Origin of the sequence: Pseudomonas sp. NFR09 (assembly GCF_900111535.1) — a bacterium.
Lineage (GTDB): Bacteria > Pseudomonadota > Gammaproteobacteria > Pseudomonadales > Pseudomonadaceae > Aquipseudomonas > Aquipseudomonas extremorientalis.
The window spans coordinates 1-56293 of record NZ_FOIH01000002.1; the positions used below are offsets into that span (position 1 = coordinate 1).

General features: G+C 60.5%; 56 protein-coding genes (1 of these 56 cut by a window edge). 33 read left to right on the forward strand and 23 right to left on the reverse strand.

What is annotated here, in order from left to right; translation table 11 throughout:
* Positions 1 to 176: 176 nt before the first annotated feature.
* On the reverse strand, positions 177 to 1397 hold the full coding sequence (locus tag BMX59_RS03955) for a CaiB/BaiF CoA transferase family protein (protein WP_093120096.1): 1221 nt from the start codon (positions 1395 to 1397) through the stop codon (positions 177 to 179).
* A 12-nt stretch (positions 1398 to 1409) separates the two neighbouring features.
* Positions 1410 to 2591: an acyl-CoA dehydrogenase gene (locus BMX59_RS03960; RefSeq protein WP_093120099.1), complete on the reverse strand. Its 1182-nt coding sequence runs from the start codon at positions 2589 to 2591 to the stop codon at positions 1410 to 1412.
* A 158-nt stretch (positions 2592 to 2749) separates the two neighbouring features.
* Between BMX59_RS03960 and BMX59_RS03965 the strand changes: the two genes are divergently transcribed.
* From BMX59_RS03965 to BMX59_RS04060, 20 genes are all read left to right on the forward strand, one after another.
* Entirely contained in the window at positions 2750 to 3649 is a 900-nt protein-coding gene (locus BMX59_RS03965; protein WP_092250841.1) for a LysR family transcriptional regulator, read from the forward strand.
* Between the two features lie 452 nt (positions 3650 to 4101).
* Positions 4102 to 5223: a Re/Si-specific NAD(P)(+) transhydrogenase subunit alpha gene (locus BMX59_RS03970; protein ID WP_092250844.1), complete on the forward strand. Its 1122-nt coding sequence runs from the start codon at positions 4102 to 4104 to the stop codon at positions 5221 to 5223.
* A gap of 15 nt (positions 5224 to 5238) precedes the next feature.
* Positions 5239 to 5559 (forward strand): NAD(P) transhydrogenase subunit alpha part 2, encoded by a 321-nt coding sequence (locus tag BMX59_RS03975; protein WP_093120104.1) that lies wholly within the window; start codon positions 5239 to 5241, stop codon positions 5557 to 5559.
* Positions 5559 to 6995 carry an NAD(P)(+) transhydrogenase (Re/Si-specific) subunit beta gene (locus tag BMX59_RS03980; protein ID WP_071490970.1) on the forward strand — a complete coding sequence of 479 codons (1437 nt, stop codon included), beginning with the start codon at positions 5559 to 5561 and terminating at the stop codon, positions 6993 to 6995. The genes BMX59_RS03975 and BMX59_RS03980 overlap by 1 nt, the downstream gene beginning before the upstream one ends.
* 179 nt (positions 6996 to 7174) lie before the next feature.
* Positions 7175 to 8668, forward strand: coding sequence for an acetyl-CoA hydrolase/transferase family protein (locus BMX59_RS03985; protein WP_093120106.1), 1494 nt, complete (start codon positions 7175 to 7177; stop codon positions 8666 to 8668).
* Between the two features lie 318 nt (positions 8669 to 8986).
* Positions 8987 to 9202 carry a DUF1127 domain-containing protein gene (locus tag BMX59_RS03990; protein WP_012721550.1) on the forward strand — a complete coding sequence of 72 codons (216 nt, stop codon included), beginning with the start codon at positions 8987 to 8989 and terminating at the stop codon, positions 9200 to 9202.
* 262 nt (positions 9203 to 9464) lie between these two features.
* Complete coding sequence (locus BMX59_RS03995; protein WP_092250850.1) at positions 9465 to 9650, forward strand: DUF1127 domain-containing protein; 186 nt, start codon at positions 9465 to 9467, stop codon at positions 9648 to 9650.
* Positions 9651 to 9786: 136 nt separating this feature from the next.
* Positions 9787 to 10107 (forward strand): DUF2388 domain-containing protein, encoded by a 321-nt coding sequence (locus tag BMX59_RS04000; protein ID WP_071490967.1) that lies wholly within the window; start codon positions 9787 to 9789, stop codon positions 10105 to 10107.
* A gap of 80 nt (positions 10108 to 10187) precedes the next feature.
* The gene (locus BMX59_RS04005; protein WP_093120110.1) at positions 10188 to 10496 is read left to right on the forward strand and encodes a DUF2388 domain-containing protein; all 309 of its coding nucleotides are present in this window, start codon (positions 10188 to 10190) and stop codon (positions 10494 to 10496) included.
* Positions 10497 to 10522: 26 nt separating this feature from the next.
* Entirely contained in the window at positions 10523 to 10843 is a 321-nt protein-coding gene (locus tag BMX59_RS04010) for a DUF2388 domain-containing protein (protein ID WP_058424449.1), read from the forward strand.
* Positions 10840 to 12801: a DUF7844 domain-containing protein gene (locus tag BMX59_RS04015; RefSeq protein WP_093120113.1), complete on the forward strand. Its 1962-nt coding sequence runs from the start codon at positions 10840 to 10842 to the stop codon at positions 12799 to 12801. The genes BMX59_RS04010 and BMX59_RS04015 overlap by 4 nt, the downstream gene beginning before the upstream one ends.
* Before the next feature lie 378 nt (positions 12802 to 13179).
* Complete coding sequence (locus BMX59_RS04020) at positions 13180 to 14487, forward strand: CitMHS family transporter (RefSeq protein ID WP_093120116.1); 1308 nt, start codon at positions 13180 to 13182, stop codon at positions 14485 to 14487.
* Positions 14488 to 14552: 65 nt separating this feature from the next.
* Positions 14553 to 15320: a TerC family protein gene (locus BMX59_RS04025; protein ID WP_014716354.1), complete on the forward strand. Its 768-nt coding sequence runs from the start codon at positions 14553 to 14555 to the stop codon at positions 15318 to 15320.
* 212 nt (positions 15321 to 15532) lie between these two features.
* Positions 15533 to 17191: a Na/Pi cotransporter family protein gene (locus BMX59_RS04030; RefSeq protein WP_093120118.1), complete on the forward strand. Its 1659-nt coding sequence runs from the start codon at positions 15533 to 15535 to the stop codon at positions 17189 to 17191.
* Between the two features lie 57 nt (positions 17192 to 17248).
* A complete protein-coding gene (locus tag BMX59_RS04035) occupies positions 17249 to 18634 on the forward strand; it encodes a M16 family metallopeptidase (protein ID WP_093120121.1) in 1386 nt (461 codons plus the stop codon).
* Between the two features lie 68 nt (positions 18635 to 18702).
* Complete coding sequence (locus tag BMX59_RS04040) at positions 18703 to 19734, forward strand: DUF5924 family protein (RefSeq protein ID WP_071490961.1); 1032 nt, start codon at positions 18703 to 18705, stop codon at positions 19732 to 19734.
* A gap of 54 nt (positions 19735 to 19788) precedes the next feature.
* Positions 19789 to 20937 (forward strand): ABC transporter permease, encoded by a 1149-nt coding sequence (locus BMX59_RS04045; protein WP_071490960.1) that lies wholly within the window; start codon positions 19789 to 19791, stop codon positions 20935 to 20937.
* Positions 20934 to 21737, forward strand: coding sequence for an ABC transporter ATP-binding protein (locus tag BMX59_RS04050; RefSeq protein ID WP_071490959.1), 804 nt, complete (start codon positions 20934 to 20936; stop codon positions 21735 to 21737). The genes BMX59_RS04045 and BMX59_RS04050 overlap by 4 nt, the downstream gene beginning before the upstream one ends.
* A gap of 1 nt (position 21738) precedes the next feature.
* Entirely contained in the window at positions 21739 to 22677 is a 939-nt protein-coding gene (locus BMX59_RS04055) for an MlaD family protein (protein WP_092241402.1), read from the forward strand.
* On the forward strand, positions 22674 to 23285 hold the full coding sequence (locus BMX59_RS04060) for an ABC-type transport auxiliary lipoprotein family protein (protein ID WP_092241404.1): 612 nt from the start codon (positions 22674 to 22676) through the stop codon (positions 23283 to 23285). The genes BMX59_RS04055 and BMX59_RS04060 overlap by 4 nt, the downstream gene beginning before the upstream one ends.
* 92 nt (positions 23286 to 23377) lie before the next feature.
* On the opposite strand, the gene BMX59_RS04065 is transcribed toward BMX59_RS04060, so the two are convergent.
* From BMX59_RS04065 to BMX59_RS04085, 5 genes are all read right to left on the reverse strand, one after another.
* Complete coding sequence (locus BMX59_RS04065; RefSeq protein ID WP_071490956.1) at positions 23378 to 24607, reverse strand: nucleoside recognition domain-containing protein; 1230 nt, start codon at positions 24605 to 24607, stop codon at positions 23378 to 23380.
* A gap of 99 nt (positions 24608 to 24706) precedes the next feature.
* Positions 24707 to 26038, reverse strand: a complete 1332-nt coding sequence (gene gltP, locus BMX59_RS04070) for a glutamate/aspartate:proton symporter GltP (RefSeq protein ID WP_092241406.1) — start codon at positions 26036 to 26038, stop codon at positions 24707 to 24709.
* Between the two features lie 727 nt (positions 26039 to 26765).
* Positions 26766 to 27233: an inhibitor of vertebrate lysozyme family protein gene (locus BMX59_RS04075; RefSeq protein ID WP_071490955.1), complete on the reverse strand. Its 468-nt coding sequence runs from the start codon at positions 27231 to 27233 to the stop codon at positions 26766 to 26768.
* Positions 27234 to 27235: 2 nt separating this feature from the next.
* Positions 27236 to 27400: a DUF1328 domain-containing protein gene (locus BMX59_RS04080; protein WP_003170804.1), complete on the reverse strand. Its 165-nt coding sequence runs from the start codon at positions 27398 to 27400 to the stop codon at positions 27236 to 27238.
* A gap of 75 nt (positions 27401 to 27475) precedes the next feature.
* Entirely contained in the window at positions 27476 to 27760 is a 285-nt protein-coding gene (locus BMX59_RS04085; RefSeq protein WP_071490977.1) for a hypothetical protein, read from the reverse strand.
* A gap of 378 nt (positions 27761 to 28138) precedes the next feature.
* Here BMX59_RS04085 and algB point away from each other — a divergent pair, with 378 nt between their 5' ends.
* Together algB and BMX59_RS04095 are read left to right on the forward strand one after the other, a co-directional pair.
* Positions 28139 to 29485 (forward strand): sigma-54-dependent response regulator transcription factor AlgB, encoded by a 1347-nt coding sequence (gene algB / locus BMX59_RS04090; protein ID WP_058424438.1) that lies wholly within the window; start codon positions 28139 to 28141, stop codon positions 29483 to 29485.
* 10 nt (positions 29486 to 29495) lie between these two features.
* Entirely contained in the window at positions 29496 to 31283 is a 1788-nt protein-coding gene (locus tag BMX59_RS04095; protein WP_093120125.1) for a KinB sensor domain-containing domain, read from the forward strand.
* Here BMX59_RS04095 and BMX59_RS04100 read toward each other — a convergent pair.
* The 6 genes from BMX59_RS04100 to BMX59_RS04125 form a co-directional block, all read right to left on the reverse strand.
* Positions 31280 to 32056 carry an N-acetylmuramoyl-L-alanine amidase gene (locus BMX59_RS04100; protein ID WP_093120128.1) on the reverse strand — a complete coding sequence of 259 codons (777 nt, stop codon included), beginning with the start codon at positions 32054 to 32056 and terminating at the stop codon, positions 31280 to 31282. The two genes, BMX59_RS04095 and BMX59_RS04100, sit on opposite strands and share 4 nt — an antisense overlap.
* 88 nt (positions 32057 to 32144) lie before the next feature.
* Entirely contained in the window at positions 32145 to 34187 is a 2043-nt protein-coding gene (locus tag BMX59_RS04105) for a GGDEF domain-containing protein (protein WP_093120130.1), read from the reverse strand.
* Positions 34184 to 35062: an endonuclease/exonuclease/phosphatase family protein gene (locus BMX59_RS04110; RefSeq protein WP_093120133.1), complete on the reverse strand. Its 879-nt coding sequence runs from the start codon at positions 35060 to 35062 to the stop codon at positions 34184 to 34186. Before BMX59_RS04110 ends, BMX59_RS04105 begins: the two co-directional genes overlap by 4 nt.
* Positions 35063 to 35072: 10 nt before the next feature.
* Positions 35073 to 35708 carry a thiol:disulfide interchange protein DsbA gene (gene dsbA / locus BMX59_RS04115; protein WP_033899253.1) on the reverse strand — a complete coding sequence of 212 codons (636 nt, stop codon included), beginning with the start codon at positions 35706 to 35708 and terminating at the stop codon, positions 35073 to 35075.
* A gap of 168 nt (positions 35709 to 35876) precedes the next feature.
* Positions 35877 to 36488 carry a c-type cytochrome gene (locus BMX59_RS04120; protein WP_058424433.1) on the reverse strand — a complete coding sequence of 204 codons (612 nt, stop codon included), beginning with the start codon at positions 36486 to 36488 and terminating at the stop codon, positions 35877 to 35879.
* A 34-nt stretch (positions 36489 to 36522) separates the two neighbouring features.
* Positions 36523 to 36825, reverse strand: a complete 303-nt coding sequence (locus tag BMX59_RS04125) for a c-type cytochrome (protein WP_071490950.1) — start codon at positions 36823 to 36825, stop codon at positions 36523 to 36525.
* A gap of 192 nt (positions 36826 to 37017) precedes the next feature.
* Here BMX59_RS04125 and yihA point away from each other — a divergent pair, with 192 nt between their 5' ends.
* Entirely contained in the window at positions 37018 to 37659 is a 642-nt protein-coding gene (gene yihA, locus BMX59_RS04130) for a ribosome biogenesis GTP-binding protein YihA/YsxC (protein WP_010207832.1), read from the forward strand.
* A 269-nt stretch (positions 37660 to 37928) separates the two neighbouring features.
* Here yihA and polA read toward each other — a convergent pair whose 3' ends face one another.
* Positions 37929 to 40706: a DNA polymerase I gene (gene polA, locus BMX59_RS04135; protein ID WP_093120136.1), complete on the reverse strand. Its 2778-nt coding sequence runs from the start codon at positions 40704 to 40706 to the stop codon at positions 37929 to 37931.
* 74 nt (positions 40707 to 40780) lie between these two features.
* On the opposite strand from polA, the gene BMX59_RS04140 reads away from it, so the two are divergent.
* Positions 40781 to 41071 carry a DUF2782 domain-containing protein gene (locus BMX59_RS04140; protein ID WP_071490948.1) on the forward strand — a complete coding sequence of 97 codons (291 nt, stop codon included), beginning with the start codon at positions 40781 to 40783 and terminating at the stop codon, positions 41069 to 41071.
* A gap of 56 nt (positions 41072 to 41127) precedes the next feature.
* Positions 41128 to 42081, forward strand: coding sequence for a homoserine kinase (locus BMX59_RS04145; RefSeq protein ID WP_092241420.1), 954 nt, complete (start codon positions 41128 to 41130; stop codon positions 42079 to 42081).
* Between the two features lie 66 nt (positions 42082 to 42147).
* Here BMX59_RS04145 and BMX59_RS04150 read toward each other — a convergent pair whose 3' ends face one another.
* Positions 42148 to 43077 (reverse strand): zinc ABC transporter substrate-binding protein ZnuA, encoded by a 930-nt coding sequence (locus tag BMX59_RS04150; RefSeq protein WP_092241422.1) that lies wholly within the window; start codon positions 43075 to 43077, stop codon positions 42148 to 42150.
* Positions 43078 to 43135: 58 nt separating this feature from the next.
* On the opposite strand from BMX59_RS04150, the gene BMX59_RS04155 reads away from it, so the two are divergent.
* Genes BMX59_RS04155 through BMX59_RS04170 form a run of 4 tightly spaced genes read left to right on the forward strand, consistent with a single transcriptional unit; the run spans position 43136 to position 45941 of the window.
* Entirely contained in the window at positions 43136 to 43618 is a 483-nt protein-coding gene (locus BMX59_RS04155) for a Fur family transcriptional regulator (RefSeq protein ID WP_025854323.1), read from the forward strand.
* Positions 43618 to 44403: a zinc ABC transporter ATP-binding protein ZnuC gene (gene znuC, locus BMX59_RS04160; RefSeq protein ID WP_092241423.1), complete on the forward strand. Its 786-nt coding sequence runs from the start codon at positions 43618 to 43620 to the stop codon at positions 44401 to 44403. The genes BMX59_RS04155 and znuC overlap by 1 nt, the downstream gene beginning before the upstream one ends.
* A complete protein-coding gene (gene znuB, locus BMX59_RS04165; protein WP_071490944.1) occupies positions 44396 to 45184 on the forward strand; it encodes a zinc ABC transporter permease subunit ZnuB in 789 nt (262 codons plus the stop codon). The genes znuC and znuB overlap by 8 nt, the downstream gene beginning before the upstream one ends.
* 37 nt (positions 45185 to 45221) lie before the next feature.
* A complete protein-coding gene (locus BMX59_RS04170) occupies positions 45222 to 45941 on the forward strand; it encodes a PA5502 family lipoprotein (RefSeq protein WP_071490943.1) in 720 nt (239 codons plus the stop codon).
* A 101-nt stretch (positions 45942 to 46042) separates the two neighbouring features.
* Here the strand turns inward: BMX59_RS04170 and katE are convergent, their stop codons facing one another.
* Positions 46043 to 48172 carry a catalase HPII gene (katE, locus tag BMX59_RS04175; protein ID WP_093120141.1) on the reverse strand — a complete coding sequence of 710 codons (2130 nt, stop codon included), beginning with the start codon at positions 48170 to 48172 and terminating at the stop codon, positions 46043 to 46045.
* 265 nt (positions 48173 to 48437) lie between these two features.
* Here katE and BMX59_RS04180 point away from each other — a divergent pair, with 265 nt between their 5' ends.
* The 3 genes from BMX59_RS04180 to BMX59_RS04190 are packed head-to-tail and all read left to right on the forward strand — an operon-like array spanning position 48438 to position 50941.
* On the forward strand, positions 48438 to 49445 hold the full coding sequence (locus BMX59_RS04180) for a methionine ABC transporter ATP-binding protein (RefSeq protein ID WP_092241434.1): 1008 nt from the start codon (positions 48438 to 48440) through the stop codon (positions 49443 to 49445).
* Positions 49445 to 50119 (forward strand): methionine ABC transporter permease, encoded by a 675-nt coding sequence (locus tag BMX59_RS04185; protein WP_010207814.1) that lies wholly within the window; start codon positions 49445 to 49447, stop codon positions 50117 to 50119. The genes BMX59_RS04180 and BMX59_RS04185 overlap by 1 nt, the downstream gene beginning before the upstream one ends.
* A gap of 51 nt (positions 50120 to 50170) precedes the next feature.
* Positions 50171 to 50941 carry a MetQ/NlpA family ABC transporter substrate-binding protein gene (locus BMX59_RS04190; protein ID WP_092241435.1) on the forward strand — a complete coding sequence of 257 codons (771 nt, stop codon included), beginning with the start codon at positions 50171 to 50173 and terminating at the stop codon, positions 50939 to 50941.
* Between the two features lie 144 nt (positions 50942 to 51085).
* On the opposite strand, the gene BMX59_RS04195 is transcribed toward BMX59_RS04190, so the two are convergent.
* Genes BMX59_RS04195 through BMX59_RS04215 form a run of 5 tightly spaced genes read right to left on the reverse strand, consistent with a single transcriptional unit; the run spans position 51086 to position 55009 of the window.
* Entirely contained in the window at positions 51086 to 51721 is a 636-nt protein-coding gene (locus tag BMX59_RS04195) for an SCO family protein (protein ID WP_071490939.1), read from the reverse strand.
* Complete coding sequence (gene cyoE, locus BMX59_RS04200; protein ID WP_071490938.1) at positions 51718 to 52617, reverse strand: heme o synthase; 900 nt, start codon at positions 52615 to 52617, stop codon at positions 51718 to 51720. Before cyoE ends, BMX59_RS04195 begins: the two co-directional genes overlap by 4 nt.
* Entirely contained in the window at positions 52605 to 53684 is a 1080-nt protein-coding gene (locus tag BMX59_RS04205; protein WP_092241437.1) for a COX15/CtaA family protein, read from the reverse strand. The genes cyoE and BMX59_RS04205 overlap by 13 nt, the downstream gene beginning before the upstream one ends.
* 10 nt (positions 53685 to 53694) lie before the next feature.
* On the reverse strand, positions 53695 to 54279 hold the full coding sequence (locus BMX59_RS04210; RefSeq protein WP_092241439.1) for a hypothetical protein: 585 nt from the start codon (positions 54277 to 54279) through the stop codon (positions 53695 to 53697).
* Positions 54245 to 55009, reverse strand: coding sequence for an SURF1 family protein (locus BMX59_RS04215; RefSeq protein ID WP_093120148.1), 765 nt, complete (start codon positions 55007 to 55009; stop codon positions 54245 to 54247). The genes BMX59_RS04210 and BMX59_RS04215 overlap by 35 nt, the downstream gene beginning before the upstream one ends.
* Positions 55010 to 55037: 28 nt before the next feature.
* Here BMX59_RS04215 and BMX59_RS04220 point away from each other — a divergent pair, with 28 nt between their 5' ends.
* The gene (locus tag BMX59_RS04220; protein ID WP_058424417.1) at positions 55038 to 55241 is read left to right on the forward strand and encodes a twin transmembrane helix small protein; all 204 of its coding nucleotides are present in this window, start codon (positions 55038 to 55040) and stop codon (positions 55239 to 55241) included.
* A gap of 6 nt (positions 55242 to 55247) precedes the next feature.
* Here the strand turns inward: BMX59_RS04220 and BMX59_RS04225 are convergent, their stop codons facing one another.
* A complete protein-coding gene (locus BMX59_RS04225) occupies positions 55248 to 56135 on the reverse strand; it encodes a cytochrome c oxidase subunit 3 (RefSeq protein ID WP_071490935.1) in 888 nt (295 codons plus the stop codon).
* Positions 56136 to 56170: 35 nt separating this feature from the next.
* Positions 56171 to 56293, reverse strand: partial view of a cytochrome c oxidase assembly protein gene (locus BMX59_RS04230; protein ID WP_071490934.1) — the 3' portion only. It continues 429 nt past the right edge of the window; the window shows 123 of its 552 coding nt (coding positions 430-552); the start codon falls outside the window, past its right edge; it ends in the stop codon at positions 56171 to 56173.

The window sequence follows — 56293 nt, forward strand, 5'->3', positions numbered from 1 at the left end:
CGTAACTCTTTGTTTACCAAGGAGTTTTCCGTTTCGACTGCGCCGGAAGTGGGGCGAATTATAGACTTCCAGAATCTGCCGTCAACCCTTAATTTTGCTTTTCTATCAATTAGTTAGAGTTGATTAAAAAACCACCAATAAAGCGCCGCTAATGCTCTCTATATAGAAGAAAGAATTCAGATGACGCCCGCAGCCTTCAATGCGACCACATTCGCCACCCCCAGCCCCAATACTTCCTGAAGCACCTTGGCCGTATGCTCTCCCAGCAGAGGAGGCGCACTACGATACTCCACCGGCGTCTTGGACAACCGTATCGGGCTGGCAACCTGAGGCACCATCCCTGCCAACGAATGAGGCAGCGCCATCGCCAGCCCACGCGCCTTCACCTGAGGATCGGCAAACACCTGCGCCAAGTCATTGATAGGCCCACAAGGCACCCCCACCCGCTCCAGCTGCGAGACCCACTGCGCCGTCGTCTTGAACACCGTAGCCTGACGTATCAGAGGAATCAGCTCTGCCCGATTGGCCACCCGCACCTTATTAGTAGAAAAGCGTGGATCATCTGCCCACTGTGGCTGCCCAGCCACTTCGGCAAACTTGCGGAACTGCCCGTCATTACCCACCGTCAGGATGAAGTCGCCATCGGCTGTGGGAAAGTCCTGATAAGGCACGATATTCGGATGGGCGTTCCCCAGGCGCTTTGGTGGCACACCTGTCGTCAGGTAATTCATCGCCTGGTTGGCCAGGCATGCCACCTGTACATCCAGCAATGCCATATCGATATGTTGCCCGCCACCGTCATGATCCCGATGAGCCAGTGCCGCCAGTATCGCCACGGTCGAGTAAAGCCCCGTGAGAATGTCCGTCAGCGCTACGCCAACCTTCACCGGCCCAGCCCCCTCTTCTCCCTCTGGACGGCCAGTCAGACTCATAAGCCCGCCCAAGCCCTGAATCATGAAGTCATAACCAGCACGCGCCGCATAGGGCCCTGTTTGCCCAAAACCTGTAATCGAGCAGTAGATCAGCTCCGGGTTGATCTCCTTGAGCGATTCATAGTCCAGCCCGTAAGCCGCGAGACCACCCACCTTGAAGTTCTCGATCAGGATGTCCGACTTGGCCGCCAGCTCACGCACCAGCGCCTGACCCTCCGGCCGCGTGAAGTCAATTGTCACCGACTCCTTATTGCGATTGGCCGACAGGTAATACGCCGCCTCACTGGTGTTCTCACCATAGGCATCCTTGAGGAAGGGTGGCCCCCAGGCGCGCGTATCGTCGCCGCTACCCGGCCGCTCGACCTTGATCACCTCAGCCCCAAGGTCCGCAAGGATCTGCCCGGCCCAGGGACCCGCCAGCACTCGAGATAAATCCAGCACCCGCAGGTGCGAAAGCGCGCCCATGCCGTGCTCCTATTAATAGAACGCCTGAAGACCGGTTTGCGCACGCCCCAGAATCAAGGCATGCACGTCATGAGTGCCCTCGTAGGTGTTGACCACCTCGAGGTTGACCAGATGACGCGCCACTCCGAACTCATCGGAAATCCCATTGCCACCCAACATATCCCGGGCCATCCGTGCAATGTCCAGGGATTTGCCGCACGAGTTACGCTTCATGATCGAAGTGATCTCAACCGCCGCCGTGCCTTCATCCTTCATGCGCCCCAGACGCAGGCAACCCTGCAGAGCCAGAGTAATCTCGGTCTGCATGTCTGCCAGCTTCTTCTGGATCAACTGAGTTGCCGCAAGTGGACGGCCGAACTGATGGCGATCAAGCGTGTATTGGCGAGCGGTATGCCAGCAAAACTCGGCAGCCCCCAACGCCCCCCAGGAGATGCCATAGCGTGCAGAGTTCAAGCATGTGAAAGGCCCCTTCAAGCCACGCACATCCGGAAAGATGTTCTCTTGCGGCACGAACACGTTGTCCATCACGATTTCACCGGTGATGGAGGCGCGCAGCCCGACCTTGCCGTGAATCGCCGGAGCGCTCAAGCCCTTCCAGCCTTTCTCCAAGACAAAGCCACGGATATCGCCAGCATCGTCCTTGCCCCACACAACAAACACATCCGCGATCGGGCTATTGGTGATCCACATCTTTGCGCCCGTCAGGCTGTAGCCACCTTCCACCTTGCGGGCGCGAGTAATCATCGCCCCCGGGTCGGAACCGTGGTTAGGCTCTGTCAGACCAAAACAACCGATCCACTCGCCAGAGGCCAACTTGGGCAGGTACTTCTGCTTCTGCGCCTCAGTGCCGAATTCATTGATCGGCACCATGACCAGTGACGACTGCACACTCATCATCGAACGATAGCCCGAGTCAACACGTTCCACTTCGCGTGCGATCAACCCATAGCTGACGTAATTCAAGCCACTGCCACCGTACTGCTCGGGAATCATCGCGCCGAGCAGGCCCGTCTCGCCCATCTCGCGGAAAATTGCAGGGTCTGTCTTTTCATGGCGGAAGGCTTCGAGCACACGCGGCGCCAACTTGTCCTGAGCAAATTGCTCAGCACTGTCGCGCACCATGCGCTCTTCTTCGGTGAGCTGCTGATCCAGCAGCAGTGGATCGATCCAGTTGAAGCTTGCCTTGCCAGCCATGAATAAGCCCTCGCGGAAGAAATCGGAAGTCGTGGAGCCAGCGTAGGCCCGCCATGCGCGTAGGGCAAACGAGGTTTCCGCATAGGGTTGTGCTAATTTCTCACTTCGAAGCAGCCAAAAATGGCGTATATGCGCCCTAGCAAGTGAGGACACGGTATATGCGCAGGAAAATTCCCAGTACCACCGCTTTGGTCAGTTTTGAAGCGGCAGCCCGCCACGAGAGCTTCACCAAGGCTGCGCAGGAGCTTTCGATCACTCAAGGCGCTATCTGTCGACAGATCGCCAGTCTCGAGGAGTTTTTAAGTGTCGAGCTGTTTCGCCGTTCACGGCGCGGGGTAAAGCTGACAGAGGCGGGGCTGTCGTATAGCCGTCGCGTGGCGACGCAACTGGATGCGGTGGAGCGCGATACGCTTTCCGTCATGGGCCAGCAGGGCGCCAACACCATCGAACTGGCCGTAGTCCCGACGTTTGGCACTCAATGGTTGATACCTCGCCTCAAGGATTTCCAACGCCAGCACCCCGAGGTCACGGTCAACCTCACGAATCGAACCCGACCTTTCCTGTTTGCCGACACAGAGTTCGACGCCGCCATCTACTTTGGCGACGCCGACTGGTCCGGTACCGAATCCCACCGGCTGATGGGCGAAAATCCTGTACCCGTATGCAGCCCTCGACTATTGGGTGACCGTGCGCAGTTCAGCGCCCAGGCGATTGCAGAACTGCCGCTTCTGCAGCAAACCACACGACCCTACGCCTGGCGCCAATGGTTCAACGCCCAACATCTGAACATCCCACGCGACATGACAGGCCCCCGTTACGAGCTATTCTCGATGTTGTCCCAAGCGGCCATGCATGACATGGGGATCGCGCTGATCCCCCCGTTCCTTATCCAGCGTGAACTGAACGATGGCCAATTGGTGATAGCAAGCCCCGAGGCGCTGAGCAGTACGAAGGCTTATTACCTGATGATTCCCGACAGAAAAATCGAATCCGCTTCGTTGCACGCGTTCAGAGACTGGCTCATCGACCAGTCGCAACGCTACAGCCCCAATGTTTAAAGGCTAAAACAGCATTGCTGACTTTGTAGTCAATCAACTTACAGTCCTACAGATGTATATATATGTCGCATTTAAACAGACCGTATCTCAAAGGTAAAAATACAGCTGAAAGCCATTAATTACGTGGCTTATAGCGACTATTGCAAGCCAATGGCTGACCATTCACACCAACCATGCAAAAATATTGTAAAAGCGTGCGAAACCCTTTAAGCCTATGTATTTGAACAGCTTAATTCAGTGCATTGCGACAATCAGTCACAGGGTGACTTGTAGTTAATTTTTCGTCACCCGTCATAATCCCTTGAAGGCCGTAAAGTTCGCCTGCAAAATGCCGCGCCCCGCTGTCATTTCAGCGGGATCGTGCTGATCGGCCGCCCCAGTTGCGCCACTCGCGGTGCACTGGCCTTTTTACAAAAAGATCAAAAGCAAAAAGATCATGCAGGAGATTTGACGTGCACATTGGTGTTCCTCTCGAAACCCATACCGGTGAAACGCGGGTGGCTGCCACCCCGGAAACCATCAAGAAGCTGATCGGCCAGGGCCATAAGGTCACTGTACAAAGCGGAGCAGGCATCAAGGCCAGCATCGTCGACAGTGCGTATGAAACGGCAGGCGCGACCATTGGCAGTGCCAACGATGCGTTTGGCGCAGAGCTGATTCTCAAGGTGGTAGCCCCCAGCGACAGCGAACTGACGCTGATCAAAAGTGGCACCGTGTTGGTCGGCATGCTCAATCCGTTCAGCAACGAAACCATTGCCAAGTTGGCCGAGCGCGGTATTACAGCCTTCGCCCTGGAAGCTGCACCGCGCACCTCGCGGGCCCAGAGCCTGGACGTGCTGTCCTCCCAGGCCAACATCGCCGGCTATAAGGCGGTACTGCTCGCCGCTCATCACTATCCGCGCTTCATGCCGATGCTGATGACCGCCGCGGGCACCGTCAAGGCTGCTCGCGTGCTGATCCTCGGCGCCGGTGTGGCGGGCTTGCAGGCCATCGCCACAGCGAAACGCCTGGGTGCCGTCATCGAAGCGTCCGACGTACGCCCGGCCGTAAAAGAGCAGATCGAGTCTCTCGGTGCCAAGTTCGTCGACGTGCCTTACGAAACCGACGAAGAACGCGAATGCGCCGTCGGCGTCGGCGGTTACGCTCGCCCGATGCCCACCAGTTGGATGCAACGCCAGGCCCTGGCTGTGCACGAACGCGCCAAGCAAGCTGACATCGTCATCACCACCGCCCTCATCCCAGGCCGTAAAGCTCCGACGTTGCTCAGCGCTGAAACCGTGGCACAGATGAAGCCCGGCTCCGTGGTGATCGATCTCGCGGCCGCCCAAGGCGGCAATTGCCCGCTGACCGTCGCCGACCAAGTAGTAGTGGAAAATGGCGTGATCATCTGCGGCCCGACCAACCTGGCCGGTGCCGTCGCTGCCGACGCGTCAGCCTTGTATGCGCGCAACCTGCTGGACTTCCTGAAGCTGGTCTTCACCAAGGAAGGGCAGTTTGAAATCAACCTCGAAGACGACATCGTCGCCGCGTGCCTGATGTGCCGCGACGGCCAAGTCATCCGTAAAAACGCCTAAGCAGGGATTCAGACGATGGAAGAGCTTATCTCCCCCGGTATCTACAACCTGATCATCTTTGTGCTGGCGATTTATGTCGGTTACCACGTGGTCTGGAACGTCACACCCGCACTGCACACGCCGCTGATGGCGGTGACCAACGCGATTTCGGCGATTGTGATCGTCGGCGCCATGCTCGCCGCCGCACTCACCGTGACGCCCCTGGGCAAGACCATGGGCACCCTGGCCGTGGCCTTGGCAGCAGTGAACGTGTTCGGCGGTTTCCTGGTGACGCGCCGCATGCTCGATATGTTCAAAAAGAAAGCCCCGAAAGCAAAAGAAGAGGCGCCTAAGTAATGAGCATGAATCTGGTTACGACGCTCTACTTGATCGCGTCGATCTGCTTTATCCAGGCCCTTAAAGGCCTGTCACACCCGACCACTTCGCGACGCGGCAACCTTTTCGGCATGCTTGGCATGGCGCTGGCGGTGCTCACGACCGTGGGCCTCATCTATAAGCTCGGCGCTGAACTCGCCACTGCTGGTATCGGCTACGTGATTGTCGGCCTGCTGATCGGCGGCACCGCCGGCTCGATCATGGCCAAGCGCGTGGAAATGACCAAGATGCCCGAACTGGTCGCCTTTATGCACAGCATGATCGGCCTGGCTGCAGTGTTCATCGCCATTGCCGCCGTAGTCGAGCCGCAATCACTGGGCATCGTCAAACACCTGGGCGATTCGATCCCTGCCGGTAACCGCCTGGAACTGTTTCTTGGCGCAGCCATCGGTGCCATCACCTTCTCCGGTTCGGTGATTGCGTTCGGCAAGCTGTCGGGCAAGTACAAGTTCCGCCTGTTCCAGGGTGCACCGGTACAGTTCGGCGGCCAACACAAGTTGAATCTGGTGCTCGGCCTGCTGACACTTGGCCTGGGCCTGGCGTTTATGTTCACCGGCAACCTCACCGCCTTCGCGTTGATGCTGGCCCTGGCCTTCGTGCTCGGCGTGCTGATCATCATCCCGATCGGCGGCGCGGACATGCCCGTGGTTGTCTCGATGCTCAATAGCTACTCCGGCTGGGCGGCGGCGGGCATCGGTTTCTCGCTGAACAACTCGATGCTGATCATCGCCGGCTCCCTGGTGGGCTCCAGCGGCGCGATCCTGTCTTACATCATGTGCAAGGCGATGAACCGTTCCTTCTTTAACGTACTGCTCGGCGGTTTCGGCAATGCGCCGGATGCGGGTGCAGCAACGGGCTCAAAAGAAGCACGTCCGGTAAAGTCCGGCTCTGCGGACGATGCGACCTTCCTGCTGACCAACGCCGACACCGTGATCATCGTCCCGGGCTATGGCCTGGCGGTGGCGCGGGCGCAACACGCGCTCAAAGAACTGACCGAGAAGCTGACCCACCACGGCGTCACCGTTAAATATGCGATCCACCCAGTGGCAGGCCGCATGCCTGGACACATGAACGTCCTGTTGGCGGAGGCCGAAGTGCCTTACGACCAGGTGTTCGAGATGGAAGACATCAACTCCGAGTTCGGCCAAGCCGACGTGGTGCTGGTGTTGGGCGCGAACGACGTGGTCAACCCGGCCGCCAAGAACGACCCGAACTCGCCGATTGCCGGCATGCCGATCCTCGAAGCGTTCAAAGCCAAGACCATCATCGTCAACAAGCGCTCGATGGCCAGTGGTTATGCTGGGCTGGATAACGAACTGTTCTATCTGGACAAGACCATGATGGTCTTCGGTGATGCCAAGAAGGTCATCGAAGACATGGTCAAAGCCGTCGAGTAACACTGCCTCAGCGCAATACTCGAAACCCCGGCCTGCGATAGGCTGGGGTTTTTTATTACTGCATGAAACCCGACCAAAGGCTCTAAATCGCTGCCTGGCATTCGACCATGGTAGCGGGCCGAAATTTTTTGAAATCACTAAACTGCGCACCTTGCTTCCGTAGCCTGAGATAAGAATCCATGTACCGTGATCGCATCCGCTTGCCTTCGTTGTTGAACAAGGTCATGAGCGCGGCAGACGCCGCCGCACTGATCGAGGACGGCATGACCGTCGGCATGAGTGGCTTCACCCGTGCGGGTGAGGCCAAGGCCGTCCCTCACGCCCTGGCCGAACGCGCCAAGACGTCGCCGCTGAAAATCACCCTGATGACCGGCGCCAGCCTGGGCAATGACCTGGACAAGCAACTGACCGAAGCGGGCGTACTGTCACGACGCATGCCTTTCCAGGTCGACAGCACCCTGCGTAAGGCAATCAACGCCGGTGAAGTGATGTTCATCGACCAGCACTTGTCGGAAACCGTCGAACAACTGCGCAACAACCAACTCAAGTTGCCGGACATCGCGGTGATTGAAGCGGTGGCGATCACTGAACAAGGGCATATCGTGCCCACCACGTCTGTGGGCAACTCGGCCAGCTTCGCGATTTTTGCCAAACAGGTGATCGTCGAGATCAACCTGGCGCACAACCCGAACCTGGAAGGGTTGCACGACATCTATATCCCGACCTACCGGCCGACGCGCACGCCGATCCCGCTGGTCAAAGTTGATGACCGTATCGGCAGCACCGCGATCCCGATCCCACCGGAAAAGATCGTCGCCATCGTGATCACCAACCAGGCCGACTCCGCCTCCACGGTGACGCCGCCCGACAGCGACACCCAAGGCATCGCCAATCACCTGATCAACTTCCTCAAGCAGGAAGTCGACGCCGGCCGCATGACCAACAAGCTCGGCCCGCTGCAGGCCGGTATCGGCAACATTGCCAACGCGGTGATGTGCGGCTTGATCGAGTCGCCGTTCGAAGACCTGACCATGTATTCGGAAGTGTTGCAGGATTCGACCTTCGACCTGATCGACGCCGGCAAGCTCAGTTTCGCCTCGGGCAGCTCGATCACCTTGTCGGAGCGACGCAACGCCGACGTGTTCGGCAACCTGGAACACTATAAGGACAAGCTGGTACTGCGCCCGCAGGAGATCTCCAACCACCCTGAAGTGGTGCGGCGCCTGGGCATTATCGGCATCAACACCGCGCTGGAATTCGATATCTACGGCAACGTCAACTCCACCCATGTCTGCGGTACACGGATGATGAACGGCATTGGTGGCTCCGGGGATTTCGCGCGCAATGCGCACTTGGCGATCTTCGTCACCAAGTCGATTGCCAAGGGGGGCGCAATTTCCAGCGTGGTGCCAATGGTCAGCCACGTGGACCACACCGAGCATGACGTCGACATCCTGGTGACCGAGATTGGCCTGGCCGACCTGCGTGGCCTGGCGCCACGGGAACGGGCCAGGGTAATCATCGACAACTGCGTGCACCCGGCCTACCGAGATGCCCTCAACAGTTACTTCGATGCCGCCTGCGTCATCGGCGGGCATACCCCGCACATCCTGCGCGAAGCACTGAGCTGGCACATCAACCTGGAAGAAACCGGGCACATGCTCAAGGCGTGATTGATACAGATCCGAGCTGATGCAAATACAGTTTCATCAGCTCGATGGATTCGCCCCGACTTATTGATAAAACTGTACTGCTGTACCGGTCATTTCCTACCGAAATATCCTACGAACCTCACCGAAAATACCTATTTCGCACTATTTCAGTGCGTACAGGTACAGTTGCCCCATTTACGTACAGTACAGCAGCTATAAACAGTTAACTGGCCCCTCACAATACAGGTGAACTGTATCTAGAGAGTGTTGCGCCGGAAGAGGATCATTGGCATCAGTTAAACCACTACCTAATCCCGCCACAAGCGGAAGGATGTCATCATGGAACGTACACTCAGTTCCGAACTGTTCTTCGAAGAAAAAGCTGTAAACACCCAGGCCTCCCTGCCTCTGCGCGTTATCGCCAACCTGATGTTGTGGCAGCGCCGCATCTCCAGCCGCCACCAGCTGGCTCGTCTGGATTCGCGTCTGCTGGCTGACGCAGGTATCAGCGAAGCTCAACGCTACGAAGAGCTGAGCAAGCCGTTCTGGCGCTGATTCAGCGCTCGCTGGCCCTGACCTGACGGGTCCACTGCCAGCAACCTGATTTGTCAAAACAAAGCCCGCCCCGGGAAACCGGAGGCGGGCTTTGTTGTTTCCGGGATTCGGATTTTTAACGGAAAACAGAAGCCTAGCGCAGCAATAGGTACAGTTAAAAAAATATAACAGTTAAGCAGTACAATTTAATATTGGTGTATCTGTATCGGTCGGACGCCGCCAGCCAACATGGTGTTCCAAGACCTCATGAAAGGTACTCACCATGGATACGTCACCCCCCCTTTATAAGCGACTGCCACGCCAGGCAGCCTCCATCCTGGCTAAATGGCTACGCCACGCTTATGAACGACGCCAACTGTCGCAGCTTGATACCCGGGAGCTCTCCGACGTCGGCATCAGCCAGGGCGACCGAATGGCCGAGCTGTCCAAGCCGTTCTGGCGTGACTAGGCAGTCAAGGCGCTTCCCGAACGGATAAGCGGCGGCTTAATATCCAGTCACCACGTGGCGAACCGCGTAGTACAGGCGTCTGATCCCCAATGGCTGCCCTGCGCCACCTTATCCGTTCATCTACTGGAGTCATCCCATGTCCCGTCTTCGCCTGCTGAGTGCTGCCACCCTGTTGGCCCTGGCTGCCAACGCCAACGCGAGCAGCTTCATAGTGACCACCGACTCCATCGTCGGCGCGCTGAAAGCCACTTCCGACGCCACCTCCGATGCCACGTCCTCCCTACGTGACAACAAGGTCGTGCGTGCAGCCCGTGACGACGCTGCCAGCTTTGTCGCCAGCGAAGGCGCCATCCGTGGCGTGAAGCTGGAAAGCGCCCTGGCCCAGATCCGCCAGCAAGCGCCGCAATTGAACACTGCCACTGACGCGCAACTGGCCCAAGCCATCCTGGCCATCTGACGACAAGGCGGACGCCCGGGCGCTGGCTCTCGCCCGGGCATTGCGCTAGCCTTGGCGCTCGTTTTCAGTTGTCGAGTGCCATGGTTTTTTCATACCGCCTTTTAATCGTCCCTGTGTTGTTTTCGTTCGCTTGGTCGCCGATGGCTTCAGCCTTTGACCTCACCACCCAGAGCACCGTCGTGAGCGCGTATGTCACCAGCAAGGTGACCTCCGCACCCTTCGACAGAAAAGTGATAATGGCCGCCCAGGATGACGCCGCTGCGTTTATCGCCACTGACGGCCAATGGCGTGGCGCGCGGCTGGAGTCGGCACTGGATTATCTGCGCCGCAGCCAACCAAAACTTAACGCCAGCGACCTTGAACTGGCGCAGGCAATTCTCGTCCAATAATCATCCTTATTTTTTGGAGTCATTCCATGCGTAGCCCGCTGATTGCTGCCACCCTGGGCCTGCTGTTGTTGGCCGACATCGCCCAGGCGCATACGCTGGTGGCCACCAGTAACATCATTGTTCGCGCCTCCGGCCGCACCATTGATTTCACCTCGGACACCACCACCTCCATCCGCGACTCCAAAGTCGTGCGCGAAGCCCACGATGACGCCGCCAGTTTCGTCGCCAGCAATGGCGAGATCCGTGGCGCCCACCTTGAGGCCGCCTTCGACACCCTGCGCACACGCCTGCCGGAAGCCCGCGATGCCAGTGACCAGACCCTCGCCGAAGCCATCCTCGCACTGTGAGGCGAATCGTCGCCTGGCTCCTGGCCGGGGCAGTGCTGCTGTGCGCCAGCGCAGCCCAGGCCAGCCTGCAGCTGCGACTCAAGACCGAAGGTCTGAGCCCGGCTGAACAACAGGCCAGCCAGGCGTTGCTCGACGAAGCGATGCGCTCCCTGCCGCCACGCTTTGTCGAGCAGTTGGACCGGCGCATTGATGTCGGCTGGACCGACAAGATGCCCGAGAACGCCTACGGGCAAGCCTCGCTCGTGTCCGAGCTGGACCTCAACAGCAACCTGCTGGCCAGCCTGACCGACGGTAGCGCCGCCACCCAGAAAACCAATCGCCCCCACGGCACTGTGCGCCGGGAAATGCTCGCCACGGTGCTGCATGAACTGACCCACATCTATGACCGTGCGCGCCTGTGGTCCAAAGAAGACCGCACGCTGATCAATCGCTGCAGCCGCCAGAACAACCTCACCGGCCTGATCGGCCTGCCTGATCAATGCCGTGGCCAGAATGGCCGGCGCTTTACCCTGAGCGATGATCCACGCCTGCTGGACCTGGCCGGTTGGCCGCAATACGTCGGGCGCCGTGGCGAGCGTGAACAGCACAACCATCAGGTGGCTCGCAGCCCGGACATTTACGAAACCACCAGCCCGCTGGAGTTCGTCGCGGTCAACATGGAGTATTTCCTCCTCGACCCTGGCTACGCCTGCCGCCGTCCCGCGCTGTACCGCTATTACAAGGAACACTTCGGCTGGGCCCCGCCGCAACAAGACACCTGCGCCAGCACCTACGCGTTCCTCAATGCCGGTAACGATTTTGCCAAGACACCGCTGGGCCGTGTGGACCCGGAGCGCGTCTACGAGATCGACTACCTGCTGGCCGAAGCCAACCAGAACCTGGTCAGCCGCTGGGGCCACAGCATGCTGCGCCTGGTGATCTGCGCACCGGGCCGCCCGCGTGGACCGGATTGCCGACTGGACCTGGACCAGCATCTAGTTCTTTCCTATCGCGCGTTCGTCGGTGACGTACAGCTGTCGAGTTGGGATGGCCTGGTCGGCAAATACCCCTCGCGGCTGTTCGTGCTGCCGCTGGCGCAAGTGATCGATGAATACACCAAGACCGAGCTGCGCGGCCTGGCCTCGGTGCCGTTGAAACTGACCCGCCAGGAAATCAACGATACCGTCGAGCATGCCGCCGAAATGCATTGGAGCTACGACGGCAACTACTTCTTCATCTCCAACAACTGCGCGGTGGAAAGCCTGAAACTGCTACGCAGCGGCAGCGCCAACCCGCAATTGACCGGCCTGGACAACATCACCCCCAATGGCTTGCTCGAGGTGCTGAGCGCACGCGGCCTGGCCGACACCAGTGTGCTGGATGACAAACGCAGGGCATTGCGCCTGGGTTATCACTTCGACTCCTTCCGCGAACGCTACCAAGCCATGTTCGACGTGCTGCGCAAACACCTTCCGATCAAACAGACCCAGGTCGAAGACTGGCTATCCCTGAGCGCCGAGGAGCGTCGCCAGTGGTTCGACCAGGCCGATCTACGCACCAGCGCCGCGTTGCTGCTGCTGGAGCAGGCGAGCTTTCGCAAGCAGTTGATGCTGGCCCAGGACGAAGTCAAACAACGCTACCTCGGCGCCCGCGAGCTGAAAAACGGTGGCATGGAAAAAGCCAACGCCACGCTGCAACAGATCCTCGCCAACAGCGGTTTCCTCAGTCGCCCGGCGGAACTGCTCGGCAGCGGCGGCTATGGCTTGCCGCAACCTTCGGAAGCCACGCGCCTGGAATCGGAAAGCGCCGAGCGCCAGAAGCAGCTGCAATCGCTGACCGGCGAACTGGATAAAGAGGTGAGGGCACTGCTGGAGCCTTCCCGCTCAGCCGAGATTGCCGCCTGTGAAGCCAACCTCAAGCTGGTGGGCGAACACTTGCGCAGGCTGCACAAAGCCGCCGGCGGCCTCGAACTGCCCTAAAAACCTCAAGCAAAATATAGACAAATGTGGGAGGGGGCTTGCCCCCGATAGCGGTGTGTCAGCCTGCGCATGCAGTGACTGGCACCCTGCTATCGGGGCAAGCCCCCTCCCACATGTTGATCTACATAAATCCAGGGACCGCGTGCATTCCCTTCGTCACCTGTTTTTTCAGCGAAAGCTGGCTGAAAGCTTACCCGTCTAGGATCGCCCCCACTGCCGGCAACAGACCGGCTGTTAACAACAACAATGGTGATTCCCGATGTCCGCCCGTACCCGCCTGTTCGCCCCAACTCCACCCGTACGCCTCGTGCCTTTCGTTCTGCGCTGACCGCCACCCGGTTCGCCATTCCCTAGCCGCGCTACGCCTGGAGTATTCCTATGCTGACTTTCCTTGGCTTTGCCATGGTCATCACGTTCATGTTCCTGATCATGACCAAGCGCCTGTCCGCGCTGATCGCCCTGATCATCGTGCCGATCCTGTTCGCGCTGTTCGGTGGCTTCGCACCCGAGATCGGCCCAATGATGCTGGCCGGTATCACCAAGCTTGCGCCGACCGGCGTGATGCTGATGTTCGCCATTCTGTACTTCGCCCTGATGATCGACTCCGGCCTGTTCGACCCGGCCGTGCGCAAGATCCTCAAAATGGTCAAGGGCGACCCGCTGAAAGTCTCGGTCGGCACCGCTGTACTGGCCCTGGTCGTGTCCCTGGACGGTGACGGCGCCACCACCTACATGATCTGCGTGGCCGCCATGTTGCCGCTGTACCAGCGCATCGGCATGAGCCCACGGATCATGGCTGGTCTGATCATTCTCGCCGGTGGCGTGATGAACATGACCCCTTGGGGTGGTCCGACCGCTCGTGCCGCCAGTGCATTGCATGTGGACCCTTCGGACATTTTCGTGCCGATGATCCCGGCGATGGCCGCCGGTGTGGTCGCGATCCTGGCGATCGCCTACCTGTACGGCAAGCGCGAGCGCGCACGTCTGGGCGAACTGCACCTGCAAGGCGATGAGATCGACCACAGCGAGATCAGCGTCTCCCAATACCCGGACGCCCGTCGCCCGAAACTGATCTGGTTCAACGGCGCGCTGACCTTCGCCCTGATGTGCGCGCTGATCGCCGGCCTGCTGCCGCTGCCGGTGCTGTTCATGGTGGCGTTCAGTATCGCGATGATCGTCAACTACCCGTGCCTGCAGATGCAGAAAGACCGCGTCGCCGCCCACTCCGGCAGCGTACTGGCGGTGGTGGGGCTGATCTTCGCGGCCGGTATCTTCACTGGCATCCTGTCGGGCACCGGCATGGTCGATGCCATGTCCAAGAGCCTGCTGGCGGTCATCCCTGATGCATTGGGCCCTTACCTGGCGGTGATCACCGCACTGGTGAGCATGCCGTTCACCTTCTTCATGTCCAACGACGCGTTCTACTATGGCGTACTGCCCGTACTCGCCGAAGCCGCCAGCCACTACGGCATCACGGCTGCAGAAATGGGACGTGCGTCGATCGTCGGACAACCCGTGCACCTGTTGAGCCCACTGGTGCCCTCGACCTACCTGTTGGTCGCTTTGGCAGGTATCGAATTTGGCGATCACCAGCGCTTCACCCTCAAGTGGGCAGTGCTGGTATGCCTGTGCATAATGGTCGCCGCTTTGATGATGGGGATTATTCCGCTTTTCAGCACTCTATAATCCCAAACACCCAACCGCGCGGCGCTGCAGCTTGCGCGGTTTAACACTCGCTTAAAGGAATACACATGGAATGGCTGACCAATCCGGAAATCTGGATTGCCTTCTTCACCCTGACGGCCCTCGAGATCGTCCTGGGCATCGATAACATCATCATGATTTCGATCCTGGTCAGCCGCATGCCCAAGCACATGCAGGCACGCACCCGGATCTTCGGCCTGGCCCTGGCCATGGTCACGCGCATCCTGTTGCTGTTGTCGATCACCTGGGTGATGCAACTGACCGCCGACCTGTTCGTGGTCTTCGGCCAAGGCATCTCCGGTCGCGACCTGATCCTGTTCTTCGGTGGCCTGTTCCTGCTGTGGAAAAGCTCCCAGGAGATGTACCACGCGCTGGAAGGTGAAGACGAAACCCACGACGAGCCGAAGGGCGCCGGTGGCAAGTTCATCTACACCATCATCCAGATCGCGATCATCGACATCGTGTTCTCCCTGGACTCGGTGATCACTGCGGTCGGCATGGTCTCCCACGTGCCAGTGATGGTCGCGGCGATTGTCGTAGCGGTGCTGGTGATGATGCTGGCGGCCGGCACCATCAGCGAATTCATCGACAAGCACCCGTCGTTGAAGATGCTCGCGTTGTCGTTCCTGCTGGTAGTCGGTACCGTGCTGATCGCCGAATCCTTCGATGTGCATGTGCCAAAAGGCTATGTCTACTTCGCCATGGCGTTCTCGCTGGCGGTGGAAGCGGTGAACATCAAGATGCGCACCGCGATCGCGAAAAAGAAGAAACAGCAGGATCCTGTGAAACTGCGCAAAGACATTCCGGGTCAATAAACCCGAGCCAGACAATTAAGGGGCCTGCACAGGCCCCTTATTTTTATCCGCAAAAAGCTGATTTCATGACAGTTTTATTTCAATCCCCACTTTAGCTATGCGATGCTGGCGCAGAGCGCATTCGCCAACTACAGCTTAAGTACAAGACGTAGAGCGGCACGCGGCAACTTTCCTTCGCTCATTTTCGAGCGCACCCACACGGGGGGCCGAGCATGCTGACCTTGCTCAATCTGCTTTCCGCCGTGACCCTGCTTATCTGGGGCACGCATATCGTCCGTACCGGCATCCTGCGGGTCTACGGTTCCAACTTGCGCCAAGTCATCGGGCAGAACATGTCCAAGCGCTGGCTGGCGTTTATCGCCGGTATCCTGGTGACGGCCATGGTGCAGAGCAGCAACGCCACGGCAATGCTGGTCACGTCCTTTGTCGGCCAAGGCCTGATGGGGCTGATGCCCGCCCTGGCGACCATGCTCGGCGCCGACGTCGGTACAGCACTGATGGCGCGGGTACTGACCTTCGATTTGTCCTGGCTGTCGCCGCTGCTGATTTTTCTCGGGGTGATCTTCTTCCTGTCACGCAAACAGACGCGGGCAGGGCAGTTGGGCCGGGTGGGTATCGGCCTCGGGTTGATCATCCTCGCACTGCAATTGATTGTGGAAGCGGCCGGGCCGATTACCCACGCCCAGGGCGTCAAAGTCATCTTCGCGTCGCTGACCGGCGACATCCTGCTCGACGCTCTGGTCGGCGCCTTGTTCGCGATGATTTCCTATTCCAGCCTGGCCGCCGTCCTGCTGACGGCCACCCTGGCCGGCGCCGGTGTGATCGGCCTGCACGTGGCCATCGGCCTGGTGATCGGCGCCAACATCGGCAGCGGCGTGCTGGCGTTCCTCAGCACCAGCATGCAGAACGCTGCCGGACGCCAAGTAGCCTTGGGCAGCCTGTTGTACAAATTGATCGGCCTGTTGCTGATCATCCCGGTGCTCGACCCGCTCGTACGCTGGATGGATGGCCTGGACTACAGCGCGCAAGGCATGGTCATCACCTTCCACCTGCTCTACAACGTCAGCCGTTGCCTGATCCTGTTGCCCACCATTGGCCCGATGGCCCGCTTGTGTGCCTGGTTGCTGCCTGAGCGCGAAGAGATGAACGGCAAGGCCAAACCACGCCATCTGGACCTGGCCGCCCTGGCCACACCCAGCCTGGCACTGGCCAACGCTGCCCGCGAGACCCTGCGCCTGGGCGACCTGATCGACAATATGCTCACCGCCATGCTCGAAGTGCTGCGCGGCAAGCAGACCGCGATCACTCAGGAAATGCGCAGCCTCAGCGATGATGTCGAAGCGCTGTACAGCGCGATCAAACTCTACCTGGCCCAGATGCCCCGGGAAGACCTCAGTGAACATGACAATCGGCGCTGGGCCGAGATCATCGAACTGTCGATCAACCTGAAACTGGCCGGCGACCTGATCGAGCGCATGCTGCGCAAAGTCCAGCAGCAGAAAACCTCCCAGCGTCGTCAGTTCTCCGAAGTGGGCCTGGAAGAACTCACCGGCCTGCACAGCCAGCTGATCGCCAACCTGCGCCTGGGGTTGTCGGTGTTCCTCAGTGCCGACCCGGAAAGCGCCCGCCAGTTGCTGCGCGAGAAGCGCCGCTTCCGCGCCCAGGAGCGGCGCCTGGCCCACGCCCATGTCAGCCGCCTTCAGCGCAAGATCGTCCAGAGCCTGGAGACCAGCTCCCTGCACCTGGAACTGATTGCCGATATGAAACGCCTGAACTCGTTGTTTTGCAGCAGTGCCTATGTAGTGTTGGAAACGTCTGACACCGGCGCGCTCTCCGCCGAAGATATTGCCGACATCACACATTCGCCCTGAACGTACGGTGGCCCGTGAAGTCAGTTAAAAATGACCTCACTCGCCAGGAAGCTTGTTATGCGTCGCCTGTTGTTCGCTTGCCTGCTCATGGGATCTGCCCACGCCTTTGCCTTTGACCGCCTGCAAGTCGAGGGCTACACCTTGCCCAACGGCCTGCAATTGTTGCTCAAACCCGGCACCGAACGCGGGCATGTAGCGATCCGCCTGGTGGTCGGTGTAGGCCTGGATGACTTCAACTGCGCAGACAAGGAACTGCCGCACCTGCTCGAACACTTGCTGTTCAGCGGCATCGACGGCGGTGGCGAAGCCGAGCTGGAAGACCGTATGCAAGCCCTGGGCGGCGAGTGGAATGCCTACACCAGCAACGCCGACACCACCTTTGTGATCGAGGCGCCCGCGCAAAACCAGCGCAAAGTGCTGGACCTGCTGCTGGCGATCATCACCCGCACCGAACTGACCGACGCCAATATCAACGCCGCCAAGCGGGTAGTGGAGCGCGAAGACGGCGGACACTACTCACACCTGCAACGCCTGTTGGACCGCCAGGACCTGGGCCACACCGCCAGCAACCAATTGGCCGTCGAACTGGGGCTCAAATGCGCCGAGCGCGCCGAGGTCGACCACCTGACCCGCGACCAGTTGGAGAACCTGCGCGCACGCTGGTACGCCCCCAACAACATGACCCTGATTATCGTCGGCGACCTCGACAAACTGCTGCCCGCCTACCTGGAACGCACCTACGGCCAACTCGACCCGGTCGACCCCACTGAGCATCCGGCGCTGCCGGAAATACAACACGCCGCTGCCAGCCATCGCGAGTTGATCCACGGCTGGGTCGGCAACAGCGCCAAATTGCACTGGTTATTTCCCGAACCGATGCTGGACGAGGGGCATGATGAAACCTACGACCTGCTCAAGGATTACCTCGACTGGACGCTGTACCGCCAACTGCGTCTCAAGCACGGTTTGTCCTACGGCCCCTGGAGCGAGCGCGAAGTACTCGGCGGTGTCGGTTTCCTCAGCCTGAATGCCGACTTAGAGCGGGAAAACCTCCCCGAAGCGGAACACGTACTCCAGGACCTCAAGGCCCGACTGCTCAAGGACGGCCTCGACCCAGCGGTATTTGCGCGACTGCAACAAGCTGCCATTGCGCGCCAGGCGTGGGCCGTACAAGGCAACAGCGCCTTGGCCGACTACTACTGGAGCGCGTCCGGCGATTACAACAACGGCCACTTCAGTGACCCAGCCAAGCGCATCAAGGCCGTGAGCCTGGACCAGACCAACCAGGCCATGCGTGAAGTGTTCAAGCAGCCCGGTTACTGGCGTATCGAAAAACCGCTGCTCAGCTACGACATGCTGAGCTGGATCGGCGCCGCAGTGCTGGGACTGATCGCCTTTGTGCTGATCGGCGTGCGGTTTTATCGCAAACGGATTGCGCAATGAGTCACCGGACAACGGCCTAAGACGTTATTCTGTCTGGGATTTTTTCCTACAAGACTGTGAACCGCCGAATGCCAAACCTGACCCACTTAATCCAGCGCATCCTCGAGCTGATCAAGCGCTACCCAGGGGTGATTGCACTCGGCGGTTTTATCTCAGGCGTGGGCAGCTTCATCCTGGTGGATCGCCAGCAGGGCATGGCCAGCTGGATTGCGGTGATCATGCTGGTGAGCTGGCTGTGGCTGATGCTGGAAAACAGCTTCACCCAGCTGTTCACCAGGATTTTCAAGCGCGAAATCCCCGAACCGCTGTTGCGCTACGCAACCCAGATGATCCACCAGGAAAGTCTGTTTTTCGTGCTGCCGTTCTTTTTCGTCACCACCGCGTGGAACAGTGGCCAATCAGTATTCACGGGCTTGCTTGGCGCGGCGGCGCTGATCTCGATCACCGACCCGCTGTACTACAAGTGGCTGGCGCCCAAGCGCTCGCTGTTCCTTGCACTGCACACCTTTACGCTGTTCGCGGCGCTGCTCACCGCGTTGCCGATCATCCTGCACCTGACCACCGCCGAGAGTTACAAGCTGGCCCTCGGCGTGGCCATGGCACTGTCGATCCCCAGCCTGGCGGTAAGCCTGCCGCTGCGTAGCGTCAAAGGCTGGGCGATGCTGCTCGGGGTCACCGCCGCCATCGGCTGCGCCGGGTGGTTCCTGCGCAGTTGGGTGCCTCCGGCCACCTTGTGGATGACCGAAGTGGCCATCAGCACCCAACTGCAGGACCGCACGCCAGGCGACGACCTCAAGGAAGTCACTGCCGCCCAACTGCGCAGCGGTGGGCTGTACGCCTATACCGCGATCAATGCGCCGCGTGGACTGGATGAACGCATCTACCACGTGTGGAAATTCAACGGCCAAGAGGTCGACCGCATCGCCCTGGATATCCACGGCGGGCGCAAAGAGGGTTACCGCGCGTGGACCCACAAACAGAATTTCCCGGCCGACGCCGTGGGCCGCTGGCAGGTGCGGGTGCTGACCGAAGACGGGCAGGTGATCGGTGTGCTGCGTTTCAAGGTGACGGACTCAGCACAAACGGACAACCCAAAGTAGGCCGTATCGTGCTATTACGTAGGAATTGTGGATAGCCAAACAAGCTCGGAGCTTATGACCCCCCCTACAACGGCCGGCGCAGCCCACCTCGATACGTCCACCACCCCGCCACAACTGCGGATTACGGGGGACTGGACGCTTGCCCATTATGCCAGCCTGAAAAAGCTGTCGGACAAGCTCGACGGCCAATACGACGCCGGCGCGCGCATCGACCTCAACGGCCTCGGCGCCCTGGATACCGCCGGCGCCTCGTTGCTGGTGGAACTGCTGGGACCGACCCGCATCGAGCAGTCCGCCGAGCAGACCGATTGCAGCTTGTCTGCCGCCGACCGCGCGCTGCTCAAGACCGTCTACCGTTCCCTGAATGATTTTTGCGTGCCGGAAAAAGCCCCGGAAGAAGCGGCGGGCATTCAGGTTCTGGCACGTATCGGCCGTGCGGTGGACACGGTCTGGCAGGACACCAAGAAACTCCTGGGTTTCGTCGGCCTGATTCTCGAAACCTTCGCCCGTAGCATCTTGCGCCCCAAGCGCTGGCGCGTGACGCCCATGGTTGCGCACCTCGAACAGGTCGGACTGGATGCCGCGCCCATCGTGGCTTTGCTGACGTTCCTGGTGGGTGCGGTGGTGGCCTTCCTCGGCGCCACGGTGCTCAAGAGCTTCGGTGCGACGATCTTCACGGTAGACCTGGTGGCGTTCTCTTTCCTACGGGAATTCGGCGTCTTGCTCACCGCGATCCTGATCGCCGGCCGCACCGCCAGTGCCTTTACCGCACAGATCGGCTCGATGAAGGCCAACGAAGAAATCGACGCGATCCGCACCTTGGGCCTGGACCCGATGGAGCTGCTGGTACTGCCCCGCGTGCTGGCGCTGCTGGTGGCGCTGCCGATGCTGACGTTCCTGGCAATGCTCTCGGGCATCATCGGCGGCGGCGTGGTGTGCGCGGTGGCCCTGGATATTTCGCCGGCGATGTTCCTCTCGCTGCTGCAATCGGACATCGGCGTGCAGCACTTCCTCGTGGGTATGGTGAAAGCGCCGATCTTTGCGTTCCTGATCGCTGCGATTGGTTGCCTGGAAGGCTTCAAGGTCAGCGGCAGCGCCGAATCGGTCGGTGCCCACACCACCTCCAGCGTGGTGCAATCGATCTTTGTGGTGATCGTGATGGATGCCGTGGCCGCGCTGTTTTTCATGGAGATGGGCTGGTGAGTCGTCTACACCGAGCGCCCAGTGAGGCGGTGATTGAAGTGCGTGGCCTGTGCAATCGCTTTGGCAGCCAGAGCGTGCATGAAAACCTCGACCTGGATTTGTACAAGGGCGAGATCCTCGCAGTGGTTGGCGGCTCCGGCAGCGGCAAGTCGGTGCTGTTGCGCAGCATTGTCGGCCTGCGTCGTCCCAGCGAAGGTGAGGTGCGGGTGTTCGGCAAGAACCTGCCGAGCCTGCCGGAGCACGAACGCTCTTTGGTGGAACGACGCTTTGGCGTGCTATTCCAGAAGGGCGCGTTGTTTTCCTCGCTGACCGTTACCGAAAACGTCGCGCTGCCCTTGATCGAACACGCCGGCCTCAGCCGCCGCGACGCCGAGCACTTGGCCGCCGTCAAGCTGGCCCTGGCCGGGCTGCCATTGTCGGCGGCGGACAAATATCCGGCGTCGCTGTCCGGCGGCATGATCAAGCGCGCCGCCCTGGCCCGCGCATTGGCGCTGGACCCGGACATTCTGTTCCTCGACGAACCCACGGCGGGCCTCGACCCCATCGGTGCAGCGCAATTCGACCAACTGATCCTGACGCTGCGCGATGCGCTGGGCCTGAGCGTATTCCTGGTCACCCACGACCTGGACACGCTGTACACCATTACCGACCGCGTGGCGGTGCTGGCACAGAAGAAAGTGCTGGTGGCCGATGCCATCGATGTTGTCTCGGAAACCGACGACGCGTGGATCCACGAATATTTCCACGGCCCCCGTGGCCGCGCGGCATTGGATGCCGCTCAATCGCTCAACGAGGTATGACATGGAAACCCGAGCCCATCATGTGATGATCGGTCTGTTCAGTGTGATCGTGGTGGTCGGCGCGATGCTGTTCGGCCTGTGGCTGGCCAAGTCCAGCGTCGACAGCGCCTTCCAGGACTACGAAGTGATCTTCAACGAGGCGGTCAGCGGCCTGTCCCAGGGCAGCTCGGTGCAGTACAGCGGGATCAAGGTGGGCGACGTGATCAGCCTGAGCCTGGACCCCAAGGACCCGCGCCGCGTGCTCGCGCGCATCCGCCTGGCCGGGCAGACGCCGATCAAGGAAGACACCCAGGCCAAGCTCGCCCTGACCGGTATCACCGGTACCTCGATCATCCAGCTCAGTGGCGGCACCCCGCAGAGTCCCGAGCTCAAGGGCAAGGACGGCAACCTGCCGCAGATCATCGCCTCGCCATCGCCCATCGCGCGCTTGCTCAACAACAGCAACGACCTGATGACCAGCGTCAACCTGCTGTTGCACAACGCCAATCACATGTTCTCCCGCGAGAACGTCGAACGCCTGAGCAACACCCTGGAGAACCTGCAGCAAACCACCGGCGCGATTGCCGACCAGCGCGGCGATATCAAGGTGGTGATGCAGCAACTGATGCAGGTGAGCAAGCAGGCGACTGCGGCGCTGGAACAGACCACCGTGCTCATGCGCAACGCCAATGGCTTGCTCAACGAACAAGGCAAGCAGGCCTTCGGCAGCGCCGAGCAGGCCATGAAATCCCTTGAACAAAGCACCGCGACCATCAACACCTTGCTGACCAACAACAAGGACTCGGTGAACAGCGGCATGCAAGGCCTCAACGAACTGGCGCCGGCCGTGCGCGAGCTGCGCGAAACCCTCGGTTCGCTGCGCGCCATCTCCCGCCGCCTGGAAGCCAACCCCAGCGGTTACTTGCTGGGCAGCGACAAGAACAAGGAGTTCACGCCATGAAGCGTGCTTACACAATGATCGCCCCTTTGGCCCTGGCGCTGGTGAGCGCGTGTTCGATTCTGCCCAAGGCCGACCCTTCGGATGTGTATCGCCTTGCCGCGGCGCAGACCGCCAGCCAGGGCGCGCCGGTCAGCTGGTCACTGCGTGTGAACAAGCCGCAGACCAGCGAGTTTCTCGACAGCCCGCGCATTGCCGTGGTGCCCACTGGCGACCTGATCAGCAGCTATGCGAACTCGCGCTGGAGCGATCCGGCGCCGGTGCTGTTGCGCAACCGCTTCATGGACGGCTTCCAGCGTGATGGCCGGGTGACGCTGCTGAGCACCGATGACACCAACCTGCAGTCCGACTACGAACTGGGTGGGCAATTGCAGGCGTTCCAGAGTGAATATCACGGCGGTGCGGTAGAGGTGGTGATTCGCCTGGATGCGCGGCTGGTACGCGGCAGTGATCAACGGATCGTGGCCAGCCGACGGTTTGAGGTGAGGCAGCCGGTGAGCGACACCAAGGTGCCGGCGGTGGTCGCCGGGTTTGGGCAGGCGGGGGATCAGTTGAATAAGCAGGTGGTGGATTGGGTTGTTCAGCAAGGCAATAGTGCAGCTAAACACTGAGGGCCTCATCGGGGGCAAGCCCCCTCCCACATTTGAATGTGTTCACAGATCAACCTGTGGGAGGGGGCTTGCCCCCGATAGCAATCCGAGCCTTAACCAAAGAACCAATAGCACACCGCAATCGCCGCAACGACGCCGGCCAACTCCGCCAGCAACGCACAGCCCACGGCGTGCCGCGCGCGCTGGATGCCCACCGAGCCGAAATACACCGCCAACACATAGAAAGTGGTCTCGGTACTGCCCTGGATCGTCGCCGCGACCAGTGCAGGGAAGCTGTCCACGCCCTGGGTCTGCATGGTCTCGATCAACATCGCCCGCGCGGCACTGCCGGAGAACGGCTTGACCATCGCGGTCGGCAAGGCATCGACAAAGCGCGTGTCCATGCCCGTCCAGGCGACCACATGGCGTATGCCTTCAAGGCCGAAGTCCAACGCGCCCGACGCTCGCAACACCCCCACGGCGCAGAGCATCGCCACCAGGTACGGCAGCAGGTTCTTCGCCACGTCGAAGCCTTCCTTGGCGCCTTCGACAAACGCCTCGTAGACCTTGACCTTGCGCAGCGCACCGATCACCAGGAACAGCATGATCAGGCCGAACAAGGTGAGGTTGCCAAGGATCGAGGACAGCCCGGCCAGCGCCGTGGCGGAGAGGGTCGCCAACAACGCCATGAAACCACCCAAGACCAGCGCACCGGGAACCAGGTACGCCAGCACCACCGGGTCCCACAGCCGCAGGCGCTGCATGATTGCCACCGAGAGCAGCCCCACCAGTGTGGATGCACTGGTTGCGAGCAGGATCGGCAGGAACACCAGCGTCGGGTCCGCCGCGCCTTGCTGGGCGCGGTACATGAAGATGGTTACCGGCAACAGCGTCAATGAAGACGCGTTGAGCACCAGGAACAGGATCTGCGCGTTACTGGCGGTGTTGGGGATGGGGTTGAGTTCCTGCAAGGCCTTCATCGCCTTGAGCCCGATGGGGGTGGCGGCGTTATCCAGGCCCAGGCCGTTGGCGGCAAAGTTGAGGGTGATCAAGCCGATGGCCGGGTGGCCGGCGGGTACTTCCGGCATCAAACGGCGGAACAGCGGGCCGAGGGCCTTGGCCAGCCAATCGACGATCCCGGCTTTCTCTGCGATGCGCAGAAAACCCAGCCACAGCGTCAGGGTGCCGAACAACAGCACCATGACTTCCACCGACAATTTGGCCATGGCGAAAATGCTTTCGACCATTGCCGCGAATATCCCGGCGTTACCGCCGACCAGCCATTGCGCCAGTGCCGACACCATTGCCACGACAAAGAAGCCAAGCCACAGGCCATTGAGCATCAGTTGAATCCCCCCGAAGAATGGGGCGAATGATAGCGGGGCTGGCAGAAACGACAAACCCCGGAATTTTCCGGGGTTTGTCTTTAAGCCGTCACGCTATCAGCTGCGGGTGGCCTGGGCGGCCGGCGCGGCGGTCTTGGTGCGCCAATGCGGCAGCGAGTTCCAGTAGCGTTCGCCCTTGGCGTCGTCGTACATGCCTTCCCAACGGGAGATCACCAGCACGGCCAAGGCATTGCCGATCACGTTCAGTGCAGTACGCGCCATGTCCATGATGCGGTCGACACCGGCGATGAACGCCAGGCCTTCCAGCGGAATGCCCACGCTGCCCAGGGTGGCCAGCAGCACCACGAAGGACACACCCGGTACGCCAGCGATGCCTTTGGAGGTGACCATCAGGGTCAGCACCAGCATCAGCTGCTGGCCGATCGACAGGTCGATGCCATACAGCTGGGCAATGAAGATCGCCGCGATGCTCTGGTACAGGGTCGAACCGTCGAGGTTGAACGAGTAACCGGTCGGCACCACGAAACTGCAGATGGCTTTCGGCGCGCCGTAGGCTTCCATCTTCTCGATCACACGCGGCAGCACGGTCTCGGAACTGGCGGTGGAGTAGGCCAGTACCAGCTCATCCTTGAAGATGCGCATCAGCTTGATCACCGAGAAGCCGAACAGGCGGGCAATCAGGCCGAGGATCACGAAAGCGAAGAACAGGATGGCGACGTAAACCAGGATCACCAGCTTGGCCAGCGGCAGCAGCGAGGCAAAGCCGAAGTTGGCAACGGTCACCGCGATCAGTGCGAAGACCCCGATGGGGGCGTACTTCATGATCATGTGAGTGACTTTGAACATGCTCTCGGACACGCCCTGGAACATGGTCACCAGCGGCTCACGCAGCTCAGGCTTGAGGCTCGACAAGCCAAGGCCGAACAGCACCGAGAAGAAGATGATCGGCAGCATCTCGCCACGGGCGACGGCGGCGAAGATGTTCGACGGGATCAGGTTGAGGATGGTCTGGATAAACGCATGCTCATGCTGCACTTCGGCGGCGGTGGCGGTGTACTTGGAGATGTCGACGGTACCCAGGGTACTCATGTCGATACCCGCGCCCGGGTGGAACAGGTTGGCCAGCAGCAGGCCGACCACGATGGCGATGGTGGTGACGATTTCGAAGTAAAGGATGGTTTTGACGCCGATGCGCCCGAGTTTCTTCGCATCACCCACACCGGCAATGCCGACGATCAGCGAGGAAATCACAATCGGGATCACGATCATCTTGATCAGGCGGATAAAGATATCGCCCGCTGGCTGCAATACGTTGCTGATCCACCAGGCTTTTTCAGCACTGAAATGGTTAAGCACTGCACCGATTGCGATCCCCAGCACCAAACCGATGAGGATCTGCCAGGCGAGGCTTAGCTTTGCCTTCTTCATGTCATTACCCTTACTTCAAGTGAACTTAAGGCAAATGCGCCAGCCGCAACGCTCGAGAGCGAAAAAGTGTGTGCATCTGCCTCCATGGAAGGTCACCGCAGCATGGCCGAAATGGCTTACTGGCAGGCGAAAAAAGGCGCAACTATTCCCATGCAAGGGTTCGACGTCTAATGCCGTAAACGCCTACCCTATGCCGAATCGGCATGAGATTTTTTAATAATAACTGTCCGAACGGTCAGTTCAAATGTGACATTTTGTCCGACAAAAATGCCGTGAACCGGCCAAACCCGGCTCGCTCAGAGATTCGGGACGTCTCCGGGGACCTGGCGGAAATGCCTGAGAATTCCATCATTTAGTGTCGGAAATGTCCTATGGCACCCACCAAAATTTATCGATAGATGGTCTACCCGACACACTAAGTAATGTTTGGAGATGAGCAGAAAGGTGATTTGCGACTAAGGGCGGCATGAACAACGGAAGAAGGAGCGTTAAAGCCCGCCGCAAGTTCAGCAAGCCGATGGCTTGTGAACTTGCGTCGCAGCTTTTCGCCTGACCCGGCCCTTGCGCAGGCACTCCCTGTACCCGTAGGTCGCGCCGATCGCAGGTGATCAGAGCAACCCGGCCCCTTGGTCATGCACCGCCCTTGGCGAGCGATGCAAACAGAAAGAAGCGAGGGCTTCCTTCTATGGACGCCGGCCCCGCAGACAACACGCGTGTCAGACGGAACCTAGTACCAATTCGGATCTTTCTTCAGCTGCTCCATCAGCAGCTTCTGCATGCCTTCATCCGGTTTACCGATAAAACGGTAATCGGCATGCCGCGTTGGCGACTTGTCCTTAGGCAGACCGGCCGGGACTTCCACCAACATGGCGTAGGCATCTTCCTTGTCGAGGCTGAAGGCAACGATCAGGCGCTTGTTCAGGCAGGTGTCCGCGGTTTCGCAGAGCGGCCCGACCAGATACTTGTCGCCATCTTCTTCCACGGCATTCATTTGCTCAGCGGTGCCGGACAGGTTTATCACCCATTCCGGCAGGCGCTCTTCTTTCTTCACCACGCCTTGCCAGGTCTCACGGTATTGCGGGTCCGCGCTGAGCAATTCGTTGGCTCGGGACTGGCCGTCGTTGGCGGCCATCGCCAAGCCGCTGCCGCCCAGTAGCAGGGCGGCAGTAATGGCTTTGAAGGACAAAGTGGTCATTTTCAGCCTCGGCCGCGACGACCAAAGAAGAAGGAAGCGATGAACATCACCAGGAACACCACAAACAGAATTTTTGCGATACCCGTGGCAGTGCCCGCGATACCACCGAAGCCCAGGACTGCAGCCACAATGGCGATGATCAGAAATGTGATTGCCCAACTCAACATGGTGATTCTCCTTATGCTTCTTTATAGAGGTAACAGCGGTAGTGCTTTGCGGCCACGAAAGTGGCCTTTTGGTGCCTAGAACACCCAACGCTCCTGGGATGGCAGCTCACTCAGGGAAGACTCCTGGTCAACCATCCGCAGTTGCGGGGCTGTTGCATCGGCAGCAACACTGCCAACGGAACGGAAATGGGTCTGGGTCATGGACGGACGTTCAAACTGGGGGATCTGCTGCTGACTCTGCTGCCAATGTTGCAACTGCTGGCCACCGATCAACGTGACCATCAGGGCCAGGCTGGCAAACAGACCTTGCTGCAAGCGCAGTGGCGATACACGCAGTTGGCTGAGGCTTTGGCGAGTCATGCTGTTGTTCTCCCGCATTTTGATTATTCGTTGGAAGAGCTATTGCAGAGCGCGTGCCAGTTTTTTTACAAAATAAAACCCAATAAAATCAGATGGTTATGAACTAAAGACTCATGCACCCTCCAGCATCCTGCACGATGCCCCCGTGGATGCCGTGCGAAATGCACGATGGCCAGCGGTCGGGTCGAGGGATAGAAAACGAAGAGGGTGTTGCCGAAGTGGCAAGACGGCATGAAAACGCCATCAGACGCGGCTTTGTAGGAAGTGATGCAGATACCTGCACGACACTGCAATTTATCGATCAGAATAAACCATGCAACTTGCCCGATTATTCCGGGACTAAACACCATCATTCATAGTTTAAGGAGCGCGGGACAGATGGAATCAGCCAAGGAACTTCAAGGCCGCATTCTTTTAGTGGACGATGAGTCCGCGATCCTCCGCACCTTCCGTTATTGCCTGGAAGATGAAGGCTACACCGTCGCCACTGCGAACAGCGCGGCCCAGGCCGACGCCTTGATGCAACGCCAGGTATTCGACCTGTGCTTCCTGGACTTGCGCCTGGGCGAAGACAATGGCCTGGATGTGCTGGCCCAGATGCGAATCCAGGCGCCCTGGATGCGCGTGGTGATTGTCACCGCCCATTCGGCAGTCGATACCGCCGTCGATGCTATCCAGGCCGGCGCCGCTGACTACCTGGTAAAACCCTGCAGCCCCGATCAACTGCGCCTGGCCACCGCCAAGCAGTTGGAAGTGCGCCAACTGTCTGCTCGGCTCGAAGCCCTGGAGGGCGAAGTGCGCCAGCCGAAAGACGGCCTCGACTCTCACAGCCCGTCAATGATGGTGGTGCTGGAAACGGCGCGCCAGGTGGCTGGGACAGATGCGAACATCCTGATCCTTGGCGAGTCCGGCACGGGTAAAGGCGAACTGGCCCGCGCGATTCACGGCTGGAGCAAGCGTTCGAAGAAATCCTGCGTGACCATCAACTGCCCTTCTTTGACGGCAGAGCTGATGGAAAGCGAGCTGTTCGGCCATAGCCGAGGGGCGTTTACCGGCGCCAGTGAAAGCACCCTGGGCCGCGTCAACCAAGCGGACGGCGGCACGCTGTTTCTCGACGAGATCGGCGACTTTCCCCTCACCTTGCAACCCAAGTTACTGCGGTTTATCCAGGACAAGGAGTACGAGCGCGTGGGCGACCCTGTCACCCGCCGTGCCGATGTGCGCATCCTCGCCGCCACCAACCTGAACCTGGAAGACATGGTGCGTGACGGCCGCTTCCGTGAAGACTTGCTGTACCGCCTCAATGTAATCACCTTGCATCTGCCACCGTTGCGCGAGCGCAGTGAAGACATCCTGACCCTGGCCGACCGGTTCCTGGCGCGCTTCGTCAAGGAATATGCCCGACCAGCACGCGGTTTCAGCGATGAAGCGCGCGAAGCGCTGCTCAACTACCGCTGGCCGGGCAACATTCGCGAACTGCGCAACGTGGTGGAGCGCGCCAGCATCATTTGCCCGCAGGAGAAGGTGGAAATCAGCCACCTGGGCATGGCCGAACAACCTAGCAACAATGCTCCACGCATTGGCGCGGCACTCAGTCTGGACCAGTTGGAGAAAGCCCACATCGGCGCAGTGCTTGCCACCAGCGATACCCTGGACCAGGCGGCCCGCACCCTCGGCATCGACGCGTCGACCCTGTACCGCAAACGCAAACAGTACAACCTGTGAGCTGTACTCTATGAAGTTAGCGATGAAGTTGCGCACTCGATTATTCCTGAGCATCTCAGCGCTGATTACCGTTGCCCTGCTGGGTTTGATCCTGGGCCTGGTGAGTGTCATGCAAATGGCCAAGACCCAGGAGTCCCTGATTCGCAGCAACTTCGTCACCCTGGACCTGGGCCTCAAGCTACGCCAGAGCCTGGGCGATCAATTGATCATGATGCTGGAAGACCGGCCGGACCCCGAGGCGCTGCAATCCTCGGAACGGCGCTACTTCGACCTGCTGGATCAAGGCATTGCCCATGAACAGCGCGACGGTCGCGGGACGGGATTCAGTCAGGCCCGAGGCCAATATCAGGCGCTGCTGGAGGCCTTTGATGAATCCCAGCAACCGACGCCGCCGCCCGGCGCCAAGGACAAACTCACCGACACCTTCAACGCGCTGCGCAATGGCCTGATCGACGAACACAAGCAGGCTTTGGAAAACATCAGCAACAGCGAGCACAAGTCCCGCGAACGCGCGTTATTGGTCGCCGGATTACTGGGGTTGGTGGGACTTGCCGTGCTGATCATCGGGTTTGTGACAGCCCATGGCATCGCCCGGCGTTTTGGCGGACCGATCGAAGCGCTGGCCAAAGCGGCAGACAAGATCGGACAAGGGGATTTCGAGGTGACGCTGCCAATCTCCTCGGCAGCAGAAATGAACCAGCTGACCCGCCGCTTCGGCATCATGGCCGAAGCTCTGCGCCAGCATCAGGCGACCAATGTGGATGAACTGCTGGCCGGCCAACAGCGCTTGCAGGCTGTGCTCGACAGCATCGACGATGGCTTGCTGATGATTGACCGCCAAGGCCGCCTGGAGCATCTCAACCCCGTGGCCCAGCGCCAACTGGGCTGGGACGAGGAGCGCCTCGGCCAAGGCCTGGGCGAAGCCTTGTCGCGTCCGGAGCTGGATGAGCAACTGCACCTGGTGCTGCGCGGCGGCAACCTGGAGCGGGCGCCGGACGATCTGGAAGTGGAGGTCGAGGGCGAACTGCGCCTGCTGACCTACAGCCTGACCCCGGTCAGCCATACCCAGGGACATATTCTCGGCGCAGTGATGGTGCTGCATGACGTGACTGAACAACGCGCCTTCGAGCGGGTGCGCAGCGAGTTCGTACTGCGCGCTTCCCATGAACTGCGTACGCCGGTGACCGGCATGCATATGGCCTTCGGACTCTTCCGCGAACGTGCGAAGTTCCCGGCGGAGTCCCGTGAAGCGGACTTGCTGGATACCGTCAATGAAGAGATGCAGCGCCTGATGCAGTTGATCAACGACCTGCTCAACTTCTCACGCTACCAGAACGGCCTGCAAAAACTCACGCTGGGGCCGTGCGACGTCACCGATCTGCTCGAACACGCTCGCGCACGCTTCGCCGAGCCCGCCAACGCGCAAGATATCGAACTGCTGGTGGAAGCCCAATCCGACCTGCCTCGGCTGTATGCAGACCAGGTCCAACTGGAGCGGGTGCTCGACAATCTACTGGGCAACGCGCTGCGCCACACTCCCGCGGGCGGGCAGATACGCCTGCAGGCACGGCGCCATGGCGAGCGGGTGATCGTCAGCGTCGAGGATAACGGCGAGGGCATCGCCTACGGGCAGCAGGGGCGGATCTTCGAACCCTTTGTCCAGGTGGGCCGCAAGAAAGGCGGCGCCGGCCTGGGGCTGGCGCTGTGCAAGGAAATCGTGCAATTGCACGGTGGCCGCATGGGCGTGTACTCGCGACCGGGGCAGGGCACTCAGTTCTATATGGCGCTGCCGCTCTAGCTTCGGTTCAACGTACGCAGAATGGCTGCACTTTCTGCATCCGGCGTGCCATCGAACAGCGACGGCCGGAAATGCATCTGGAACGCCGCGATCACATGGCGCGTGGCGACATCCAACTCGCCGGTCTGGGGCGTCTGGTAGCCCAGGCGGGCCAGCTCTTCCTGGAACCAGGTGATGCTTGGCAGCTCGGCGGCGTATTGCACCTGAAAGCGCGCAACGGCCTGCGCATCCGGCCAAACGCCCAACCCTTCGGCGGCCAGCCGCTTCCAGGGGAACAGCGGGCCTGGGTCGAGCTTGCGCAACGGCGCGATATCGCTGTGACCAATAATATTCTTGGGGTCGATACCGTTGCGCTTGCTGATGTCCTTGAGCAACACCACCAGGGACTTCACCTGCGCCTCTGAGTAGGGGTACCACAAGCGGCCCGTAGGTGTGTCCTTGTAGCCTGGGTTCACGATCTCGATGCCAATGGAGCTGGAGTTGAGCCAGGTGCGGCCCATCCACTCGCTTTCCCCCGCGTGCCAGGCGCGCTGGCTCTCGTCCACCAGCTTGTAGATCGTGGCCGAGGCGTCGTCGCCGATCAGGTAATGGCTGCTGACCTGACCATGGGTGAGCAATGCCAGGGAACGTTCAAGGTTGGTCGAGGTGTAATGCACGACTACGAACTGCACGCGGTTGTCGTGGTTCACCGAGGGGTGGTTGGTGTTTAGGCGAGGGCCGCTGGCACAGCCTGCGAGCACAAGGAACACAAAAGCGAAGTACAAGGATTTCATGGCGGTAGACGTTACGCAGAAGACGATAATGCAACAGTGTAACGTACCGATCGCAAGCCAGCGGTCAAATCACAAAATGGAACATTTTTCAGGCAGCCTGTACCTGGTTGCGCCCCGCGGCCTTGGCCCGATACAACGCTTCATCGGCACGCTTGAGCGCAAGATCACTGCGCTCTCCCGGCTGGAACTGCGCCACGCCCATGGACACGGTGATCGTCACCGGCTCGCCCTTGAAGTGAAACGGGCACGCTTCAATCGCCGCACGCAACACCTCGCCCACGGCCAGGGCATCCACCAGGGATGAGTCGGGCATCAGCAAGACAAACTCTTCACCACCAAAGCGCGCGATAAAGTCGGTCGGGCGCAGGCGCTTGCGCAGCACGTTGGCGATGATCTTCAGCACCTTGTCGCCGGCGAGGTGGCCGTAGCCATCGTTGATACGCTTGAAGTGATCCAGGTCCAGCATCGCCAACGACAGGTTGTTGCCGTGCTGGTGCCAGGTGTTTACCTCATAATCGAGGCGCTCGCTCCAGGCGGCACGATTGGGCAGGCCCGTGAGCGGATCGATCAACGCCTTCTGGCGCTGCACCTCCAGGTGCTCGCGATAGCCCTGGGCTTCCTGCTCCATGTTGGCAACCCGCTCAGCCAGACCTTTGAGGCGTGCCGCCGTCTCCTGCTCGCGCAGGTCGCGCTGCTGCTGATGCTCATCCATGGTACCGAGCAGGCCCTCAAGGTGGCTTTCCAACACGTGCTTGAGGCTGTCCAGGTCGGCAGCTTCCTGCACGCTGCTTTGCAGGCCATCGACCTGTTCGCGGATCTGTGTGTCCAGCTCACGGGCGGCGGAGCGGCTGTCGGCATGCCCCTCGCTGGCGACTTGCAAGTGACCCTGAAACGCCTCGAGCCGTTCGTTGAGCTGCTTGAGGTAAGCCTCGAACTCATGCTGGCCGCTGTCGGTGATCGCCAGCATCAAGACTGCCAGATCGTCGAGGATCGGCAGCAGTTCGTACCAGTTCAAACCATGGGCCAGGCGCTCGCGCATGGCTTCGGCCTGGGGTCGGTGACGTTCGGGCAACGAGAGTTCTTCGAGCAGGCCGAGCAGAGTGTCTTCGATGTGCTTGGCCACGGAGCTGTAGGACGGTTCTGGCGAGTCGGGCAGGGCATAGGCTCCATCCGCTTGCAATTCGTCAGGATCAAGCTCTTCTAGCACCGGTGGAAGCGACAAGCTGCCAATGGTGGTCTCATCCGGGGTCTCGACCTGAACTTCAGGCGTTTCGATTAAGGCTGCGAGGGCGCTTTCCGGTGCGGGTTCTTCGTCTTGAGGCTTGGGCTCGACACGCGCTCCGGGTGTTTCAATAGCGTCGGCTCGAGGCGGGGTTTCATAGACGAAGGTTTCGCTGGAGGGCTCGGCCTCCTGGGCGGGGGCTACGGGCTCGATGACCGGAGCGGCGGTTTCTTGAGGCTGCGGCGCAAAGGCACGCAACGCTTGCGTCAGCTCCTCGGATTGCTCGGACGGCTGTGGCTCGACAGCGACTGGCTTGGTCGCCGCAGGCTGCGGGGCCGGTCGGGGGGTCGATTCGTCCGCCACCGCTTCGTTCGCAACGTCCTTGGCGCCGAACAGGCGCTGCAAAAGCCCAGGGCCTGGTCGCGCGGTTTCGCCGTCCGGCTCCAGGTTGTTCAGTGCCTGGCCCTGCAGGCCGCTCAACTCGCTGAGCAACAGCGGGATCTCTCGCGCCTGGCCGACGCGGCCGTCCAACTGCTTGGCGAACGTCTTCAGCGGCCGGGCCACCTCACGGGGCAATGGAAGTTTCTGTAGTTGCGTGACCAGGGAAGTCAGCGCGGTGCTGATCTGGTCGACCCGGGTTTCGCGGCGCTGCTCCGAATCCAGCACGGCTTTTTCCAGGCGCGGCAGCAAGGCGGCGAGGGCGGCGTCCATATCATCGGTACGGACGACGTCGCGCATTTCCTTCATGCATTGGTCGACGGCGCGGTCAGTGCCCTCAGCCGCCAGCGTGCTGCGCACCAGTCCACGGCGCAGCAGGTCGAGGCGGGCAGCCCAGCGGCGTTCGAGTTTTTCCTGTTGCTCGATGCTCTTGAGGTATTTCTCTTTCCAGCGCTGGGCGTCGTCGCTCATGCAAGGGGTCCGCGGGGGCCAGGGCTCAACGCGGGTAATGCATCAGCCGTGAGCGAACCCGGCAGACGAATCTCTACCGCGACCGGCAGGTGATCGGAGATGGGCTGCGCCAGCACCTGCACACTCTCGAGTGTGAGGGTAGGACTGAGCAGGATATGGTCAAGGCAGCGTTGCGGGCGCCAACTGGGAAACGTGGCTTCGGCTTGCGGCGCCAGTAGGCCGAGGTCGCGCAACGGAGAATTCTGCAACAGGTCGCTGGCGTGGGTATTCATGTCCCCCATCAGCACCTGGTGTTTGTAATTGCCAATAAGCTCGCGGATGTAAGCCAGTTGCATCGTGCGAGTGCGGGCGCCCAGTGCCAGGTGCATCATCACGACCACCAAGGCCTCCGGGCCTTCGCCAAAGCGCACGAGGATCGCACCCCGCCCCTTGGGTCCGGGTAACGGGTGATCTTCGATGACTGAGGGCTTCAAGCGACTGAGCACACCATTGCTGTGCTGCGCCAGGCGCCCGAGGTTACGGTTGAGCTGCTGATACCAATAGGGGAAGGCACCCAGCTGGGCCAAGTGTTCCACCTGGTTTATATAGCCGGAGCGCATGCTGCCGCCATCAGCTTCCTGCAGGGCGACAAGGTCGAAGTCGTTCAGCAGGTTGCCGATCTTTTGCAGGTTGCCAGCACGTCCGTTATGGGGCAGCAGGTGCTGCCAGCCACGGGTGAGGTAGTGCCGGTACTTCTCGGTACTGATGCCTACCTGGATATTGAAGCTGAGCAGGCGCATGCGGCTGTCTGCCGGCAGGCCCGTGGACTCCAGGTGATGTTCATTGACCTGCGGATCATGCAGGCCAACCACACGTTCGGTACCCCAGCGGCGCATGACGGGCCCCTTACTTGGCTGCGCGCTCTTTGGCGATCAGTTGGTCGGCAACATTGAGGGTCTGCTCAGGACCACCGGAAGTGCCCAGGTCGAAACGGTATTTGCCGTTGACGATCATGGTCGGTACGCCTTGCACGCCATACTTCTGCGCCAGCTCCTTGGCCTGCTTGATCTGGCCCTGGATAGCGAAGGAGTTGAAGGTGGCCAGGAACTTGTCCTTGTCGACACCTTGGGTGGCCACGAAGTCAGCCATTTCGTCCGGCTTGGTCAGGCGCTTGCCTTGCTTCTGGATCGCGTCGAATACCGCGTTGTGGACTTTGTGCTCGACACCCATGGCTTCCAGGGTCAGGAACAGTTGGCCGTGGGCATCCCATGGGCCGCCGAACATGGCTGGAATGCGCTTGAAGTTCACGTCCTTGGGCAGTTTTTCAACCCATGGGTTGATGGTCGGTTCAAAAGCGTAGCAATGCGGGCAGCCGTACCAGAACAACTCCACCACTTCGATCTTGCCGGGTTCGGAAACCGGAACCGGATTGGCCAATTCAACGTAGGTCTTACCGGCTTCAAGCGGCACGTCGGCGGCTTGTGCGGTCATGCCGAAGAGGCTGGCAGTGACGAGAGCGGCGCTGAGGATCAGATTACGCATGCTTTACTCCTGGACAAATAAAGTCGCCTCACGCGACCTTTGTTGTGACAGGTCCGCGCGGGCATGAGTTCGTTAGTGTAACGGCACCGGCCACAAAAAAGGGCGGCCTGGGCCACCCTTTTTATGCTTGCATCGCGGGATTAATCGAGTGTTAACGTTGCGTGCACCTCAGTGCAGGCCCTGGATGTAGCTGGAGACCGCCGCAATGTCCTCGTCACTCAGCTTGCGGGCGATGGTGCGCATGATCGCCGCGTCGCCATCGTTGGTGCGCCCGGCCTCTTCCTTACGGAAATCGGTCAGCTGTTTGGCAATGTAGGTGGCGTGCTGGCCACTCAAGTGCGGGAAGCCGGCGGCGGCAATGCCCGCGCCATTGGGCGAATGGCAACCGGTGCAGGCCGGCAGGCCTTTATCCAGGTCGCCACCGCGGAACAGTTTCTCGCCGCGGGCCACCAGTTTCGGATCAGCAGCTCCCACACTGCCTTTCTGGCTGGCAAAATACGCCGCGATGTCTGCCAGGTCCTGATCGCTGAGGTTGGTCAACAAGCCGGTCATTTCCAGGACCGTGCGCTTGCCGGACTTGATATCCTGCATCTGCTTGGTCAGGTAACGCTCGCCCTGGCCGGCCAGTTTGGGGAAGTTCGGTGCCGGGCTGTTACCATCCGGTCCATGGCAAGCACCACATACGGCGGCTTTCGCCTGGCCCGCTGTAGCGTCGCCTGCAGCATGGGCAACACCGGTGATGCCCAAGGTCAACAGCAGACTCACGATCAGTTTGTTCATCAGCTAATCCAACTACGGCTAAGGGGTTTAAGAGTTATCTACCGGGTTTACTCACCATCAATTCAATGATGGCCTGGTAATCCTCAGTACTGCAGTCCATGCACAAACCACGCGGCGGCATTGCCTTGAAACCCTGGGTCACGTGTAGCACCAGCGTGTCCATGCCCTGCGCCAGTCTTGGCGCCCAGGCTGCCTGGTCACCCCGTCTGGGGGCGCTGGGCAACTGGCCGGCATGGCAAGCCACGCAAACTCGGTTGTACACCGCTTCCGGATCCTGTGTAGCCTGAGCGCCGTAAAGCGGGACCAGGGCACCGATAGCGAGCAACCACTTGGTCATACGTCGACCATTTCAGGGTTTGAGAGCGTTCTGCGTTCTAATGCGCAATAAAGGTCTATCGCTCCCGTGAACTTCATCCTTCGCTGGGACAAAGCACACACAAAATCTGCGGCATTATATACTGGCGCTACTGAAACGGAAACGACACCGCTTGCCGCACCCTTTCTCGGCACCGCCCACATCGGAAATCTCATGCAACTCAAGAATCCCATCCTCGGCCTGTGCCAACAGTCCACGTTCATGCTCAGCGCCGCCAAAGTTGACCAATGCCCCGATGACGAAGGCTTTGAAGTCGCCTTTGCCGGTCGTTCCAACGCCGGCAAGTCCAGCGCGCTGAACACCCTGACTCACGCGAGCCTGGCGCGCACCTCGAAAACCCCGGGCCGCACGCAACTCCTCAATTTCTTCAAGCTAGACGATGATCGGCGTCTGGTCGACCTGCCGGGTTACGGTTATGCAAAAGTACCTATCCCGCTGAAGTTGCACTGGCAGCGTCACCTGGAGGCTTACCTGGGTGGCCGGGAGAGTTTGAAAGGCTTGATTCTGATGATGGACATCCGCCATCCGATGACCGATTTCGACCTGTTGATGCTCGATTGGGCGGTCGCCAGCGGCATGCCGATGCATATCCTGCTGACCAAGGCAGACAAGCTGACCTACGGCGCGGCCAAGAACACCTTGCTCAAAGTGCAGTCCGAAATCCGTAAGGGCTGGGGCGACGCGATCACGATCCAGCTGTTCTCTGCACCAAAGCGCATGGGCCTGGAAGAGGCTTACACCGTGCTGGCCGGTTGGATGGAATTGGCGGACAAAGGCGCGGAACTCGCGGAATAACTTTTCTGCGGGCAAAAAAAACCCCGGACTTCGTATGGGGAGGGGAAGTTCGGGGTTCAAGTTCCGGACCGCTAGGGCGGGGTCCAGATATCTGCCAACACTTAACACAACATAGGAGCATTGAAGGGCTTCACCACCCATTCAGTAACTCTGAGTAGCAGTTCACGGGTTAAGTTCCGGCAAGTCAGAAAAACTATTTGAAATAACCAACGGCGATTTCCGCACTAAAGCACTCTGCCACCACACAACGCGGTGGCAGCGCCCGCGCGTCAGTGCGCTTCATCCCAGTTATTGCCGACGCCCACTTCCACGAGCAGCGGCACGTCCAGCTTCGCGGCCGCACTCATATGCTCGCGAATCTTTTCGCTGACCTGCGCCACCTGATCCTCACGCACTTCCAGTACCAATTCATCGTGCACCTGCAGGATCACCTTGGCATCCAGGCCCGAATCGGTCAGCCAGTTGTCCACCAACACCATGGCTTTCTTGATGATGTCGGCCGCCGTGCCCTGCATCGGCGCGTTGATCGCGGTGCGTTCAGCGGCCGCGCGCTCCTGGGGCTTGTTGGAGTTGATGTCGGGCAAGTACAGGCGACGGCCGAAGAAGGTTTCCACGTAGCCTTGATCTGCCGCCTGGGCGCGGGTGCGCTCCATGTACTCGCGAACCCCGGGATAACGGGCGAAATACACATCGATGTAGGCCTTGGCCGTCTTGGTATCGACGCCGATGTCCTTGCCCAGCTTCTGCGCGCCCATGCCGTAGATCAGACCAAAGTTGATCGCCTTGGCACTGCGGCGCTGGTCGGAGGTGACCTCGCCCAGCTCAACCTTGAACACCTCGGCCGCCGTGGCGGTGTGCACATCCAGGTTGTGACGGAAGGCGTTCATCAAGCCCTCGTCCTTGGACAGGTGCGCCATGATCCGCAGCTCGATCTGCGAATAGTCCGCCGCCAGCAGCTTGTAGCCCTTGGGTGCAACAAACGCCTGGCGAATCCGCCGTCCTTCGGCGGTACGCACCGGGATGTTCTGCAGGTTCGGATCACTGGAAGACAAGCGCCCGGTCGCCGCCACCGCCTGGTGATAGGAGGTGTGGATACGTCCGGTACGCGGGTTGATCTGTTCCGGCAGGCGATCGGTGTAGGTGCTTTTCAGCTTGCTCATGCTGCGGTACTGCATCAGCACCTTGGGCAGCGGATAGTCATCCTCAGCCAGCTTGGCCAGCACTTCTTCGGCCGTCGACGCCTGGCCCTTGCCGGTTTTCTTCAGCACCGGCAGGCCGAGTTTTTCATAAAGAATCGCGCCGAGCTGCTTGGGCGAGCCCAGGTTGAATGCCTCGCCGGCGATCTCGAAGGCCTGGCGCTCCAGTTCGATCATCTTGTTGCCCAGCTCGATGCTCTGGACACCCAGCAGGTCCTTGTCCACCAGTGCACCCTGGCGCTCGATACGGGCCAGCACGGGCACCAATGGAATCTCGATATCCGTGAGCACGCTCGCCAGGCTCGGGATGGCGGACAATTGTGCAAACAGCGCCTGGTGCAGACGCAGGGTCACATCGGCATCTTCCGCCGCATAAGGGCCGGCCTGCTCCAGGGCGATCTGATCGAAGGTCAGCTGCTTGGCGCCCTTGCCGGCGATGTCCTGGAAAGCAACAGTGTCGTAGTCCAGGTACTTCTTGGCCAGGCTGTCCATGTCGTGACGGGTTGCCGTGGAGTTCAGCACATAGGACTCAAGCATGGTGTCGAACGCAATGCCACGCACGGTAATGCCCTGCGCCGGGTCGCCGCCGATAGCGCAGTTGGCCAGGATGTTCATATCGAACTTGGCGTGCTGGCCGACTTTGAGCTTGGTCGGGTCTTCCAGCAGCGGTTTCAGGGCCAGCAGCACGGTGTCGCGGTCCAACTGCTCCGGCGCGCCGATGTAGGAATGGGTCAACGGGATGTAGGCCGCTTCATGGGGCTGCACGGCGAAGGAGACGCCGACCAGCTGCGCCTGCTGGGCATCGATACCGGTGGTTTCGGTGTCGAAGGCAAACAACTTCGCGTCGTTGAGCTTCTTCAGCCAAAGGTCGAACGTCGCCTGATCGAGGATGGTGGTGTAGGTGGCCTCTGCCGGCGCTACTGCCTCGACGGCTTGCTCGGCAACCGGCGCAGCCTTGAGTTCCACGCGTTTGGCATCGCGCTGGACCTCATCAATCCAGCTCTTGAACTCCAGCAGCGTGTACAACTCCAGCAGCTTCTCGCGATCCGGCTCGATCAGGTGCAAATCATCCAGACCGATATCCAACGGTACATCGCACTTGATCGTCGCCAACTGGTAGGAAAGAAAAGCACTCTCCCGATGTTCTTCCAGCTTGGCCGGCAACGTCTTGGCACCTCGGATAGGCAAGGTCGGCACAATATCCAACTGCTCATAAAGCTCTTTGATGCCGCCGTTCACGCCGACCAGCAAGCCGGAAGCGGTCTTCGGACCGATACCCGGAACACCCGGAATGTTGTCGGACGAATCGCCCATCAGCGCCAGATAGTCGATGATCTGCTCGGGAGCGACACCGAATTTCTCCTTCACGCCCTCGATGTCCATCGCGCTACCGGTCATGGTGTTGACCAAGGTAATGTGCCCGTCGACCAGTTGCGCCATGTCCTTGTCACCGGTGGAGATCACCACGGGGCGGGCAGCCGCCGCACTGCTGCGCGCCAGGGTGCCGATCACATCGTCGGCCTCGACGCCTTCGACGCACAGCAACGGGAAGCCCAGCGCGATCACGCTCTGGTGCAACGGCTCGATTTGCACGCGCATGTCATCGGGCATGCTCGGGCGGTTGGCCTTGTATTCGGCGTACATGTCATCGCGAAAGGTCCCACCCTTGGCGTCGAACACCACCGCGAACGGGCTGTCCGGGTACTGCTTGCGCAGGCTCTTGAGCATGTTCAACACGCCCTTGACCGCGCCGGTGGGCAGGCCTTTGGAAGTGGTCAGCGGTGGCAATGCGTGGAAGGCACGGTACAGATACGAAGAACCGTCCACCAGGACGAGGGGTGCTTGGCTCATGAGCAGAATCAACCTTTTCGGCGGGTCAGGCGCTAGAATAGCCGGACCAATGACGACAAAGGGACAAGGTTATCATGCGTACATTCAATCGCCTGCTGTTGACTGGCTTGATTGCACTCGCTCCGATGGCTGCCGTGGCGGCAGACGATGCGCCTGGGGGCGATCCGGAAGTGACCATTCGCACGGAAGGCGACAAGACCATTCAGGAGTACCGCCAGAACGGTTTCCTTTACGCAATCAAGGTCATCCCGAAGGGCGCACCTCCTTATTTCCTGGTGCGCGCGGACGGAACCGATGCGAACTTCATCCGTTCTGACCAGCCGGATATGCTGATCCCGTCATGGAAGATCTTCGAATGGAAATGATTTCTTAACTTCAATTGGCGCCGCGCACCGCGGCGCCCGTACTGGCAGTTTTAACCATGTCTGTGTTCACCCCCCTGGCTCGGCCCGAGCTGGAAACCTTTCTCGCCCCTTACGGCCTCGGCCGCCTGATCGACTTCCAGGGGATTGCCGCCGGTAGCGAAAACACCAATTTCTTTATCAGCCTGGAGCAGGGTGAGTTTGTCCTGACCCTGGTCGAGCGTGGCCCGGTTGCGCAAATGCCGTTCTTCATCGAACTGCTCGACGTACTCCACGACGCCGACCTGCCGGTGCCCTACGCCCTGCGCACCACCGACGGCGTGGCCTTGCGCGAACTCAAAGGCAAACCGGCACTGCTGCAACCGCGCCTGGCCGGCAAGCACATCAAGGACGCCAACGCCCAGCACTGCGCCCAGGTCGGTGACCTGCTGGGCCATCTGCACCTGGCGACGCAGGGCGAGAGAGTCCTCGAGCGCAAGACCGATCGCGGCCTGGACTGGATGCTCAGTGAAGGCGCGCAACTGATTTCGCACCTGAACGCCGCACAGCAACGCCTGTTGCAGGATGCTCTGACCGAGATCGCAGCGCACAAGGCCGAGATCCTCGCCCTGCCACGCGCCAACGTGCACGCCGACCTGTTCCGCGACAACGCGATGTTCGAAGGCACGCACCTCACCGGCCTGATCGACTTCTACAACGCTTGCTCCGGCCCGATGCTGTACGACGTGGCGATCGCCCTGAATGACTGGTGCTCGGACGCCGATGGCGTGCTTGATGGGCAACGCGCCAGGGCCTTGCTGGGAGCGTATGCAGGGCTGCGGCCGTTTACCGCGAAGGAAGCCGAGCTGTGGCCGACGATGTTGCGCGTGGCCTGTGTGCGATTCTGGCTGTCACGCCTGATCGCGGCTGAATCCTTTGCGGGACAGGATGTGCTGATCCACGACCCGGCGGAGTTCGAGCATCGACTGATGCAGCGTCAGCGGGTCACCGTGCAACTGCCATTTGCCCTCTAAAAGCCTGTGAGATCAAAAAGTGTGGGAGGAGGCTTGCCCCCTCCCACATTTGGTCGTCGTTTGCTGTCAGAGCGATTCCAGGCAACCCGCCAAGTCGTTGCCCAACTTATCCAGCACTTGCTCGTAGCCTTGAGCGGTAGCCGGGGTATAACCCCCCAGCGCATCCAACTCTGCCAACTTCACCGGCAACCCGGCCACCAGCGTTTCAGCCAGGCGCGGACGCAACGGCGGTTCACTGAACACGCACGTCTTGCCCACTTCCTGCAAACGGGTACGCATCGCCGCGACATGCTGGGCGCCAGGCTGGACTTCAGCGGCCACGCTGAACACGCCGGCATGCTTGAGCCCATAAGCGTCTTCGAAGTAATCGAAGGCTTCATGGAACACGAAGTAGGGCTTGCCATCGATCGGCGCAAGACGGGCTTTCAGGCGAGCATCCAGGGCATCCAGGCGCTCGTCGAAGGCCTTCACGTTGCTCTGGTAACGCGAGGCATTAGCCGGATCGGCAGCAGCCAGGTCAGTGGCCATGCGTGCAGCAATAACCCGTGCGTTGATCGTGGACAGCCACAAGTGCGCGTCCAGGCTGCCTGGGCGGTGATCGTGGTCATGTTCGTCGGCTTCATCGGCGTGGGAGTGGCTATCTTCGGCAAAACGGCGCAGCTTCATGCCCGGCAGGTCCTGCACTGCTACCGTTGTTGCCGTACGACCTTTCAACACGCGCGGCAGGAAACTCTCCATGTCCGGGCCGATCCAGTACAGCAGGTCCACCGACTGCACACGCCGTACGTCGGATGGTCGCAACGCATAGTTATGCGGCGACGCGCCCGGTGGCAACAACACCTCCGGAACCGCCACGCCGTCCTGCACCGCCGCAGCAATCAACTGCAACGGCTTGATGCTGGTCAACACCTTGACCTCGGCCTGAGCGGCGCCAGCCATGAACAAACTGGTGACAAATACGACAAAAACGGGAAAAAGTCGGGACACGATGACCACTCAATGGCGTAGGAACGGGTAACATAATAACGTCTCTATCAAATATCTGTCGCCGCTCATGCCTAAAACACCGCTTGCCAGCCGTCCCCACGACCACTCTCACTGCGTGCATACCGCGCTGTCGGAAGCCGACACCCTGTGCACACAGAAGGGTCTGCGCCTGACCGCACTGCGCCGCCGCGTGCTGGAATTGGTGTGGCAGAGCCACAAGCCGCTGGGCGCCTACGACATTCTCGGCGTGCTCAGCGAGCAGGACGGCCGCCGCGCCGCGCCGCCCACCGTGTACCGCGCACTGGACTTCCTGCTGGAAAACGGCCTGGTGCACCGCATCGCCTCGCTTAACGCCTTCGTCGGCTGCAGCCACCCGGAACACGCGCACCAGGGCCAGTTCCTGATCTGCCGCGAGTGCCACGCCGCCATCGAGCTTGAACAAAAAAGCATCAGCGACGCCATCATCAAGAGTTCTGCCGAGGTCGGCTTCCGGGTCGAAGGGCAAACGGTCGAAGTGGTCGGCCTGTGCTCGGGCTGCCAGGGGGCTTGATGAGCAACGCGTTAATCCGCCTGGAGCAGGTCGGGGTCACGTTCGCCGGGCAAAACGTGCTGGATAACATCGCACTGAGCGTGGAGCCGGGGCAGATCGTTACCCTGATCGGCCCCAACGGCGCCGGCAAGACCACCCTGGTGCGTGCCGTGCTGGGCCTGCTCAAGCCCGACACCGGCAGTGTGTGGCGCAAGCCCAAGCTGCGCGTCGGCTACATGCCGCAGAAGCTGCATGTCGATCCAACCTTGCCGTTGTCAGTCCTGCGCTTCCTGCGCCTGGTACCCGGCGTAGACCGTGCCCGCGCCCAGGCGGCGCTCAGGGAAGTCGGCGCCGAACAGGTGATCGACAGCCCGGTGCAAAGCATTTCCGGCGGCGAAATGCAGCGCGTGCTGCTGGCCCGCGCCCTGTTGCGCGAGCCGGAACTGCTGGTGCTGGATGAGCCCGTGCAGGGCGTCGACGTCGCCGGCCAGGCGGAGCTGTACAGCTTGATTACCCGTCTGCGCGACCGCCATGGCTGCGGCGTATTGATGGTGTCCCACGATTTGCACCTGGTGATGAGCACCACCGACCAGGTGGTGTGCCTCAACCGCCACGTGTGCTGCTCGGGCCATCCGGAACAGGTCAGCGGCGACCCGGCGTTCGTCGAGCTGTTCGGCAAGAACGCCCAGAGCCTGGCGATCTACCACCACCATCACGACCACGCCCACGACCTGCATGGCGCCGTCGTCGATGACCCCGCCGCCCCTCATACCCACGTTCATGGAGATAGCTGCAAGCATGGCTGATTTTCTGCTCTACGCCCTGCTGGCAGGCTTGGCTTTGGCGTTGGTGGCGGGCCCGTTGGGCTCGTTCGTGGTCTGGCGGCGCATGGCCTATTTTGGCGACACCCTGTCGCACGCCGCGCTGCTGGGCGTGGCCCTGGGCTTTCTGTTGGATGTGAGCCCGACCATCGCCGTGACCGTTGGCTGCCTGTTATTAGCGGTACTGCTGGTGACCCTGCAACAGCGCCAGCCCCTGGCCTCCGACACCCTATTGGGCATCCTGGCACCCAGCACCCTGTCCCTGGGCCTGGTGGTGCTGAGCTTCATGCATGAAGTGCGCATCGACTTGATGGCCTACCTGTTCGGCGACCTGCTGGCGATCAGCCCCGGCGACCTTGCGTGGATCCTCGGCGGCAGCGCGGCCGTACTGGCGCTGCTGGTCGCGCTGTGGCGCCCGCTGCTGGCGATTACCGTGCACGAAGAGCTGGCCACGGTAGAGGGCTTGCCCGTGCCGGCCCTGCGCATGGCCCTGATGTTATTGATCGCCGTGGTGATCGCTGTCGCGATGAAGATTGTCGGCGTATTGTTGATCACGTCGCTGCTGATCATTCCCGCGGCCGCTGCCCAGCGCCACGCCCGCTCACCGGAGCAGATGGCGGTGGGCGCCAGCCTGCTGGGGATGCTCGCTGTGTGCGGGGGCCTGGCGTTGTCCTGGTTCAAGGACACGCCGGCCGGGCCGTCGATTGTGGTCACGGCCGCCGCCCTGTTTCTGCTGAGTTTTGTCCTGCCCCGTCGAGGGGTGTAGACTTGCTCGCTTTTTGCGCAAATAGAGAGTCGCAGGAATGAAGCCGTTCACCTCCCGTTATCTGCTCCTTGCCGCATTTTCCCTGCTGCTGGGCGCCTGTCAAAGCACACCGCCCGCCGTCCCAGAGGCCCCGGACGCACGCGCTGCGGCCATCGCACAGCTGGAACAAAACCTGGCCAGCAGCGAACTGGCCACCGCAGAAGACCAGCTAGCGGCGCTGCAAGCCCAGTCGCCCAACGACCCGGCGCTGGAAACCTACCAGCGGCAGTTGGCTGAAGCCTACTTGCAACGCAGCCAGATCGTGCTGCAAAAGGGCGACGTAAACGCTGCGGCGACCGCCCTGAGCCGTGCCCGCGCCCTGATGCCCAAGGCACCCGCGCTGACCGGTGGCGTCAACAGCGCCATCAGCCATGCGCGCAAGGCCGAACTGGACAAAGCCGAAGCCGACCTGAAAGCCGCCGAGGCCAAGCCCGCCGCCAAGGTCATCGACCCCACGGCGCCCAGCACCACCGTGGCGTTGAACCTCACCAACATCGAAGAACTGCGCCATCAGCTGGATGCAATTGCCACCGACGTGGTGAATTACCAATGCGATGTGAGCATCCAGGCGCCGCGCACAGAGGATTACCCGTGGCTGGCCACGTTGCTGACCAAACGGGTGAAGCGAATTGATTCGGGGTATGACCTGAAGATTCACCGGCAGATTCTGAAGAAGATTCCGGCGCAGGTTGTGCTTATTCCGCGCAAGGCGGAATAAAACCATCGGCGGCAAGCCCCTCCCGCACTTTGAATGTATTCACAGCTCAAAATGTGGGAGGGGGCTTGCCCCCGATGACGATCTAACAAACAACCAAAGACTTAAGCCGGAATCGCCTTGGCCTTAGGCTCACGATCCCAGACCCGGTGCTGGGCAATCGCGGCAAAGAATGCCTTGAACGCCTTGGCATCCGACCCGACGATCAGTCCCGCATCCGCCTCAAGCTTCAACAGATCCAGCAATGACTTAGCGTCGTTGGCGACGGTAATCGCCTTCAAGTGCTTGTACGCTTCCAACAGGAAGTGCAACGCCACGCCATCACCACTCAAGGTTTTAACAGAGTCTTTCCCGCCAGGGACAAATACCGCATCGAACGCAATCGATGGCATACCTTCCATCGAGGCATCCACCTTCAGGCTTTTACCATCAGCCGTTTTTACCGGTGCCGAGGTTGGCCCCAGCAGCTTGGCATGTGCGCCCTCGGCTTCCAGTGCCTTCTTCAACGCATCAATTGCAGCACCATCAACGCCGTTCGCGGCAAGAATCGCCACTTTTCGCGTTTTGATATCACCCGGCAGCAGGTTTGCCTGGCTCAATGCCGGCGAACGTTCCGGCTGGGTTTTACGGACAGGCACCGTGCCTTGGGTCGGCGCGGGCAGCCCCAGGTTCTGCGCCACGCGCTTGGCCAGTTCCAGGTCGATGTTGGCCAGGATCTCGTTGACCTGACGCGCGCGGATAAACTCGCGCTCGACCTTGCCCAGCTCAAAGCTGTAAGCCGCAATGATGTGCTCCTGTTCGTGCTTGCTCATGCTGTGGAAGAACAGACGCGCCTGGGAGAAGTGATCGCCGAACGACTCGCTGCGCTCACGGATCTTGTGCGCGTCGATGCGCTCAGGGTAGGACTCAAAACCACCATCCTGCGCAGCCGGTGGCGTTTCCTTCGGCCAGCCGCCATCGATGGAGTTCGGCTCATAAGAGGCTCGCCCTTTATCGATGGTGCTGCGGTGCATGGCATCGCGCTGGTTGTTATGCAGCGGCGTGACCGGCTGGTTGATCGGCAACTGATGAAAGTTCGGCCCGCCGAGTCGACTGATCTGCGTGTCGGTGTAGGAAAACAGCCGACCTTGCAGCAGTGGATCGTTGGAGAAGTCGATACCCGGCACGATATGGCCTGGGCAGAACGCGACCTGCTCGACTTCAGCGAAGAAGTTGTCCGGGTTGCGGTTGAGCACCATCTTGCCCAGCGGCGTGATCGGCACCAGCTCCTCAGGGATCAGCTTGGTCGGGTCGAGGATATCGAAGTCGAACGCATGCTCCTTTTCCTCGGGAATCACCTGCACGCCCAATTCCCACTCAGGGTAGTCGCCCATCTCAATGGCTTCCCAAAGGTCGCGGCGGTGGTAGTCGGTATCTTTACCGGCCAGCTTTTGCGCTTCGTCCCACACCAGCGAGCAAGTACCCGCCGTAGGACGCCAGTGGAATTTTACGAAGTTGGATTTCCCCTCGGCGTTCACCAGGCGGAAGGTGTGCACGCCAAAACCCTGCATGCTGCGCAGGCTCTTTGGAATGGCACGGTCAGACATCGCCCAGATCACCATGTGCGCCGATTCAGGCTGCAACGAGACGAAGTCCCAGAAGGTATCGTGCGCCGACCCGCCTGTAGGAATTTCATTGTGCGGCTCGGGCTTCACGGCGTGCACGAAGTCAGGAAACTTGATCGCGTCCTGAATGAAAAACACCGGCATGTTGTTGCCCACCAGGTCGAAGTTGCCTTCTTCGGTGAAAAACTTCACGGCAAAACCGCGTACATCACGCACCGTGTCACCCGAACCACGCGGGCCCTGCACAGTGGAAAAGCGGGTGAAGACCGGCGTTTTATGTCCAGGGTCACGCAGGAAACCAGCCTTGGTCAGCGCCGAATGGTTCTCGTAGGTCTGGAAATAGCCATGGGCACCGGTGCCACGGGCATGCACGATGCGCTCCGGGATACGCTCATGGTCAAAGTGCGTGATTTTTTCACGCATGATGAAATCTTCCAGCAGCGATGGGCCACGGGAGCCCACTTTCAGGGTGTTCTGGTTGTCGGAAATCTTGACGCCCTGATTGGTACGCAGGGCCTGACCGGTCGCATCGGAGCGGAAGGCCTCCAGGGCCTGCAGCTTGGCGTTGGTGTTACCACGATCCAGGGTGTCGGTGCCCGCTAGCTCGCTCTTTGGCTTTTTGCTACTCATCAGTCAAAACTCCTTATTCAAAGTGGCCAGAGCGGTCCCCGGCTCGTTTGAGCAAAACCCCAGGCACGGCACCTGGGAAATCGAGTTGCTTAAGTAGTGACTGACGCGGTTTTGTACCGTTCCTTTTTTATGACCTTTGATCGCGTTATTGCCAAATCGCTGGTTGAATACGAAATAAATGCTAAGAAACGCTATACAGACAGGCTAAAATGCGCGCCCGGCTAACCGCTGATCCCTTTTCCATGCGCCCCACAAGGTTCGCTACGTGATCGAGTTTCAAAACGTCCATAAAACCTACCGCGTCGCCGGTAGGGATATTCCCGCGCTGCACGCCACCAGTCTGAGTGTCGAAAACGGCCAGGTGTTCGGCCTCATCGGCCACTCCGGCGCGGGCAAAAGCACCCTGCTGCGCCTGATCAACCGCCTCGAAGAACCGAGCGGCGGCACCATCAGGGTAGATGGCGAAGAAGTCACCGCCCTGGACGCCAACGGCCTGCGCCGTTTCCGCCAGCAGGTCGGGATGATCTTCCAGCACTTCAACCTGCTGGCGTCCAAGACCGTCGCCGACAACGTGGCACTGCCACTGACCCTGGCCGGCGAATTGTCGCGCAAGGACATCGACCTGCGCGTCGCAGAACTGCTCGCCCGCGTCGGCCTGTCGGACCACGCCAAAAAGTACCCGGCGCAGTTGTCCGGCGGCCAGAAACAACGCGTCGGCATCGCCCGCGCCCTGGCGACCAAGCCGAAGATCCTGCTGTGCGACGAAGCCACCAGCGCCCTCGACCCGCAGACCACCGCCTCGGTGCTGCAACTGTTGGCCGAGATCAACCGCGAGCTGAAGCTGACCATCGTGCTGATCACCCATGAAATGGACGTGATCCGCCGTGTCTGCGACCAGGTGGCCGTAATGGACGCCGGCGTGATCGTCGAGCAAGGCTCGGTGGCCGATGTATTCCTGCACCCCAAGCACCCAACCACCAAGCGTTTCGTGCAAGAGTCCGAGCAGGTCGACGAAAACGAGCAACGCGATGACTTCGCTCACGTACCCGGCCGCATCGTGCGCCTGACGTTCCAGGGCGAAGCGACCTACGCGCCACTGCTGGGCACCGTCGCCCGCGAAACGGGCGTGGACTACAGCATCCTCGCCGGTCGTATCGACCGCATCAAAGACATCCCTTACGGGCAATTGACCCTCGCCGTCACCGGTGGCGACATGGAAGCTGCGTTTGCGCGCTTCACCGCTGCTGACGTCCACATGGAGATCCTGCGCTAATGGACGTCCTGTTGAGTTTCTTCGCCAATATCGACTGGTCCGAAATCTGGCTCGCCACCGGCGACACCATGACCATGCTGTTCGGCTCACTGTTCTTCACCGTAGTGCTGGGCCTGCCCCTGGGCGTGCTGCTGTTCCTCACCAGCCCGCGCCAACTGTTCGAACAGAAGGGCCTGTACGCGCTGCTGTCGCTGATCGTGAACATCCTGCGTTCGCTGCCGTTCATCATCCTGCTGATCGTGATGATCCCGTTCACCGTATTGATCACCGGCACTTCGCTGGGTGTGGCTGGTGCGATTCCGCCATTGGTGGTGGGCGCGACGCCGTTCTTCGCACGCCTGGTGGAAACCGCGCTGCGTGAAGTGGACCGCGGCATTATCGAAGCCACGCAATCGATGGGCGCCAGCACGCGCCAGATCATCACCAACGCCTTGCTGCCCGAAGCGCGCCCAGGCATTTTCGCGGCGATTACGGTGACCGCGATTACACTGGTGTCCTACACGGCCATGGCCGGTGTGGTGGGTGCCGGCGGCCTGGGTGACCTGGCGATCCGTTTCGGTTACCAGCGTTTCCAGACTGACGTGATGGTGGTCACGGTGGTGATGCTGTTGATCCTGGTGCAAATTCTGCAAACCGTCGGCGACAAGCTGGTGGTGCACTTTTCTCGAAAATAACGGCCATTGCCGGGGATAAGCCGGCACATGCCCGAACAAGGAGCTTGTTGGATGAAGAAACTACTGGTTGCTTTCGCCGCCGTTGCCGCGTTTTCCGCCCACGCCGAGACCATCACGGTCGCGGCTTCGCCGGTCCCACACGCGGAAATCCTCGAATTCGTGAAACCTGCCCTCGCCAAAGAAGGCGTGGACCTGCAGGTCAAAGTCTTCACCGACTACGTGCAGCCGAACGTACAAGTCGCGGAAAAGCGCCTGGACGCCAACTTCTTCCAACACCAGCCGTACCTGGATGAATTCAACAAAGCCAAGGGCACCCACCTGGTGAGCGTCGGCGCGGTGCACCTAGAACCCCTGGGCGCCTACTCCAGCAAGTACAAGAAGCTGGACGAACTGCCAAGCGGCGCCAATGTGGTGATCCCCAACGACGCCACCAACGGCGGCCGGGCCCTGTTGCTGCTGGCCAAGAACGGCCTGATCACCCTGAAGGACCCGACCAACATCCTGTCGACCATCAAGGACATCACCGCCAACCCGAAAGGCTTGAAATTCCGCGAACTGGAAGCCGCCACCCTGCCGCGCGTACTGACCCAGGTCGACCTGGCGCTGATCAACACCAACTACGCGCTGGAAGCCAAGCTGGACCCGTCCAAGGATGCGCTGGTGATCGAAGGCAGCGACTCGCCTTATGTGAACATCCTGGTGACCCGCGAAGACAACAAGGACTCGGACGCCGTGAAGAAGCTGGTTGCAGCCCTGCACACGCCTGAAGTGAAGCAATTCATCGAAGAGAAGTACAAAGGCGCGATCAAGCCGGCGTTCTGATCTGATTCGATCTCCAACACGCTGAAGATCAAAAAATGTGGGAGGGGGCTTGCCCCCGATTGCTGAGTGTCAGTCACTGCATCTGGTGGCAGACCCACTGCTATCGGGGGCAAGCCTCCTCCCACATTTGTTATGTGTCGCCTGTTACTGACGCTTCAACAACCCCGGCAACTGCGCCACCAGCTTCTGGTTGTTCAACGGCGCACGGATGAACCCGCGCTGAGTCCCATCCGGCCCGATCAATGCCAGGTTGCCGCTGTGGTCGACGGTGTAGTTGGGCTTGCTGGTATCCGCCGGAATGAACGGAATGCTCACCGCATTCGAGACCTTCTGCACCTCCTCCACATTCGCGCCCGTCAGGCCCTGGAACTGCGGGTCGAAGTAGCCCAGGTACTGTTTGAGCTGGGTCGACGTATCGCGGTTCGGGTCCACACTGACCAAAATCACCTGCAACTTATCCACAGCCTCTTTAGGCAGCTCGCTCTTGATCTGGCGCAGCTGGGCAAGGGTAGTCGGGCAAATGTCCGGGCAGAAGGTGTAGCCGAAGAACAACAGGCTCCACTTGCCTTTCAATTCGTTGACCAGCACCGGCTGGCCGTCCTGGTTGGTCATGGTCACCGGCGGCAACTGACGGCTTTGCGGCAACAGGATGATACCTGCGTCGATCAGCGCGGTAGGGTCGCCCTGGCCCTTGCCCGAGAGCACTTTGTTAACGGTCAGGCCCATGATCAATGCCACCAGGGCCACCAGGATGAAGACAGTCTTTTGAGTTCGAGTCATAGGTTCAACAGTAAGTAGTGGTCTACGAGCAGGGCGATAAACAGCAGCAGCAAGTACCAGATAGAGTACTTGAAGGTGTTGATCGCCGCGTGCGGCCGACCGCCACGGTACAACACCCAGGCCCATTGCAGAAAGCGCCCGCCCAATACCAGGGCGCAGCCGAGGTACAGCAGGCCGCTCATGTGGATCACATAGGGCATCAGGCTCACCGCCAGCAGGGCAAAGGTGTAGAGCAGGATATGCACCTTGGTGTAGTGCTCGCCGTGGGTCACCGGCAGCATCGGGATATCGGCCTTGGCGTATTCTTCCTTGCGATGGATGGCCAAGGCCCAGAAGTGTGGCGGGGTCCAGGCGAAGATGATCAACACAAGCAGCAGAGGCTCGGCGCTGACATGCCCGGTGACGGCGACCCAACCCAGCAACGGCGGCGCTGCACCGGCCAAGCCGCCGATAACAATATTCTGTGGCGTCGCACGCTTGAGAAAACCGGTGTAGATCACCGCATAGCCGAGCAGCGAGGCCAGCGTCAGCCAGGCTGCGAGCGGATTGGTGAATGCCAGCAACAGGGCCAACCCGGCAACAGCCAGAAACAAAGCAAAGGCCAACGCCGCCAGCGGTGACACCCGGCCCTCCGCCAACGGCCGCTTGTGAGTGCGCGCCATTACCGCGTCGATGCGTCGGTCCACTACATGGTTGACCGCCGCCGCGCCGCCTGCACACAGGGCAATCCCCAGGTTGCCAAACACCAGCACGGTCCACGGCACACCAGCGCGAGTCGCCAGGAACATCCCCACCAGCGAGGTGATGAGCATCAGCACCACCACCTTGGGCTTGGTCAGCTCCAGATAATCACGCCAGATGGCCTGGCCGTGACGTGCGCCGATCAAGGTCGCCATGGCATCTCTCCTTTAAGGGTAACGAGGCCCGATACGTGTTTGCGTGGAATAAAGCGCCAGCCGAACGGCAACTGGTTGCGCACCCGGACCAGACTGGTGCGCGCGTGATAGTTGACCAGTACCAGCGTCAGTAATAACGCCGCACCGCCCGCGTTATGCCCTACCGCAACCGGCAGCGGCAGGTGGAAATACACATTGCTCAGGCCCAGGCAGATTTGCGCCGCCAGGGCGATCAACAGCAAGCCGGCCAACCGCGTCATGCCGACTGCGCGCAACTGCCAGGCCAGGCCCAGCAGCACCAGGCTGACGATGACGGCGCCGATGCGGTGGGTCAGGTGGATGGCGGTGCGCGCCTCGCTGTCCAACTGCCCACCGAGGTAATTGGGGCCGATGTGTTGAGTCAGGTGGAAGCCGTTGGCAAAGTCCGCTGCCGGCCACCACTGCCCATGGCACGTTGGCAAATCGATACAGGCCACCGCCGCGTAGTTGGAACTGACCCAACCGCCCAGGGCAATCTGGCCGATCACCAGCACCAGGCCTGCCGTCGCCCAATATTGCAGGCGCTTGGGCACGATCAGCGCGGGCAATACGCCGGACAAACGCAGGGTCAGCAGGAACAGCAGGCTCAAGGTCGCAAAGCCACCCAACAGATGCCCCGTCACCACCTGCGGCCACAGCTTCAATGTCACCGTCCACATGCCAAATGCCGCTTGGGCGAACACCACCGCCAGTACAAACAGCGGCAGCTTCACCGGCTGGCCCGGATCGCGCCGATGGCTCCACGAGCGCGCCGCCAGCAACACAATCAGCAAGCCCAGGGTGCCAGCGAAGTAGCGATGGGTCATCTCGGCCCAGCCCTTGTCCGCCTCCACCGGCGTATCGGGGAAGTGCAGCTCGGCGTGGGCCAGTTGGGCTTCGGTGTTGGGCACGCCGATGAAGCCATAGCAGCCGGGCCAGTCCGGGCAGCCCAGACCCGCATGGGTCAGGCGGGTGTAAGCGCCGAGCAGCACAACGATCAGCGCCAGCAAGGTGGCAAACAACGCGAGGCGAAATCCAGGTTTGGCCATGACGGTGCCCCTATCCGATGTTCGACAGTTTCAGCAGGTGGCGCAGGTCGTTGAGCAAGTCCTTGCCCTTGACCTTGGTGTCATAGCGCAGCACCAGGTTGCCGTGGGGGTCGACGATCCACAGCTGAGCATCCCCCGGTGCAGCGGCGTTTTTACTGAAGGTCGACAGGTCCAGCGGGTAGCGTTGCAGTTGCGGGTACTCGGCCTTGAGCTTGGCGTCATAGTCGCTGTCCAGCGGCTGCGCACTGGCCAAGGCATGGCTGGCGCGGGAGGCATCGCGCCCCAGGCCAATCTGCAATTGACGCGCGAGGTAGACCAGTTGCTGGCAATCGGCGGCGCAGGCGGCGGGCGCGGTGACCAGCAGTTGCCAGCGCTGCTCATCGGCCGGCACGCCAATGTCGGCGCGGGTCTGGCCGTTGCCGATCATCTCGCCGTGGTAGCTGCGGCTTTGCGGCACCCAGAACTGCAGCTTGTACATGAAAGTGGCCAGCGCCATCGGGCCGATCACCATCATCAGGATCAGAATCAGTTGCCAACGGCCTTTGCGCCGATCAGGCACCTCAGACATGTTGGGTGGATTCATGGCCGCTCCCATGGGGCTTCTCCTTTTTGTTGTGCCATCCGAGGTAGAGGTAAAGCGCCAGCAACGCCAGCGACATGGCGAACCACTGCACGGCATACGCCAGGTGTTTTTCCGGCCCCATGGCCACGATGGGCCAGCTGGTTTCGTAAGTGCCGGGGCCGGGCTCGGCACGTAGCTCATAGGCGAAACCGCTGCGGCCCAATTGCGCCCACAACGCGGCAGGGTGCAGCGCCGTCAGCAGACGTGGCCATTGCGCACTGGCGGGGTCGGCGTGCAATTGGAAGGTTTCGCCAGGGGCGACGTAGACCCAGGCATCCAGATTCAAGAGCTGCTCCGGGGTACTGAATACCGGTGGCGTGCGCCGGTCCGGCCAGGGTAGCCAGCCGCGATTCAGCAACAGCCACAGGCCGCTGGCCTGATCGAGGAAGGGTTGCAGCAGCTCTACGCCGGCCTTGCCGTCGCGCATGCGGTTATCGAGAAACACGCTGTGCCCGGCATCCAACTGCCCGCGCAAGCGCACGCGGCGAAAGGCCGGGTCGGCCATGTCATTGAGTTGCGCACTGCTGATCGGCTCCGCTGCGCGCCGCTCGGCATAACTGTCCACCAGCAGCTGCTTTTCATGGCCGCGCGACAGTTGCCAGAACCCCAACCCCACCATCAGGGGCAGCAGTACCAGCACCACTAAGGTGGGTGCGATCCCAGGACGAAAGCGTTTTGCGGCGCTGGCTATACTTGTTTTCATTGCCCGCCCATCCCCGTGGAGCCCGACCATGCTCAAAGCTGCTATTGCCCTGATGCTGATCGCGACCGTCGTGAGCCTGTTCAGTGGCTTGTTCTTCCTGGTCAAGGACGAGGGCAACTCCAACCGCCTCGTCAACGCCCTGACCGTGCGTGTCGTACTGGCCGTGATCACCCTGGCCTTGATCACCTGGGGCTTTTTCAGCGGCCAACTGGTTTCTCATGCGCCGTGGTAAGCCGCCTCACAGCACGTAAACGAAGAAAAACAGCCCGATCCACACCACGTCCACAAAGTGCCAATACCAACTGGCCGCCTCGAAGCCGAACTGGTGCTCGGCATTGAAATGCCCCTTGAGGATGCGCATCAGCATCACGAACAGAATGAGGGTGCCGATGGTCACGTGGGCGCCGTGGAAGCCGGTGAGCATAAAGAACGTCGCGCCATACACGCCGGAGCCCAGCGTCAGGCCCAGCTCTTTATAGGCGTGGATGTACTCCTCGGCCTGGAACCCCAGGAACGCCAGCCCCAACAGCACCGTGATCGCCAACCAGATCTTCAACGCACCGCGATGACCTTTGCGCAGGGCATGGTGGGCAATGGTAATGGTCACGCTGGAGCTCACCAGCAGGATGGTATTGACCAGCGGCAGACCCCAAGGGCTGATGGTGCCTTCAGGCGCGGGATACATTTTGGGGTCAGGGTTGTTGAGCAACGGCCAGGCAAACTCGAAGTTCGGCCACAGCATGTGCGCAATGCCCTTGTGACCCTCACCGCCCAACCACGGGCCGGACATGTGCCGCACATAAAACAGCGCACCGAAGAACGCGATAAAGAACATCACTTCGGAAAAGATGAACCAGGTCATGCCCCAACGGAACGAACGGTCCATCTGCGAACTGTACAAACCGGCGCGGCTTTCCTTGATGACCGCACCGAACCAACCAAACAGCATGTAAGCCAGCAGCAGCCCACCGACAAAAAAGATCCACGGGCCATGGGATTCCGGGCGTGCCGCCTTGAGGTCGTTGAACCACACAGCCAGTCCATACACGGTGACCAGCATGCCAATCGTGGCAATTATCGGCCATTTGCTTTGCGCTGGTACGTAGTACGTATCATGAGTCGACATGTATTCGCTCTCCTGATTGAGGGGGCAAACAGTAGCTAGCCGCCGGTATGCACAGCCACCGGCGGTTGGCGCGCAGTGATATCGAACAGCGTGTACGCCAGGGTCAGATGCTTCACATCCTTGGGCATGTCGCGGTCGACGATGAAGCGCACCGGCAT

Bases quoted from the DNA above. Each gene is read 5' to 3' on its own strand.
- BMX59_RS03985 (WP_093120106.1), top strand. From the start codon at position 7,175: ATGTACCGTGATCGCATCCGCTTGCCTTCGTTGTTGAACAAGGTCATG.
- BMX59_RS04080 (WP_003170804.1), bottom strand. From the start codon at position 27,400: ATGTTGAGTTGGGCAATCACATTTCTGATCATCGCCATTGTGGCTGCA.
- BMX59_RS04060 (WP_092241404.1), top strand. From the start codon at position 22,674: ATGAAGCGTGCTTACACAATGATCGCCCCTTTGGCCCTGGCGCTGGTG.
- BMX59_RS04020 (WP_093120116.1), top strand. From the start codon at position 13,180: ATGCTGACTTTCCTTGGCTTTGCCATGGTCATCACGTTCATGTTCCTG.
- znuC (WP_092241423.1), top strand. From the start codon at position 43,618: ATGAGCAACGCGTTAATCCGCCTGGAGCAGGTCGGGGTCACGTTCGCC.
- BMX59_RS04000 (WP_071490967.1), top strand. From the start codon at position 9,787: ATGTCCCGTCTTCGCCTGCTGAGTGCTGCCACCCTGTTGGCCCTGGCT.
- polA (WP_093120136.1), bottom strand. From the start codon at position 40,706: ATGAGCCAAGCACCCCTCGTCCTGGTGGACGGTTCTTCGTATCTGTAC.
- BMX59_RS04030 (WP_093120118.1), top strand. From the start codon at position 15,533: ATGCTGACCTTGCTCAATCTGCTTTCCGCCGTGACCCTGCTTATCTGG.
- BMX59_RS04155 (WP_025854323.1), top strand. From the start codon at position 43,136: ATGCCTAAAACACCGCTTGCCAGCCGTCCCCACGACCACTCTCACTGC.
- BMX59_RS04005 (WP_093120110.1), top strand. From the start codon at position 10,188: ATGGTTTTTTCATACCGCCTTTTAATCGTCCCTGTGTTGTTTTCGTTC.
- BMX59_RS03980 (WP_071490970.1), top strand. From the start codon at position 5,559: ATGAGCATGAATCTGGTTACGACGCTCTACTTGATCGCGTCGATCTGC.
- BMX59_RS04085 (WP_071490977.1), bottom strand. From the start codon at position 27,760: ATGACTCGCCAAAGCCTCAGCCAACTGCGTGTATCGCCACTGCGCTTG.
- BMX59_RS04075 (WP_071490955.1), bottom strand. From the start codon at position 27,233: ATGACCACTTTGTCCTTCAAAGCCATTACTGCCGCCCTGCTACTGGGC.
- katE (WP_093120141.1), bottom strand. From the start codon at position 48,172: ATGAGTAGCAAAAAGCCAAAGAGCGAGCTAGCGGGCACCGACACCCTG.
- BMX59_RS04045 (WP_071490960.1), top strand. From the start codon at position 19,789: ATGACCCCCCCTACAACGGCCGGCGCAGCCCACCTCGATACGTCCACC.
- BMX59_RS04125 (WP_071490950.1), bottom strand. From the start codon at position 36,825: ATGACCAAGTGGTTGCTCGCTATCGGTGCCCTGGTCCCGCTTTACGGC.
- BMX59_RS04105 (WP_093120130.1), bottom strand. From the start codon at position 34,187: ATGAGCGACGACGCCCAGCGCTGGAAAGAGAAATACCTCAAGAGCATC.
- BMX59_RS04185 (WP_010207814.1), top strand. From the start codon at position 49,445: ATGGACGTCCTGTTGAGTTTCTTCGCCAATATCGACTGGTCCGAAATC.
- BMX59_RS04035 (WP_093120121.1), top strand. From the start codon at position 17,249: ATGCGTCGCCTGTTGTTCGCTTGCCTGCTCATGGGATCTGCCCACGCC.
- BMX59_RS03955 (WP_093120096.1), bottom strand. From the start codon at position 1,397: ATGGGCGCGCTTTCGCACCTGCGGGTGCTGGATTTATCTCGAGTGCTG.
- BMX59_RS04025 (WP_014716354.1), top strand. From the start codon at position 14,553: ATGGAATGGCTGACCAATCCGGAAATCTGGATTGCCTTCTTCACCCTG.
- BMX59_RS04170 (WP_071490943.1), top strand. From the start codon at position 45,222: ATGAAGCCGTTCACCTCCCGTTATCTGCTCCTTGCCGCATTTTCCCTG.
- BMX59_RS04145 (WP_092241420.1), top strand. From the start codon at position 41,128: ATGTCTGTGTTCACCCCCCTGGCTCGGCCCGAGCTGGAAACCTTTCTC.
- dsbA (WP_033899253.1), bottom strand. From the start codon at position 35,708: ATGCGTAATCTGATCCTCAGCGCCGCTCTCGTCACTGCCAGCCTCTTC.
- yihA (WP_010207832.1), top strand. From the start codon at position 37,018: ATGCAACTCAAGAATCCCATCCTCGGCCTGTGCCAACAGTCCACGTTC.
- BMX59_RS03990 (WP_012721550.1), top strand. From the start codon at position 8,987: ATGGAACGTACACTCAGTTCCGAACTGTTCTTCGAAGAAAAAGCTGTA.
- BMX59_RS04140 (WP_071490948.1), top strand. From the start codon at position 40,781: ATGCGTACATTCAATCGCCTGCTGTTGACTGGCTTGATTGCACTCGCT.
- BMX59_RS04225 (WP_071490935.1), bottom strand. From the start codon at position 56,135: ATGTCGACTCATGATACGTACTACGTACCAGCGCAAAGCAAATGGCCG.
- BMX59_RS04215 (WP_093120148.1), bottom strand. From the start codon at position 55,009: ATGAAAACAAGTATAGCCAGCGCCGCAAAACGCTTTCGTCCTGGGATC.
- BMX59_RS04095 (WP_093120125.1), top strand. From the start codon at position 29,496: ATGAAGTTAGCGATGAAGTTGCGCACTCGATTATTCCTGAGCATCTCA.
- BMX59_RS04190 (WP_092241435.1), top strand. From the start codon at position 50,171: ATGAAGAAACTACTGGTTGCTTTCGCCGCCGTTGCCGCGTTTTCCGCC.
- BMX59_RS04010 (WP_058424449.1), top strand. From the start codon at position 10,523: ATGCGTAGCCCGCTGATTGCTGCCACCCTGGGCCTGCTGTTGTTGGCC.
- BMX59_RS04205 (WP_092241437.1), bottom strand. From the start codon at position 53,684: ATGGCCAAACCTGGATTTCGCCTCGCGTTGTTTGCCACCTTGCTGGCG.
- BMX59_RS04040 (WP_071490961.1), top strand. From the start codon at position 18,703: ATGCCAAACCTGACCCACTTAATCCAGCGCATCCTCGAGCTGATCAAG.
- BMX59_RS03975 (WP_093120104.1), top strand. From the start codon at position 5,239: ATGGAAGAGCTTATCTCCCCCGGTATCTACAACCTGATCATCTTTGTG.
- BMX59_RS04065 (WP_071490956.1), bottom strand. From the start codon at position 24,607: ATGCTCAATGGCCTGTGGCTTGGCTTCTTTGTCGTGGCAATGGTGTCG.
- BMX59_RS04055 (WP_092241402.1), top strand. From the start codon at position 21,739: ATGGAAACCCGAGCCCATCATGTGATGATCGGTCTGTTCAGTGTGATC.
- algB (WP_058424438.1), top strand. From the start codon at position 28,139: ATGGAATCAGCCAAGGAACTTCAAGGCCGCATTCTTTTAGTGGACGAT.
- BMX59_RS04220 (WP_058424417.1), top strand. From the start codon at position 55,038: ATGCTCAAAGCTGCTATTGCCCTGATGCTGATCGCGACCGTCGTGAGC.
- BMX59_RS04110 (WP_093120133.1), bottom strand. From the start codon at position 35,062: ATGCGCCGCTGGGGTACCGAACGTGTGGTTGGCCTGCATGATCCGCAG.
- znuB (WP_071490944.1), top strand. From the start codon at position 44,396: ATGGCTGATTTTCTGCTCTACGCCCTGCTGGCAGGCTTGGCTTTGGCG.
- BMX59_RS04100 (WP_093120128.1), bottom strand. From the start codon at position 32,056: ATGAAATCCTTGTACTTCGCTTTTGTGTTCCTTGTGCTCGCAGGCTGT.
- BMX59_RS03960 (WP_093120099.1), bottom strand. From the start codon at position 2,591: ATGGCTGGCAAGGCAAGCTTCAACTGGATCGATCCACTGCTGCTGGAT.
- cyoE (WP_071490938.1), bottom strand. From the start codon at position 52,617: ATGGCGACCTTGATCGGCGCACGTCACGGCCAGGCCATCTGGCGTGAT.
- BMX59_RS03965 (WP_092250841.1), top strand. From the start codon at position 2,750: ATGCGCAGGAAAATTCCCAGTACCACCGCTTTGGTCAGTTTTGAAGCG.
- BMX59_RS03995 (WP_092250850.1), top strand. From the start codon at position 9,465: ATGGATACGTCACCCCCCCTTTATAAGCGACTGCCACGCCAGGCAGCC.
- BMX59_RS04195 (WP_071490939.1), bottom strand. From the start codon at position 51,721: ATGACTCGAACTCAAAAGACTGTCTTCATCCTGGTGGCCCTGGTGGCA.
- gltP (WP_092241406.1), bottom strand. From the start codon at position 26,038: ATGAAGAAGGCAAAGCTAAGCCTCGCCTGGCAGATCCTCATCGGTTTG.
- BMX59_RS04210 (WP_092241439.1), bottom strand. From the start codon at position 54,279: ATGGGAGCGGCCATGAATCCACCCAACATGTCTGAGGTGCCTGATCGG.
- BMX59_RS04120 (WP_058424433.1), bottom strand. From the start codon at position 36,488: ATGAACAAACTGATCGTGAGTCTGCTGTTGACCTTGGGCATCACCGGT.